Genomic DNA, 55,474 nt, shown 5'->3' on the forward strand with positions numbered 1-55,474 from the left:
AAGCAGAGGACGTTGTTGACCTGGTTTGGGAAATCGGAACGACCGGTGGCAATGATCGCATCAGGAGCCACTTTGCGCGCCAGCTCAGGCATGATTTCCGGGGTCGGGTTTGCCAAAGCAAAAATGATCGGCTGCGCGGTCATCTTTTCGACCAGTTCAGGCTTGAGGACGCCGGGGCCGGAGAGACCGAGGAACATGTCGGCGCTGTCGATCACCTCGTCGAGGGTACGCAGATCGGTTTTTTGGGCAAACTCCGCCTTCTGCGGGTTCATGTCCTCTTCGCGGCCTTCATAGACCAGACCATGGATGTCGCAGAGCCAGACGTTTTCGCGCTTCACACCCAGCTTCAACAGCATGTTGAGGCAGGCGATGCCCGCCGCGCCGCCGCCGGTGGAGACAATTTTGATGTCTTCGAATTTCTTGCCTGCGACCTGAAGCGCGTTGGTTGCCGCCGCGCCCACAACAATGGCGGTGCCGTGTTGATCGTCGTGGAACACCGGGATGTTCATGCGTTCGCGGCAGAGTTTTTCGACCACAAAGCAGTCCGGTGCTTTGATGTCTTCAAGGTTGATCGCGCCAAAGGTTGGTCCCATGGCACAGACGATGTCCGCAAGTTTTTCTGGGTCTGCTTCGTCCAGCTCGATGTCAAAACAGTCAATGTTGGCAAATTTCTTGAACAGAACCGCTTTGCCTTCCATCACCGGCTTGGACGCCAATGCACCGATGTTGCCAAGGCCGAGAACGGCAGAGCCGTTGGACACCACCGCTACGAGGTTTTGGCGTGCCGTGTAAAGCGCGGCGTTGGCGGGGTCGTCTTTGATCTCAAGGCAAGCTTCGGCAACGCCGGGGGAATATGCACGGGAAAGGTCGCGGCCGTTGGCCAGCGGCTTGGTGGCGCGGATCTCCAGTTTCCCAGGCTTAGGGTTGGCGTGGTAAAACAGAGCGGCGTCGCGCAGAGATTGGTTGCGATTGTCGGACATGGCGGACCTCATAGTGCGCGGGGCGCAGCGGCGGTTTGTGGGGTGGTTGAAATTTGGTTCAGCATTAAACTAGTTTTTCTTCTGTGGAAATGGGCAAATGTACCTTGATGAAAAGCCCCTAATTTTCACCGTTGAATTTTTGACCATTTGGTTACATTCTCGGTAAATTCTGCCGTGAGGGCGCGTTGGGGAGTGGGAATGGAAGAGATCAGAGCGGAAGTAAGGTTGCCGACGCAGGAACTGCGCGATGACATCCCCTTTTACACCAAAATTCTCAAAATGCGGATGGATATGATTTATCCGGCGGATGACCCGACGGTTGCGGTGTTTTCCGGACATGGCCTGCGGCTGCGCATCGAGAAGGGTGCAGAGGAAGCGCCAGGGTGTCTTAGGATTTTGACCAACAATCCCGATGGGTTTGCAGATGGCGCGCGCGAATTGATCGCGCCAAATGGCACAAAGATTGAAATTGACGAACTAAACCCGCCGCTGGTGCTGCCGGAAGTGCAGCATTCCTTTGTGGTGCGGCGATTGGCGGATCAGGCGCCATGGGTGATTGGCCGGGCGGGGATGCATTATCGGGATTTGGTGCCGGACCGGTTGGGCGGCGCGATGATTGCCAGCCATATCCGTATTCCTGACGGTGGGCCTGTGCCGGATATGGTGCATTATCATAAAGTGGGCTTTCAGCTGATCTTCTGCGTCAACGGTTGGGTTGATGTGTTGTATGAAGATCAAGGTGGCATGCGCCGTCTCAACGCGGGCGATTGCTTTATTCAACCGCCGGAAATTCGCCATCGGGTCTGCGAGGCCAGTGATGATTTGCAAGTGATCGAGATTGGTGTGCCAGCGGATCATGTGACCGAAATTGACCATGAGATGGACCTGCCAACGCAACATGAACGGCCAGACCGCGAGTGGGATGGGCAGCGATTTGTGCATAACCTGGCGGAGGGTGCCAAGTGGGGCGACTTCCGCTTGCAGGGATTTGTCAGCCGCGACACGACCATCGCCGCGAACACCAAGGAAGTGGCTGGCGTACAGGTGATCCGTCGTGGCGATGGCATGCCGCAATGGGCGCGCCATGATGCGGATATACACTTTACCTTTGTGATGAAGGGCACGATGGTTCTGGAAGGCGAAGGGCGGGAGCCGCATGCCTTGGAAGCCGGGGATGCCTTTGTGATCCCACCCGGAATGAAAACCCGATACGCCGATCCAAGCAGGGACATCGAATTGCTCGAGGTCGCGCTGCCGGGGGCGTTTAAGACGAAAGTGACAGAGACATGAGCTTGGAAAAATCGGCTTTTGCCGTGCGCGAAAACGCCTACGCGCCCTATTCGAACTTCAAAGTGGGGGCGGCGGTGCTGTCCGAGGGCGGCGAAATCTACGCTGGCTGTAATGTGGAAAACATTGCCTACCCGGAGGGCACCTGTGCCGAAGCTGGCGCTATAGCGGCGATGGTGGCCGCGGGGGATAGTAAGTTAACTGAAGTCTTTGTTGTCGCCGACAGCAAGCAGCCGGTCAGCCCATGCGGCGGGTGCCGTCAAAAACTGGCGGAATTTGGCGCATCGGACACGAAAGTGACACTGGCCAATCTGGACGGTGTGCGCGTGACAATGACGATGGCGGAGCTTCTGCCGGGGGCGTTTGGCGCTGACCACATGGACACAGACCACCAAGACCGCGACTGATACATAAGGAGACACCCATGGACGCACGGGCCATCATCGCGCAGTTGCGCAAAGGCGAAGATCCTAGCCGTGAAGAGCTGGCCTGGTTTGCCAGAGGCTTGGCGGACGGCACCGTGAGCGATGCGCAGGCCGGGGCATTTGCTATGGGCGTGTGTGTGCGTGGCTTGTCCGAGGAAGGGCGCGTGGCGTTGACGCTGGCGATGCGGGACAGTGGCGACACGATGTCGTGGGACTTGCCCGGACCTGCACTCGACAAGCACTCTACAGGGGGCGTTGGCGATTGTGTGAGCTTAGTGCTGGCACCGGCTTTGGCGGCCTGTGGGGCTTACGTTCCAATGGTGTCGGGGCGCGGGCTTGGGCACACTGGTGGAACGCTGGATAAGCTGGAGGCCATTCCAGGCTACCAGACAGGCCTGGACGAAGCGCAGTTTGACAAAGTGGTGCGCGAAGCAGGAGCCTCGATTGTCAGTGCAACGGCGGAGATCGCGCCTGCGGACAAGCGGCTATATGCGGTGCGGGATGTGACCGGGACGGTGGAAAGTCTGGACCTAATCACCGCGTCGATCCTGTCCAAGAAGCTGGCTGCTGGACTGCATGGGCTGGTGTTGGATGTAAAGGTGGGAAGCGGCGCGTTTATGAAGACGCTGGAGGATGCCGAAGCTTTGGCGGACTCTTTGGTGAGCACAGCGAATTTGGCGGGCTGCCCAACAAGCGCGCTGATCTCTGACATGAGCCAACCCTTGGCGCCCTCGCTTGGCAATGCGTTGGAGGTGGCGGAGTGCATGGAGGTGCTCTGTGGCGCGAAAGGTGGGCCACTTGCAGAGCTGAGTGTCTCACTTGGCGGTGTGGTGTTGGCCAATGCCGGATTGGCGGCGGACGTTGAGGCGGGCGTGGCCAAGATGGTTGCGGTTTTGGCCAACGGGCAAGCGGCAGAGCGGTTTGGCAAGATGGTTTCTGCACATGGCGGGCCGATGCGATTTGTTGAGGAGTGGCGGCGGTTTTTGCCGGAGGCTTCGGTGATCCGTGAAGTCAAAGCACCTCGTGATGGCTTTGTAACCGCCATCGAGGGCGAAGCGCTGGGCCTTGCTGTTGTGGGCCTTGGCGGCGGGCGCATGGTGGAGAGTGACGTGATTGATATGGCGGTTGGCTTTTCTGACGTGGTGCGCTTGGGCACAGCGGTCAAAGCTGGTGATCCGCTTTTGCGTGTGCACGCCAGTCGCGAAGACAAAGCGGACGCTGCCGCCGTGGCAGTTATATCAGCCGTAGACATTGGCGACCAAATGCCGGATATGCCGCCGCTAATCCACGAAAGGAGCCGCTGATGGCACGTGCATTTCTGGTTGTGATGGACTCGGTTGGCATTGGCGGTGCGCCGGATGCGGCGCAGTTTTTCAATGAAGATCGCCCAGACACTGGCGCAAATACCTTGGCGCATATTGCGCAGGCTTGCGCCGCCGGGCGCGCTGAAGATGGGCGCAGTGGACCGTTGAGACTGCCCAATCTGGATGCTTTGGGACTTGGCGCGGCCTGTCGATTGGCCTCTGGTGACGTGACCCCGGGACTGGATGCGGAGCCACAGGGGACTTGGGGCGCAGCCACCGAAGTGAGCCCGGGTAAGGACACGCCCTCGGGCCATTGGGAGTTGGCTGGCCTGCCGGTGCCTTGGGATTGGGGCTATTTCCCCAAAGAAGAGCCGTGTTTTCCAGCGGATTTGACCAAACTGGTGTGCGAGCTGGCCGGCGTGGATGGCATTCTGGGAGATTGTCATGCCTCGGGAACCGTGGTCATCAACGATCTTGGCACGGAGCATGTCAAAAGCGGTAAGCCAATTTGCTACACCTCTGCCGACAGCGTTTATCAGATTGCGGCGCATGAAGAGAGCTTTGGGCTCGAGCGCTTGTTGAGGCTGTGTCAGGATCTTGCGCCGACGTTGCACGAGATGAAGATTGGCCGGGTGATCGCGCGGCCGTTTGTGGGGGATGCTGAGAGTGGGTTCACCCGCACCACCAACCGTCGCGACTATGCGATTGCGCCGCCAGAGCCGCTGTTGACCAATTGGGTGCAAGATGCCGGTGGCAAGGTTCATGGTGTTGGCAAGATTGGCGATATCTTCACCATGGCGGGCATTGATGATTGCACCAAAGGCGCGGATGCCAAGCTGATGCAGGATTTGCAGGGATTGGTGGAAACCGCCGAAGATGGTAGCCTGACCTTTGCAAACTTTGTGGAGTTTGACAGTCTTTATGGCCATCGCCGTGACATTTCCGGCTATGCGCGTTCGCTGGAGTGGTTTGACTTGGAAATCGGAAAGGTCCTTCAAAGTTTGAAAGCGGATGATCTCTTGATCCTGACAGCCGATCACGGCAATGACCCAAGCTGGACCGGAACCGACCACACCCGTGAACGCGTGCCAGTATTGGCCGCAGGTGTGGGCGCAAAAGAAGCCGGGATTATGGATTTTGTTGATGTGGCCGCAACGGTGGCCACACATCTGGGGATCACACCTCCCCGTGGAAGGAGTTTCTTATGAGCGTTGCTGACCTGCCTAAAGTCGAGCTGCACCTGCACCATGAAGGTGCAGCACCACCTGCGTTTATCAAACAGCTGGCGCATGAAAAGAACGTTGATCTGAGCAAGATTTTTGACGACAACGGTGGCTATGCTTTTCGGGATTTTGTGCACTTCCTGAGCACCTATGAGGATGCGACGTCTGTTTTGACCGGTCCGGAAGAGTTTGCCCGGCTGACCACTGCGATCCTGGAAGAAAGCGCCAAGAACGGCGTGGTTTACACCGAGAGCTTCATCAGCCCGGACTTCTGTGGCGGCGGTGATGTTGGCGCGTGGCGGGAATACCTGGCGGCGATTCAGGAGGCGGCGGGTGCGGCCGAGGCCAAACACGGCATCACTTTGCGCGGTGTTGTGACGGCGGTGCGTCACTTTGGGGCCGATAAGTCCAAAACCACGGCCACTTGTGCGGCCGAGACAGCAGGTGCCTTTGTGACCGGTTTTGGCATGGGTGGAGATGAAGGGCAATTCACGCAGGGCACGTTTGCTTATGCGTTTGATCAGGCCAAGGAGGCCGGATTGCAGCTGACCACCCACGCCGGGGAATTTGGCGGGCCGGAAAGCGTCTGGGATGCGATCCGCGATCTGAACGTGGAGCGCATTGGTCACGGCGTGCGCAGCATTGAGGACCCTGAGCTGGTGAAAGAACTGGTGGCGCGTCAAATCACGCTGGAAGTCTGTCCCGGCTCCAATGTGGTGCTGGGCCTGTTCCCGGATTTTGCCAGCCACCCCATTCAGAAGCTTCGGGACGCTGGGGTGAAAGTCACGGTGAGCACGGATGATCCGCCGTTCTTCCACACCACCATGCGCCGTGAATATGAAGAGCTGTCCAAGGCTTTTGGCTGGAACGAGAGTGATTTTCGTGCGCTCAACCAGACGGCGCTTGACGCAGCCTTCTGTGATGCGGATACCAAAGCCAAAGTAGCCAAGAGACTGGAGCAAGCCTGATGGATCATTTGACAGTAGTGGATCACCCGCTGGTACAGCACAAGCTGACCATCATGCGCGATCAGGCCACGTCAACGGGCGAGTTTCGCCGTCTGTTGCGTGAGATCAGTCAGCTTCTGGCCTATGAGGTGACCCGCGAGTTGCCGATGACCACCAAGAAGATCCAAACCCCTATGGTGGAGATGGATGCGCCGACCTTGGCAGGGCGCAAGCTGGCGTTGGTGTCCATTCTGCGGGCTGGCAATGGCTTGCTCGACGGCATGCTGGAGCTGGTGCCCTCTGCGCGCGTCGGCTTTGTTGGGCTGTATCGGGATGAGGAAACGCTTGAGCCGGTGCAGTACTACTACAAGGCGCCAAGCGAGTTGGACGAGCGTCTGGTGATTGCGGTTGATCCCATGCTGGCAACCGGCAACAGCTCTGCGGCAGCGATTGATTTGCTGAAGAAGCAAGGCGCGACCAACATTCGGTTCCTGTGTCTTTTGGCGGCGCCTGAAGGTGTGGCGCGCATGAAAGAGGCGCATCCAGATGTGCCAATTGTGACCGCGTCTCTGGACGAACGGCTTAATGAAAAAGGCTACATCCTGCCGGGATTGGGCGATGCGGGCGACCGCATGTTTGGCACGCAATAGGTCAAATTTCGTGTTTTCAACGGTTTACTCGTTGGAAACAAAGCGGCTAAGGTGCCCCTACATCTTGTGGGGGCAAAATGAAACTGACCAGAGTTATTGCGATCGGCGTGATCGTGAGTTCCTTGGGCGTAGGCGCGGTGACCGCGCAGTCCATTAGTTCAAACGAAATTCCGGCGGAATTCCCGCCGCGTGATTTCAAAGGTAAGCAGTTTGTTGACAGCCGCGGGTGTGTTTACATCCGTGCCGGTGTTGATGGCGCCACAACTTGGGTGCCGCGGGTGACGCGGGAGCGCAAGGTGATTTGTGGCTTCAAGCCCACCTTCTCCAAAGCGCAAACGACAACAAATGCCGCGCCAAAACTCGACAAAAATGTCGTGCAAATTCAGCCGGCGGCGCCGGAAGCGGGTGCCCCTGCGGTGGCCGTGGCGCCAAAAGCTGTGGCCCCTGCGGCCGCTGCGACAACAACGGCGCGGACCACCAGTAGCACCGCAACCAACGCGACGAAGGCAGCACCCCGCACAGTTAAGGTGCCAAAGCAGGCCAAAGGTGCGCCGCTTTACACCACACCAACGGCTGCGCGTCCGACCACGACAACGGCTAAAAAAACCACGACCCGTCCCGTTGCTCCGGCTGCCACTGCGGCAGCGCCAACGGTGATCCAGCCTGCGCCAGTGGCCCCAAAAACAACCACCACAACGGTGCGCCGGACTTCCAAACAGGCGCCGCGGGCTGCGGGTGTTGTTTCTCCATGCCGTGAAGGCGTGACGTCCTGGAGGGGATCAGCTGTCCGTTGCGGTCCGCAAGCGCTCTCGCCAGTGACGCCCGGGACTGGCCGTCCGACAGCTCAGCCGCCGCAGATGCGCTTTGACCAGAACAGCTCATTGCGTCGGCCTCCGGTTGGCACGGTGGTGAAGGTGGGTGAAGTTGCTCCCGATGTGCGGGTGGTGCCACGTCACGTGTATGAGGCCAACCATGACTCTCATGTTTTGGCGGTTGTGCCGGAAGGCTATCGTCGGGCGTTTGATGACGGTCGCTTGAACGAGCGCCGCGCCGAGATGACATTGGGGGGGCAGGCCCAGATGGAACAAATCTGGACCAACACTTTGCCCCGTCAGCTTGTTGGCGTGCCAGAGGAAAGCGAAACAGTTGCACGGGCAAGCGCCACACAGGTGGCAGCGACCACCGTGTCCACCAAGTCTGAGTCCGCAACCAAATCGCTGCGTTTGGCAGGCACACCTTATGTGCAGGTTGGCACTTTTGGTGATCAGGCCAGCGCACAGGCCGCAGCCAAGCAGGTGAAACGTCTTGGACTTCCGGTGCGGATTGGCAAATACCAGCGTGGTGGTGTGACCCAGCGTATGGTTCTGGCAGGTCCGTTTTCCAGCGCAAACAGCGCCAATGCTGCGCTAAACAAGGCGCAGATCGCCGGATTTGGTAGCGCTTTTGTGCGCCAGTGATGAGAAAGAAATCTGCGGCGGTGTCAGCTGCCGCAGATGCCTTGTAAAGCCACCCAATAGCGATCAATCAGGATCGGTTCCGGCAGGTCCTCGGTAAAAGGGGCCGCTTCTATCAGTGGCAATGTGCTTTCCCCCGACGGGTCCCGCGCCAGGGCATAGGGCTGCAGGCGCACCCGCTTTTCTTCAAACGCCGCAATGAGCTCGCTGTCAGCTGCCGCTGTGGGCGGCGTGCCAATCAACCGTTCGATATGCTTCAAGAGAAGGTCTTCGGGCAGGGTGCCTGAGGTCAGGAGGCGCAGGCTGGCACGAATGCCGCCGGTTTCCAGCACCCCACGCAGGGGGTCAGGAGACGCGGTCTGTGCGGCAACGATATAGCCGGCAGCCACGTCGGGTTCCTCATAGTCTTCAATGGTGTCACGCCCGAGTAAAACAACATTTCCCGGTAGGGCCACGGCTTCGCGTAGAGCGTTTGGCAAAACGGAAATCGAGCGCACTTGCAGGCGCTTTTGTAAGGCATCCACGGCGGGAACGGCGAGTGGAGCGCTACAGGGTTGACCGGTCAAGCGCGTGGCCAGCTGTTGCATATCCTGTCCGATGGTTTGCCGGGCCACGGTGGGAACAACGCGCAATGTGTGGTTGGCCAGTGCATCCGGCAGCCAAAAGACCGCCAGGCTCGCCACGGTTGCAACGCTTAGTGCCAGTACCGACATCCTCAAGCGGCCTGACGCGTTGGCGGGCCGCGCGACGGCTTTGCGCAGCTTTTCGATGGCCTCAGCCAGATCGTCGTGGGCGGCGTCGATCTCGAGGGTTTCGTCGGAATCTCCGTCGGGAAAGAACACAGCCGGTTGTTGGCCCGGATTGAGACGGCGCACAGCAGGCAAAGACCAATGTGTCAGCGCCCGGTCTTGCGCGTCTTTGATGACAAGAGTGGCTTCGCCCAGAGACACAATCACTTCGCGACGCTGGACGTCGGGTGTTGCGCGCCACAGCGCCATGCCTTCCAAGCGCTGGAATTTGTCTAGTGCGGTGCTCATTACTGGGTGCTCAGCCTCATTTTGCGAGAAACCCTAGCATAGGGGCAAACGGAGGGGCAATCACATGGCGCCCATGAAAAAGGCCCGGAGCAAGGTCCGGGCCTTAAATGCTGCGGTGTTTGCAACCGTTACAGGATTTTGATGCCTGCCGACTTGATGTCCGCCAGGAAGGCGTCCAGACCTTTGTCGGTCAGCGGGTGATTGATCATGGATTTGATCACACCGGGAGGGGCGGTCATCACGTCGGCACCAACCAGCGCACATTGGGTGGCGTGGTTCACTGTGCGGATAGAGGCCGCGAGGATTTCGGTTTCAAAACCATAGTTGTCATAGATCTGACGGATGTCTGCGATCAGGTCCATGCCATCAATGTTGATGTCGTCCAAACGGCCAATGAACGGCGAGATGAAAGTGGCGCCGGCTTTGGCAGCCAGCAGCGCCTGGTTGGCGGAGAAACACAGGGTCACGTTGACCTTATGGCCATCGTCGGTCAGCGCCTTACACGCTTTCAGGCCGTCCCAGGTCAGAGGTACTTTCACGGCGATGTTGTCGGCGATTTCGACCAGCTTGCGGCCTTCAGCGATCATCTCGTCAGCGTCGGTGGCGGTCACCTCGGCGGAAACAGGGCCGTCGACTAGGTCACAGATTTCTTTGGTGACTTCGAGAATGTCGCGGCCAGATTTTTTGATCAAAGATGGGTTTGTGGTCACGCCGTCTACCATGCCCGTGGCATTCAGCTCGGCAATGGCGTCGATGTCGGCGGTGTCTACGAAGAATTTCATGTCATCTCCTCTCCTGCGGCGGCAGGTCTGAAAGGGCGGCGGTTGCAACTGCGGGATTGCGCTGCGGCTGTCTTGCCTTTACCCGATAGAGAGCCCTGCTGGAAGTGGGAATGCGTTGCCATGGCGCATTTTCCGTTAGCGATAACAATTTGTGCGGGTGAGCGCGGCGTGAGGGACAATTGAGCGAAACACAGTTCTTTCCTGAAGGCACATTGATTGCGGTGCTGACCACGCAGCCGCTGGATCGGGTGTTGGACTATAAAGCGCCGGAGGGCGGGGTCTTGCTTGGGGCGTTTGTTGAGGTGCCGTTGGGGCCGCGCCGGGTGCTTGGCGTTGTTTGGGGACCAGGCAAGGGCGACTACGATATCAACAAGATCAGGCCTGCAAATCGGGCGCTTGACGTGGCCCCGATGGGCGCCGACATGCGGGACTTTTTGCAGCGCGCGGCGGATTACACGCTGACCCCCATGAATGCGATGCTGCGACTGGCCACGCGGGCACCGGGGCTGTCTGATCCCCCATCGATGCGGAAAATTTACCGGCGCGGCGAAGGCGAACCGGCTCGCCAGACTGACGCAAGGCGGCGAGTATTAGAAACATTGTCGGAATACGGCAATCTGGCCTTTACGATGGGGGAACTGTCGGAAATGGCCGGAGTGACCAATTCCGTCATCAAAGGCTTGGTGAAACAGGGGGTGGTGCGCGAAGAAGCCGCGCCACGCGACACGCCGTTTCCGCGTCTGGACCCGGACTATGGCGGCAAAGAATTGTCGGAAGATCAGGAAGCGGGCGCTGAATTTCTAAGGGCAGGGGTGCAAAGTGGCACCTATGGCACCACACTTCTGCGCGGCGTGACCGGCTCTGGCAAAACCGAAGTCTATTTGGAGGCGGTGGCCGCGTGTTTGCGTAAGGGACGACAGGCGCTGGTGCTGTTGCCTGAGATCGCGCTGACGGCGGAGTTTTTGACCCGTGTGGAGGCGCGGTTTGGCGCCAAGCCCGCCGAATGGCATTCTGGCGTGACCATGACCGAGCGGCGGCGCACCTGGAAAATGGTGGGCGAAGGTGGGGCGCAGATGGTGATTGGCGCACGGTCTGCGCTGTTTTTGCCGTATCGCGATCTGGGCCTGATCATTGTCGATGAAGAGCACGACACGTCTTACAAGCAGGAAGACGGGGTCCTGTATAACGCGCGAGACATGGCAGTGCTGCGGGCGGCCCTCTGTGAGGCGCAGGTGGTTCTGGCCTCAGCTACTCCAAGCTTGGAAAGTTGGGCCAATGCTGAGGCGGGCAAATACAAGAAGCTTGAATTGACCAGCCGCTATGGCGCGTCGGTGCTGCCTGATATGCGCGCCATCGACATGAGGGCCGAAAAACTGCCTGCCAGTCGCTGGATTTCGCCCAGTTTGAAGGCGGCGGTGGATGCGCGGATTGCCAAAGGCGAACAGGCATTGTTGTTTATCAACCGCCGGGGCTATGCGCCGGTGACGATCTGTCGGGCTTGTGGACATCAGATTGGCTGTGACAACTGTGATGCGCGGATGGTGGAACATCGGTTCCTCAAGCGCTTGCTGTGTCACCAGTGCGGTGAAACCAAACCGATGCCGGAGGCCTGCCCGTCTTGTGAGGTCGAGGGCAAGCTTGCGCCCGTGGGCCCCGGCGTGGAGCGTTTGGCAGAAGAGGCGCAGGAGCTGTGGCCGGATGCGCGGCAGGCGGTGCTGAGTTCGGACCTGTTTGGGTCCGCGCGTGCGCTAAAGGAAAGCATCCAAACCATCGCTGACGGCGGTGCGGACATCATCATTGGCACACAATTGGTGGCCAAGGGTCACAATTTCCCTTTGTTGACACTGGTGGGCGTGATCGATGCGGATCTTGGTTTGCAGGGCTCAGACCTTCGGGCGGCGGAGCGCACCTTTCAATTGATGCGCCAGGTGGCTGGGCGGGCAGGGCGGTCAGAGCGGGCGGGCTTGGCGCTGTTGCAGACCTTCCAACCCGAACACCCGGTGATCCGTGCCATTTTGACAGGGGACGAGACTGGCTTTTGGCGCACTCAGGCAGAGGAGCGCCGTCATGCGGTGGTGCCGCCATTTGGGCGCATGGCCGGAATCATTCTGTCCGGTAGTGACGTGGCGCAAGTGTTTGATCTGGGCAATGCGTTGGCGCGCAATGCAGGAGCGCTACAGGCCATAGGGGCACAGGTTTTTGGACCTGCGCCAGCACCAATTGCCCGCGTGCGCGGCCGTCATCGGGTTCGGTTGTTGGTCAAAGCGGACAAATCGGCGCCATTGCAGGCTGCCTTGGCGCAATGGGTGGGGCAGTTCCGCCTGAAGGGGGATCTGCGCCTCGCAGTCGATATTGATCCGCAGAGTTTTTACTGACCCCAAAGCTTCAATTGACCCAAAATATTCCGGAGCACGAGGCAGCGCTTCGTTTCGACGTCCTCGGTTCTCACAGCCGTGCGAGAATGCACGTCAGTCTGTGCGCGCTTTTGATCTCGCCTTTCTCAGACAATAGGCGTATTTGCTGCACATGTTCAGAAAAATCCCCATTGATGACGCGCATCTGCTGCCGTGGTGGCGTCGCCCGATCACCCTGCTGTTTCTCATGGCGCTGGCCATGCCGATCGCCTTCAACACGTGGAGCGCGCTGCTCAACAACTTTGTGATTGAGGTGGCGGATTTCGACGGCTCCGACATCGGATTGCTGCACACCGTGCGCGAGATTCCTGGATTTCTGGCAATTGGCGTGATCTTCCTGCTGCTGTTCATACGCGAACAAGTGTTGGGACTTGTGTCTCTGGCACTGCTGGGCGTTGCCACAGCACTTACCGCCTATTTCCCGTCGATGGGCGGAATCTTGATGATCACTCTGCTGAGTTCGATTGGCTTTCACTACTACGAAACCGTGAACCAGTCGCTCCAGTTGCAATGGCTCGACAAAAAACGCGCGCCGAAGGTGCTGGGCTGGCTCGTAGCCGCAGGTTCGGCGGCAACATTGCTGGCCTATGGTATCATTGTGCTGGGTTGGAAGCGATACAATTGGGACTATGACGTGGTGTACCTCGCCGGTGGCGGCATCACAGCACTGATTGCACTCTATTGCTTCGTGGCCTTCCCACAGTTTGAAGGGCGCACGCCCCAAGCCCGGAAAATGGTGCTGAAAAAGCGCTATTGGCTCTATTATGCCATGCAGTTTATGGCGGGGGCGCGGCGTCAGATTTTTGTCGTCTTTGCTGGCTTCATGATGGTGGAGCGCTTCGGTTTTGATGTGCATGAAATCACCGCGCTGTACCTGATCAACTTGATTGCAAATATGATCTTTGCCCCAATGATCGGCGAGGCTGTGTCACGGTTTGGCGAGCGGCGCACCTTGATCTTTGAATACGCTGGTCTGGTGATTGTCTTTCTAGCGTATGGTGGCATCTATTTCTTCGGTTGGGGTATCGCACTGGCGGCAACGCTTTATGTCGTGGACCACCTGCTGTTCTCTTTGGCCTTGGCGTTGAAGACCTATTTCCAGAAAATCGCAGATCCGGAAGACATGGCACCGACGGCGGCTGTGGCCTTTACGATCAACCACATTGCGGCGGTGTTCCTACCGGTGTTGCTCGGCCTGTTGTGGCTGGCCTCTCCCGGTGCGGTGTTTGTGCTGGCTGCAGCGATGGCCGCGGTCTCGTTGGGATTGGCGTTCTTGATCCCGCGTCATCCGGAAAAAGGCAATGAAACCCGCCTGACGCGTCCGCTGGCGGCCGCAGCGGAGTAGTTTCGCGCTCCGCAGGCTTGACGGGGTCAAGGGGAGACCCTAGGCCCTGCGCAACCCTATAGGAGACAGACATGCCGACATTCACCGCACTGACCACATTGATGGGCAAAGAGCAGGCCGAAGCGCTGGGCGAGGCGATGGAGCGGCTGGTGCCGGAGCCCACAGGCGTGGGTGTTTTTGAGGTCGAGGACGGTTCCGGCCTCTGGGAGATTGGCGGCTACTTTGTTGAGGCACCGGATGAGGCTGGCTTGGCTGTGCTGGCGGTGGCCTTTGGCGCAAAGCCGTTTGTTGTGTCTGAGCTGCCGGAAACCGATTGGGTAGCCCATGTGAAACGTGAGCTGGCGCCGGTCGCCGCGGGGCGGTTCTTTGTCTATGGCAGTCATGATGCAGCCAAGATTCCTGAAGGGGCAGAACCGCTGTTGATTGAGGCGGCGATGGCCTTTGGTACCGGGCATCACGGCACGACGTTGGGCTGTCTCAAAGCGCTCGACCGTGTGGCCAATGAGGGCTTTGTTGGGAAAAACGTGGCCGACATCGGCTGTGGTACGGCCGTGTTGGGCATGGGGGCCGCGCGGATTTGGCCAAACCCAGTGCTCGCCAGCGACATCGATGAAGTGGCTGTGGATGTGGCGCAGGCCAACGTCACCGCCAATGGGTTGGACGGTAAGGTTGTTTGTTTGGAGGCCGCGGGCTTTGGCCATCCTGATCTGGCCGCCAAGGCGCCGTATGACTTGGTGTTTGCCAACATCCTGAAAGCGCCGCTGATTGATTTGGCGCCGGACATGGGAGCGAATATTAGCACGGGTGGCCACGCGATCCTTTCTGGCATTCTGAACGAGCAGGCAGACGATGTGGTTGCTGCATACGATGCCGCTGGTTTTGACGTGCATACGCGTGAAGAGATTGGCGAGTGGACCACTCTGACGATGACGCGGCGCGGTTAACCCGCCCAAAAAACCTCCTCTAGAATCAAAATGGGCGACTGGCATCAGTCGCCCATTTTTTGTCTTCGAGGATGGCTTTGTTTCTCATTTTTGGACAGTATGTGTGACAGGGCGTTGCTGTTTCCGTTTGTCCTGCGGATGCGCATAATTGTGGTCGGATTTGTCGATAATTTGCCTCATTTTCGGCTTTGCGCCTTACTTTCGCCACATTTCGAGACCAAATTTAGCCATGTTTGGTGGGGGCCAAACCTGAGTAGTTGCTATGAGTGAATCTTACGCAGAATTTCATGATCGCCTTGCGCGGATCTATCGCAAGCAGGCGAAGACCGGTCGTGTTGGACGTGAGTCTGTCGTGATCAACCGCAACGGCTATATGATCGTGAAGGGCGCTGGTCGTAGCCGGGGTATCCCTTGGGCAGGACTGTTCACTCTGATCGTTTCCTTCTTCATGATCAAAGGCATTATGATGTCTCAGTTTGGCCCTGACTTCTATTCTCAGGACATTGTGCGGTTGAGCGGTGGCACAGCAGTGGAAAAGGCAGCGGCCTGGACCATGGCCCCCGATCCGGTGTCTCGCTGGGTTGCGACGCAAATCAACACTAAACTCTAACACTCCAAAGTTTCCGTGGATCCCTCCAAGATCCCACACGGCCCCGGGTCTCTCTCCCCGGGGCCGTTTTTTGTTTCAACTGTCCTCATCGGCAAAAGAAAACCGCCGCCTCATTTAAGAAGCGGCGGATGACGGTCCGAAGACCATAGACCCGTGAGTGGTGGGTTTTGCGATTAGCGGATCGCGTAGACGTCAGAGCGGGACAGCCCGATGTCGTCCAGCTCGCGGTCGCTGAGCATGGCCAGAGCGTTGCGGGTGCAGCGCTTTTCGTTCCAGTCGATAAACCGGGCAACAAGCGCGAAGATCGGCTGACCAACACGGCCAGCAAAACCAGAGGTCGACGTATGTTCGAAGGCGGCCATATCAGAAATCCTTTCTTACAGTAGCTATGGTCTGTGTGTTCGATTGGCCGCAAATAGGAGGCAATTCCGCCACCAGCAAGGGGCAAAATAGCATAGGTGCCATGTGGGTTTTGCATAGGTCAGGATTTGCCGAAACACCTTATTAATAAGGTCGCATCTGTTATGATAAAGCGTCGCATTTGGCACATGAAAATGGGAATTGACGACGGTCGACAAAACGCCGCACCCAAAGAAAACCCGCAAACGAATTGCTTCAGGCGTGGCGTTTGTTCCCGTTTCGTGCTAATTCACGGAACATAATAAGAAAATAGAACACAAATGGGGCATGACATGCGTGTATTGGGAATCGATCCGGGCTTGCGAAACATGGGCTGGGGCGTGATTGACGCCGACGGCAGCAAGATGAGCCATGTGGCCAATGGCGTGTGTCATTCGGTTGGGCAAGATTTGGCTGCGCGCTTGCTCTCTCTGCATGAACAGCTCACCGATGTGGTGGCGCGGTTTCTTCCGGATCATGCGGCGATTGAGCAGACCTTTGTGAACAAAGACGGCGCCGGGACACTGAAGCTGGGTCAGGCGCGTGGCATTGCGCTTTTGGTTCCAGCGCAGGCGGGATTGCACATTGGTGAGTATGCGCCAAACAAGGTGAAGAAAACTGTTGTCGGCGTGGGTCATGCGGAGAAGCATCAGGTGGAGCATATGGTGAAGTTGCAATTGCCGGGCGTGAAAATTGCCGGGGCGGATGCGGCCGATGCTTTGGCCATTGCCATGTGCCACGCCCACTACGCGCGGGCCGGAGCGGGCTACGCTGAAGCATTGAAGAGGGCGCAGGCATGATTGGCAAGATTTCCGGGCGGCTCGAGTATCGCAGTACGGATCATGTGCTGATTGATGTGCGCGGTGTGGGCTATATGGTTTATTGTTCGGATCGAACACTTGCGGCGTTGCCAAGCGTGGGCGAGCCGGTTGCGCTATACACGGACCTATTGGTGCGTGAAGATCTGCTGCAGCTTTTTGGCTTTCCAAGCTTGTTTGAAAAGGAATGGCACCGTTTGCTGATGAGCGTTCAGGGCATTGGCGCAAAGGCGAGCTTGGCAATCCTTGGGGCTTTGGGCGCAGATGGTGTGAGCCGGGCTGTGTCGTTGGGCGATGTCGCGGCGATTAAAGCTGCCAAAGGTGTTGGGCCCAAAACAGCGCAACGTGTTGTGATTGAACTAAAAGACAAGGCGCCGGAGCTTATGGCACTGGGAGGCAGCCTTGGGGAAACTCTGACCTCTGTGTCCGGAGAGGACGACGCGGGGGCGGACGATGTGATTGAGGATGTGGCTCGTGCACCGATTGCTTCTGGTGGCGCGTCTGCGGCAAGCGGCGCAGCGGCAGCGGCCTCGATGAGTGTGCAGGCGGACGCTTTGTCGGCTTTGGGGAACCTTGGTTATGGGCCTGCTGACGCGGCTGGCGCGGTGGCGCAGGCGGCAGGAGAAGATCCTGAAGCGGATACGTCAGGGTTGATCCGAGCTGCGCTTAAGCTGTTGGCGCCAAAGGGGTAAATCATGGAACAACCTGATCCGACACTGCGCCCGGAAGCCCGCCCGGAGGATGCGGACCGTGCGCTGCGCCCGCAGGAGCTGGATGCGTTCATTGGTCAAGCAGAAGCCCGCGCCAACCTGCGGATCTTTATTGAGAGTGCACGCCGCCGTGGTGAAGCGATGGACCACACATTGTTCCATGGACCGCCCGGTTTGGGGAAAACCACTTTGGCGCAAATCATGGCGCGGGAGCTGGGGGTGAACTTCCGAATGACCTCGGGTCCCGTGTTGGCCAAGGCCGGTGATCTAGCGGCGATCCTCACCAACCTGGAAGCCAGGGATGTTCTTTTTATTGATGAAATTCATCGTCTCAACCCTGCAGTGGAAGAAGTCCTCTATCCGGCGATGGAGGACTTTGAGCTTGATCTTGTGATCGGGGAGGGGCCAGCGGCGCGGACGGTTCGGATTGAATTGCAGCCGTTTACACTGGTGGGAGCGACGACGCGGTTGGGATTGCTGACCACGCCATTGCGGGATCGTTTTGGGATTCCGACGCGGTTGCAGTTCTACACAGAGGATGAGCTCAACGAGATTGTCACCCGCAATGCCAACAAGCTGGGGGTGCCTGCGCATGATGGTGGTGCGCGGGAGATTGCGCGGCGCTCGCGCGGGACGCCCCGGATTGCCGGGCGCTTGCTGCGGCGGGTGGTGGATTTTGCCTTGGTCGAGGGTGACGGTGTTATCACAAAGTCCCTTGCAGATGGGGCACTTACGCGGCTTGGGGTGGACAATCTTGGCCTTGATGGGGCGGACCGACGGTACCTGCTTTTCATTGCTGAAAACTACGCTGGCGGGCCGGTGGGGATCGACACAATTAGTGCGGCATTGAGCGAAAGTCGGGATGCCATTGAAGAAGTGATTGAGCCGTTTCTCCTGCAGCAAGGCTTGATCCAGCGGACCCCGCGCGGGCGGATGTTGGCGCAGAAAGCCTGGACACATCTGGGCCTGAGCACGCCGCGGCCAAGGGACCAGAACGATCTGTTTACCCCGTCAAGCAACGGCAAATAGGGCATCGGTATCACGTCGGTATTGTGACTGTTTCGCGGAGGTGCGGTTTTGAAAGTGGAAGATGTTAACGCGATGACACAGGCACCCACGGCAGCATTGGACCAAGCTGATGTGCGCGCGCTGACCAGGCAGGCGGCTGCGGTCTCCGACATTTATGCCGCGCGGTTTGGCATCGATCGGGATGCGACCTGGTATTTGGCCAAGATGACCGAAGAGTTGGGAGAGTTGCAATCGGCCTATCTGGCGACGCAGGGGGCGCAGCGCGGGGATATGTCCGCAGAAGAGGCGCGTCAAAACCTGACCGATGAAACCGCGGACCTGTTTGGCTTCCTGATGGTCTTTGCCAACTGGCAAGGCATCGATTTGGCGGAAGCCTTCGCGGCCAAATGGGGGCGTTATCTTCCCGATCAAGTTGACTGAGGAACGCCTGAGCTCTCGTATTTTGATGGCCAACCGTGTTCCTGCGAAGTGATTCCGTCGGTGACACATCCAAAATCTCAGTTTGGCGCGGGGAAAATTCATGGCCAGAATGTGCCGTTTCTGTTCAATTTGAAGCAGTCGAGTTTTTCTAAAATGCAAAGTGCCAGCCGATGTGTTGGCAAAAGCTAAACGTGCGTCGCCTACGCGGGTTTTTAGTCAATTTTACTCGCTTGATCCCTTGCCCGAAGAACCGCTTGATTTCTCGGCGCTTGTGGCGATCAGGCATGGTTTTGGGGTCATTGAGATCACAGAAACATGTGTGATCTCTGTTTTGCATTTTGACCGCATTTATGTGGGATAACGCTCAATTTTTATGGGGTTTCGGAGGGTTAATCCCCTGTAAGGAATGCCGAAACCGCCCGTTAAGGAAAACAGTTTTGGTTGAAGCTCAAGAGTGAGCCGGTGGGAACCAAATCAAAATCAGCGCTCTCCTCTGACCAACGAAATAAACTTCTTACGGGTACAAGAAAATGCTGAACACATCTATCAAAGCCATGATGGCAGTTGGCGCTTTGGTGTCGATTGCAGGCTGCAAAAGCACAATCGAATCTTATGTCGAAAACGAAGTGGGTGACCGCCTGAATGATATGGCGGGTGACCGTCTTTATCTTGCACATGGTGATACTACTCTGAATGGTCGCGTCCAGACTGCGTCGATGTCGACAGATGGCGACGGCAATGTAACCGGGGGGGCGCCTGGCAGCGCCCGGAATGGCTCTTTGGAAATTGGGACCAATGTTGGCGAGCTTGAAAACTTGGAAATGAACAACGGCAGCGCAACCACCCGCTTTGGTGCTGACGGTGACAGAATTGATGACGGCATGGATTCCTTGCTGATCACCGCGCGGTCTTCCAACGGTCAAAAGCGCGGTTGGATGGGCAACGCAGATGCGCTGGATTTTGATCACCAGACCTTTGGCATGTGGGCCAACGGGGTGGGCACGTCGAGTGGCAGTGTGAGTGTGGGCAGCTTTGGCGATCGCACAGCGACAGCCGATATGCCAAGCAGTGGTTCTGCTACTTACTCCGGCCGTTCTGTTGGCATGGTTGTCACCACCGATGGACGCGCGCTTGTTGCGGAATCTCAGGTGGGTGTAACCACTTCTGATTTCTCCAGTGTCAGCGTGGCCAGCACCAACACATATGTGCGCAATCTGTCCGGTGGCAACGCCTGGCGTGGTCAACACCTGGACTTTGCCGGTACCGGCACGGTTGACGGCAACGGGTTCACCGCGAACATCAACGGGGTTGTTGCGTTCAGCGCCGGCGACAGCGGCACGATGAACGGCGCCTTCTATGGTGACAACGCCGAAGAGGTCGGAGGTACGTTCGAGATGAACGGGGCAATTGGCAATTACACGGGCGCCTTTGGAGGCAATTAAGAAATTCGCTTTACAAGGCGAATACGAACAGCCCCTCGCGACAGCGGGGGGCAGCTCTGAAAAGGGCACAGCATTGGGGTAACCAGAATGGCCAAGGTACTGTCAACAAAACTGCGCTTCTGTCTATTGGCGCTTGCGCTTTTGTTCGGGACAGGCGCGATTATGTCGGGACAGGCTCAAGCCAACACCCCCTCCGCAACAGCCCTGGAAATTGAGCGGTCGTTTGACACGGCCATGGCGGCGCTGGACGCGGGACAGCCTAAAGCGGCGATACCGCTGCTACAGGATATTCTGGCCTTTGATCCAAAACTGATCCGCGTGCGCCTTGAGCTTGCGCGGGCGTATTTTATGGCACAGCAGTGGGCGCGCTCGCGGGAAGAGTTTTTCCGGGTGTTGTCCGGTGATCTGCCTGACCCTGTGCGCAAGACGGTTTTGGCTTTCATTCGTCAGATCGATGCGCGCCGCGGCTTTGACTGGGATCTGTCGATTGGATTCACCACCGCCGGTGGCACGCGGACTTATGACAGCGATATTGTGAATGCCAACACCGCCTTTGGGGTGCTGCCGTTTTCGATCACCCGCGCGGACGAAGAGCGTTTGCCAGCAGTAACCGCCACGGGGGCGATGAATTTCCGGCGAGCGCTGGGCAGCAATGCGGCTGGAACAACCACCTCACTGGGGTTTGCCAGCCTTGGGTTTGACCTGCTGGAGGCGGAAGGGCGGCGGTATGACAGCCTGCAACTTCGCGCCAAGTTTGGCTTGCGGCTGTTGTCTGAGAAGACCACTGCGTCGATTGCGCCTTTTGCCTCGACGCAATGGGCGGCAGGGGACCCCTATGAGGATCGGTTTGGCATTGAGGCAGCGTTTGAGCGCCGCAGCCTTATGGGCGGATCGGCCTACGGCGGTCTGTCCTATGCTGTTGTCGACAACCGGGCCAACTCGGCGTTTGACGGGCGGTTTATGTCCGCATTGGCCGGGTTCCGTCGGTCTGTTGGTGGCCGGTCCATTGTCGGGACGGAACTGTATTTTGAACGCCGGACCGCAGATCAGATGTGGGTCGGGCGTCAGGGCTATCAGAGCCTGAAGTGGAGCATTTATTCCTCCGTGGATGTGGGTCGGGGCTGGACCTTGTCGCCGCGGCTCTATGTGCGGCACCGAGATGTGCTGGAGCAGCACGCCTCCTGGGTGAACAGTGCAGATGAGACCGGGATTGGCGGCAGCTTGCGGGTTGAGAAAACCAACACGTTTTTGCCTGGCGGCTACACGCCCTATTTTCAGATTGATGCCGAGCGCATGCGCAGTGACGTAGAGGCGTTTAACTCGCGGGTGTTGGGGATTCAGATTGGCGTGGAGCGCCGGTTCTGATCCGGGACAAAAGGGCGGAAGCGATGCCGGCGCTGATGATGAGGCTGAGGCCAAGCCACGTATAGGCGTCGGGCAGGTCTTCAAAAACCAGCCAGCCAAGCGCCACCGCGCTGACCAGTTGCAGGTAGACAAATGGTGCAAGCACGGCGGCTTCGGCGCGGGCATAGGCAAACAACAGCAGGAAGTTTCCGCCCATCGACAGGATCGCGCTGGTAGCGGTGAGGCCGGCCAGGGTGAGCGTCATCGGCGGGATCTGGGTCAGGCAGAAGGGCGTCATCATAACCGCTGCCAGGAACAGCTGGGTGAACAGCAGACTGGTGGGGCGCGCAATTGGGGCGAGCCAGCGCGACGCTGTGAGGAAGGCGCCGTAGAACAGTCCTGCGGCCAGGGCCCAGAGCAGGCCGGGTGACATATCAAAGCTGGGGCGGACCACAAGCATCACGCCAAGGAAACCGAGGCCCATAAGCGCGCTGCGGGCGCGGGTGACGGTTTCGCCAAGCAGCAAGACGGACAGCAGGTAGGAAAACAGCGGGCCAATGAAAAAGGCGGCAAACACATCCGCCAGCGGGGCGGATTGCAAAGCGGTCTGGATGCAGGTGATGCCGCCGGTGAGCAGGGCCGCGCGCAGCCAGATGCGCCAGTTGGTCAGCAGGCGCAGGGTCTCTGGCCGCAGCAATGGCAGCGCGATCAGGCTGCCGAGCACAAAGCGTGACCAGGCGACAAACAGCGGGCTGGTGCCGTGGACCTGAGTCATGAGTTTGCCAGCGGTGTCCCCGGCTGGGATCATCGACATGGCGACAAACATCAAGGCAAAGGTTTTCCACATGTATGCGGGGTAACATGTTTGTTCTGAGACAAAAAGTCGGTGTATTGATGCGGGATTGCAAACAGAGAATTGCGGAACGGCGGGTTGAACCGGCGGGGCGCAAAAGGCTAAAGTTTTACACATGACGAAGGTATTTTCCCGCCGTGCATTTTTGAGTTTGAGCGTTGCGTCGCTTGGTACGTCTGTTTTGGCGGACGCCCCGGCGCGCTCCTTACGGCCTGTTTTGCGGCCGTCATCAGCCCGAGCTTTGCCCAAGGCCGCACCAGCAGCGGACGCGTTGATCCGCGACAGCGGGCTGACCGGCAAGGTCAGTTTTGCGGTGGCGCGGATGGGGGATGGCGCGGTGCTGGAAGGGCATCAGGCCAGCAGCGGTTTGCCGCCTGCCAGTGTCACCAAAGTTCTCACCGCGCTTTATGCTTTGGCTTACCTCGGGCCCAACCATCGGTTCCAGACCAGTTTGGTGGCCGTGGGCAATATTTCTAACGGGGTGCTGCGCGGCGATCTGGTGCTGCGCGGGGGCGGCGATCCAACGCTGGACACCAATGGTCTGGCGGATCTGGCGCGCACGTTAAAAGCGGCGGGCGTGCGGGAAGTCAGGGGGCAGTTTCTGGTCTGGGGCGGGGCTTTGCCGTCGGTTAAACGGATTGACAAGAAACAGCCGGATCACGCGGGGTATAACCCGGCCGTGTCGGGCATTTCGTTGAACTACAATCGTGTGCATTTTGAATGGAAACGTGGGTCCAACGGCTATTCCGTGGCCATGGACGGGCGCAGCGACAAATACCGGCCCGAAGTCGATGTCGCGCGCATGAAGATCGTGAAGCGCAGTGTGCCGGTTTACACCTACAAGTCGCAAGGCGGGCAGGATCATTGGACCGTGGCCAGCGGCGCGCTGGGCAAAGGCGGTGCGCGGTGGTTGCCGGTGCGCGAGCCGGAGATCTATGCGGGTGAGGTTTTCCGGACCTTGGCGCGGGCGCATGGGATTACCCTAAAGGCGCCAAAGAAAACGCAAACCCCGCCGCGTGGCGCGGTGTTGGCGCGCAAGAGCAGCCCGGCTCTCAAAGACATCCTCAAAGCCATGTTGAAATATTCCACCAATCTCACTGCGGAGATGGTGGGCATGGCCGCCAGCCAAGCCCGTGGAGCGCAGCCAGGCTCGGTCAAAGCCTCTGCGGCTGCGATGAATGCCTGGGCGTCCGAAAGCTTGGGTATGCGCGGCGCAGCGCTGGTGGATCACTCCGGATTGGGAGAGAAGTCGCGGTTGCGGGCGGATGAAATGGCGCTGATGCTGGCGCAGGCGGGGCAACATGCGGTGCTGCGCCCGATCTTAAAAAACATCGCGTTGCGCGACGCCAATGGCAAGGTCAACAAAGGCCATCCGTTGAAGGTGTTGGCAAAGACCGGCACGTTGCATTTTGTCAGTGCGCTGGCGGGGTATGTGACCACACCGGATGGGCGTGATTTGGCTTTTGCAATTTTTGGCGCCGATATAAATGCGCGCGACCGGTTGATCGGCGCGGATCGGGAGCGGCCTCAGGGGGCGCGGACCTATAATGGGCGTGCCAAGAAGTTACAGCAAAAGCTGATTGAGCGGTGGGGCACGGTATACGGCGCTTGAGATGCCGCTATTCCCGCTATGACTGTAAACGCACATTCTAAGCCCTTCTGCCTTTTCAAATTTCTTGACGTGGCTTTGCGGCGTCGTTGATAGTTTTATCAATGGGTTCGCGATGGCTTACGGCGCAGCAAGAGCAATCAACCAGTTAGCGCGCCAGCCACAAGACGTGAGCGGCAAGGTTTCGGTAACCAGTTCGGAGTAATTTGAACTAGAGTTTAATTGCCCACAGTCATTGGGCCGTCAGGTTGCAGGATGAGACGTGCGGAAACGCGATAGACTGGATGAGTTTGCGTTCTTGGAAGAAGTCCAAATGGGCATTTTCGTGCTGGAAGTGGCTCAGGATGGGCTGCCGCGCTATTTGATGATGAACCGTCTGGCGCGCACAACCGCGCAGTTGGAACCGGACTTTGTGGTTGGAAAAACGGCGGCTGAGATTTTTGGTGGTATCACCGGCGAGAAGGCGATGGCCAAGCACCTCACTGTGATTGAGAGTGGGGAAGAGGCAACCTACGAAATTACCTTCCCCTTTGCCAAAAACGTGGTGGAAATCCGTACCACGCTTACGCCGATCTATTACGAGGATGGTACGCTGTCCCATATCTTGGGGTGTTCGGCGGACATCACGCTGGAGAAACAGCGGGACGCCGCATTGGCTTTGACAAGAATTGCCAAAGAGAAAGCGGAGCAGGCGAATAAGGCGAAAGAGCAATTTCTGGCCAATATGAGCCATGAAATCCGCACTCCGATGAATGGCATTATTGGCATGTGTGAGCTTTTGCGCGAGACCATGTTGAACAACCGGCAAAAGCTGTATTCGGATACGATCTCCAGCTCCGCCAACGCGCTTTTGGACATCATCAACGATGTGTTGGATTTTTCCAAAATTCAGGCCGGTAAATTGTCGATCCATGACGCGCCGTTCTCGTTGCGGGATTTGGTTGCGGAAATCGCCACGTTGCTGAGCATTCGAGCGGAGGCAAAAGGGCTTCGCATTCATGTAGGGTATGGCGACGCCTTGCCGTCCAATTTTTTGGGTGATGCAAGCCGGGTTCGGCAGATCCTTTTGAACCTGATCGGCAATGCGATCAAATTCACCGAAACCGGCCAGGTGGATGTGCGGGTTGCTTACGATCCCGATGCGAAGCGCTGGCCGTTAAAACTGATCGTTCAGGACACAGGCCCAGGCATTTCGGACACTGAAAAGAAAATGATCTTTTCAGCCTTTGAGCAGATCGACAATTTGGCGACCCGTCGGGAGGACGGGACCGGGTTGGGCCTGACCATTTCGCAGGCACTGGTTGAGCGGATGCATGGCAAAATCGAAGTGGACAGCACCGTGGGCGAAGGCACAACCTTTACCGTGTCTCTGGCGCTACCGGTGACTCAAGAAGTGGTCGAGGTGCAGGAGGTTGAGGAGCTGTTGATTGCCTCTTATCCGCCGATGGAGGTGCAGGCCGGGCGGTTGGAGGCAGAAGCGCAACCGCAGCCGGGTGAGCCGCTCAACGGGATGCGGATCCTTGTGGCGGAAGACAACCGTGTGAACCAGTTGGTGATCAGCAAAATGTTGGGGCCAACTGGTGCAAATTTGCAGTTTGTGCCGGACGGGCAGCAGGCGGTGGACGCGTATAAGGCAGGTGAATGTGATTTGATCCTGATGGATCTCTCGATGCCGGTTTTGGGTGGTCTGGAGGCCACACGTCAAATTCGGGCCTATGAAAAGGATGTGGCGCGGCCGGCGTGCAAAATCATTGCGGTAACTGCCAATGCGCAGCCCAGCGATGCGGAGGCCTGTATGAAGGCGGGTATGGATGACTTCCTGAGCAAACCGTTTCGCAAGGGCGAGCTTATTTCCATTATCAACTGGTGATAATGGTCGCCAAGATGGCTGAAAGTGGGCGCCTGTCTTTTCCGTTCACAACAAATACAGACCAATTGTCTCTTGTGGCAGCAATAAAGGTGCTGCAAAAATAAATGTTTAAGGGCAGCAGACATTGCGGCTGTGGTTTTCAGCAGTGCAATTGGGGATAAGGTGCCTGATTTTGTTTGATTGCAACAGTTTGGTAACAGTTAATCAGCTATGAATTAGAATGAAATTTCTCAGCGTCTCTATGGTGTTGATGACGTGACAGGTGCCTGCGTGACAGAATTGGACTTCCCCGGCTATTTTGAGCTCTTGAACGCGCTTCCGACCACCGTTTTTGTGTTGAAAATTGGTGAGGATGGCTTGCCGCGGTATGTGATGATGAACCAGGCGGGGTGTGACCTGGTGAAGCGCAGCCCGGAGGAGATAGTTGGCAAGACGGCGTATGAAATTTATGGCGGGGCCATGGGCGACCGGGCGCTGGGAAAACATCTCGGCGTGATCGAGGCTGCAAAAACGACGACCTATATGGCGGTTATTCCGTTTCCCAAAAAGGTGCTTGATTTGCGGACGACGTTGACGCCGGTTTTTGATGAGACCGGTGTGATGACGCATTTGATTGGGCTCAGCATTGACGTCACCCCAGAGCGAGAGCGGGATGAGGCGCTTGAACTGACCCGAATTGCCAAAGAGAAGGCTGAAGAAGCCAGTATGGCAAAAGAGCGGTTTCTGGCCAATATGAGCCATGAAATTCGCACGCCGATGAACGGCATTTTGGGCATGTCCGAGTTGATGCAGGAAACGGGCCTGTCACCGCAGCAACAGCTGTATTCAGATACAATCCACAACTCTGCCAGTGCGTTGCTGGGTATTGTGAATGACGTGCTGGATTTCTCCAAGATACAGGCGGAAAAAGTGTCGTTGGTCGAAGAGCCGTTCTCTTTGTTGCAGGTAATCATGGAAGTGACCACACTGCTGAGCACACGCGCGGAAGGCAAGGGCTTGGTGTTGCACACAGATTATGCGCCGATGGTGCCGCATGGGTTTGTGGGAGATGGCAAACGGGTGCGTCAGGTGTTGTTGAACCTGATTGGCAACGCGATCAAGTTTACGGAGAAGGGCCATATCACCGTGTCTGTGACACAAGACATGGGGGATGCGTTGCATCCGTTGGTTTTGTCGGTGGCAGATACCGGGGTGGGCATCGCGCCGGAGGCGCAGAAAGAGATTTTCGCAGCTTTTGAACAGGTTGATAATCCGGCGGCACATCGCGAGGACGGTACCGGCCTCGGTCTTGCCATCTCCAAGGCGTTGGTGGAGCGCATGGGCGGTGTGATTTCCGTGACCAGTGCGGAGGGAGCAGGGGCGACGTTTGACGTGCGGCTAAACTTTCCTGAAGCCAAGGGTGCGCTGTCAAATGCGCAACCGACTGCATCAAAACAACCGGCGCCACCGGCTTCGCGGAGGGGCATTGATGTGGATGTGGCCCCCGTTCCCTTGCCTGTTGCGGACATGCCATCGCTGACCGGTTTGAAAATCCTGATTGCTGAGGACAACCGCACCAACCAATTGGTGGTGAGCAAGATGCTTGGGCCAACGGGCGCGGATTTGCGATTTGTTCCGGACGGGCAGCAGGCGGTGGATGCTTACAAGGCGGGTGGGTGTGATTTGATCCTGATGGATTTGTCGATGCCGGTTTTGGGCGGGCTGGAAGCCACGCGCCAAATCCGCGCGTTCGAGAAGGATGCAGCGCGCCCAGCCTGTAAAATCATTGCGGTGACAGCCAATGCGCAGCCCAGTGACGCCAAAGCTTGTCTGGAGGCCGGCATGGACGAGTTTTTGAGTAAACCCTTTCGGAAGTGCGAGTTAATTTCTGCGGTCGCAAGTTAGGCATGTTGCGCGCCCTGTGGGACCAAATGCCGCTTTTAGAAATCCGCTAAACTGTTACAACAAAAGTAGTATATAACTGGGGCAGGCACGCGCTTGAACCAATTCGGATTTTAGAATTTATTAACCAAACGCTGTAAATTTAGGGCGGATTTTAGACACGTCTTTCTTACCATCAGTTGCACCGGTCGCTGGCCGTGTGTGGGTAGGTAATACGACGGCAATAAGGGGTGACCTGTGACAGGCAAAGAGCAGATCGATCCGTTCGCGTTTTTGGACAAGGTCGCGTTTTCTGTGTTTGTCTTGGAAGTGTGCGACGACGGCATGCCGCGTTACGTTGCCGCCAATGCCCCTGCGCTTCAGTATACAGATTACACGTTGGGGCAGGTGGTCGGAAAGACTGCGCTTGAGGTGTTTGGTGGAAGTGTCGGGCAGCGCGGGTTGGCGCACCATCTAAGTGTTATCGCGCAGGCGGAAGAGGTGACTTACGAAGTGCCTATCCCGCGCGGCAATCGGGTTGCTTTGATGCGTACCACCTTGAGCCCGTTGTTTAATCAAGACGGTATATTGACCCATCTTGTCGGCTCGTCCATGGATGTGTCGGCCAACAAGGAGCGCGATGATGCGCTGGAGTTGACCAAAGTTGCCAAGGAGAAGGCAGAGCTAGCGGTGCGGGCCAAAGAGCGGTTTCTGGCCAATGTCAGCCATGAGATCCGCACGCCGATGAATGGTATTTTGGGGATGTGCGAGCTGTTACGGGACACTGCGCTGGACGATCAGCAGCGGCTGTTCTCGGAAACGATTTTCAATTCGGCCAATGCGTTGTTGGAGATTGTGAACGATGTGTTGGACTTCTCCAAGATTCAATCTGAGACTATTTCGCTGCATATTGAGCCGTTCTCTCTGCGCAGCCTGATATCGGAAACGATCACGCTTTTGAGCGCGCGGGCTGAGGTCAAAGGGTTGGCTCTTTTGGAAGACTACCCGCAGTCCGTGCCGGACGCCTTTGTTGGGGATGGAACTCGGGTGCGGCAGGTGCTGCTCAATCTGATTGGCAACGCGATAAAATTTACCAACGAAGGGCATGTCTGTGTTGGTGTGACCTATGTACACGGTGAGATGCGGCCCTTACGGATATCGGTGACTGATACCGGTGCAGGTATTGCGCCTGAAGATCACGAAATGGTTTTCTCCGCATTTGAACAGGTGGACCGGCCTGCAATGCAGCGGGAGGAAGGCACCGGACTGGGATTGGCAATCACGCGCGCCGTGGTTGAGCGCATGGGGGGCAAGGTCTCGGTCTACAGCGCACGAGGGGAAGGGTCCACTTTCAAGGTATGTCTGGGGCTCTCGGTTGCGGCGCCTCAAGATGTGCAGGACCCACCGTGTTGTACGCCGTCGCCTAACGCAGAGGGCCGTCCCCCACAATTGGACTTTGAATTGGTTGTTTCGCCCGAGCATGTCGCAGGGGATGCAGAGAGCCTGCCTTCGTTGCAGGGGAAAAAAGTGCTGGTGGCCGAGGACAATAAGACCAATCAGTTGGTGGTGAAAAAGATGCTGGCCTCAACCGGCGCAGCGCTGACGTTTGTCGAGGATGGCAAGGCGGCGCTGGATGCGTATCAAAATGAGGATTGGGATGTGATCCTGATGGATCTGTTGATGCCTGTGATGGGAGGGCAAGAGGCAACCCGACACATTCGCGCGTATGAGGCAGAGGTCGGTCAAAACCCCTGTAGAATCATTGCACTGACTGCCAACACTCAGCCAAGTGATATTGATGCCAGTTTGGAGGCGGGAATGGATGACTTTTTGAGCAAGCCATTTCGAAAGCGCCAGCTTTTGTCGCTGATCGCATCGGACGCGCGGTTACCAAGCCAGGCCGGATAACCGCGCGTTCTATTTAGACCATGTGACGGGCGCGGGCGCCGCGTTCGATGCCGGCGGCGTGCAGGCGGTCAATCTCCAACTCGTAGCGGATTTCTTCCAAGATACGCAGCTCGGTTTCTGCCAGGGTGCCATCCGCCGCGGCCACATCGCAAGCCAGCGCGTAAGCGGTTTCAAACAGATGCTCGGGCAGATCGTGGCGTACGAGACCAAACAGAGCAGCCAAGCCATCTTCCTGTTCAAACAATTCAAACACCAATTGGCTGACGTGTTGCATGCGGTCGATGTCATATTCGGCAAAGACCGGAAGATTGTTCACGGCGACCTGGATCTTGACCAGCTCGGCAGTGCGGATGTTTTCGTCAGAAGCCGATACGGCGATCATCACGGCAACAAGGCAATCTTGCGGCGTGAGGGTGGTTGGGGTTTTATCCGGCACTGGGAATTCCTTTGAAATAACCTTGTTGCGGTGCAGAATATTGACTGACCCCGCAAGGAGCAATAGGAAGCGGCGGATTGTCTCGTGTAATGAAGCGCTGGGCATGATTTTGCTGAAACCAATCCCGACATCGGAGATGGACAATGTCTGACCTGCGCGACGCAGCCCTCGTATCCAAAGCCTGGCCCTTTGAAGAAGCGCGTAAGCTTCTCAAACGCTACGCAAAGGGTGCGCCGGAGAAGGGATATGTGCTGTTTGAGACAGGCTACGGTCCTTCCGGCCTGCCACATATCGGCACTTTTGGCGAAGTGGCCCGCACCACAATGATCAAGACCGCCTTTGAGGCGATCAGTGACATTCCAACCAAATTGATCTGTTTCTCAGATGATTTGGACGGGATGCGCAAAGTGCCGTCCAACGTACCAAACCCAGAGATTTTGGAGCAGCACCTGCAGCGGCCATTGACCTCTGTGCCGGATCCTTTTGGCACACATGAGAGCTTTGGGGACCACAACAACGCCATGCTGCGCCGCTTCCTCGATACGTTTAATTTCGAGTATGAGTTCTACTCTGCCAAGGAGTTTTACGGGTCGGGTCAGTTTGACGAGATCTTGAAGCGGGCCGTGGAGCGCTATGACGAGGTCATGGCAATCATGCTGAAGTCGCTGCGTGAAGAGCGGGCGGCGACCTATTCGATCTTCCTGCCTCTGCACCCGGAAAGCGGGCGCGTCATGTATGTGCCGATGAAGAAGGTCTGCGCCGAGACATACACGGTGACCTTTGACGATGAGACCGGCAAGGAATGGACCGTGCCGGTGACCGGTGGCAATGTGAAGTTGCAGTGGAAGCCGGACTTTGGCGCGCGCTGGGCGGCGTTGGGTGTCGACTTTGAGATGTATGGCAAGGAACACGCCACCAACGAGAAGATCTATGATGCGATCTGTCGTGCGCTGGGTGGTCGGGCGCCAAACCACTTCTCCTATGAGCTGTTCCTCGATGAAAACGGGCAGAAGATTTCCAAGTCGTCTGGCAATGGTGTGTCGATTGACCAGTGGTTGACCTATGCCTCCACGGAGAGCCTCGCGTACTTCATGTACCAGAAGCCAAAAACCGCAAAGCGGATGCATTTTGATGTGATCCCGAAAGCGGTGGATGAGTATCACCAGCAGCTGCGCGCGTATCATACGCAGGACATCAAGGCGCAGCTCAACAATCCGGTGTGGCACATCCATGGTGGCGACGTGCCGCAGAGCGATATGGTGGTGCCGTTCTCTATGCTGCTGAACCTAGCATCGGCGTCTTCTGCGGAAGACAAGGCCACCATGTGGGGCTTCATCAATAAGTATGCGCCGGATGCAACGGCGGAAACCCATCCGGGGATGGACGCGGCGGCGGGCCATGCGGTCAGCTACTTCAACGACTTTGTGAAGCCGGCAAAAGAGTACCGTGCGCCGACCGATCAGGAGCGCGCGGCGCTGGAAGATCTGGCAGGGGCGTTGAGTTCTGCGGAGACGGCACTGGCGGTGATTGCGGCGAAAAATGCTCAGGTCGGCAACGATGATCCGTTGCCGGAGCCGGATTTTGACGATGAGGAGTTCCTGCAATCCATCGTCTTTGCGATTGGCAAAACGCATGGGTTTGAGCCGCTGCGCGATTGGTTCAAGGCGATCTATGAGGTGCTGCTGGGCGCCAGCCAAGGGCCGCGCTTTGGGGGCTTCATTGCGCTCTATGGCGTGGAGGAAACCGTGGCGTTGATCCACAAGGCGCTGGCGGGTGAATTGATTGCGGCTGAGTAAGATCGGCTGACAGCTCAGGTTTTGAAAGGCTCCGCTTTGGCGGGGCCTTTTGGTTTTTGGGGAAAGCGCGCAGGGCGTGAAATGATCTGAGGGCCGCGGCAGGGCGTAGTCCCTCATAAGGGAGGTGCGCCATGAAACATGTTTTGCTCGCAATTGTGGTTGTGATGGAGTTTGCCCGAACGCAGGTCGCCAAAGCGCAAGAGGGCGGTGCCGCCACGGAAATCCAGACGGTGATCAACAGTCAGGTGGCGGCCTTTGCGAAAGACGATTTTACCGATGCCTTCACTTTTGCTGCCGATAACATTCAGCGGATGTTTGGCACGCCGGAGAATTTTGGCGTGATGGTCAAGCGGGGCTATCCGATGGTGCATCGGGCCGAGGACGTGCGCTTTGGTGAGCTGCGCGCCGAGGGCAATATGCTTTGGCAGCGGGTCCTGGTGAAAGACGGTGCAGGCGTGGTGCATGCGCTGGAGTATCTGATGAACAGCGATGGTGACAGCTGGCGCATTGCGGCGGTGCAACTGGTGCAGCCGAAAGACGTGGGCGCATAGCGCAGACCTAGCGGGTTCGGGCTTCGCGCCAGACCAGCACAGCGGCGGCGCTAAGAATGATGCCCGCGCCAAGCCAGCTGATCGCATCCGGCAGGACCGAGAACACCAGCGCGTCATAGAGCGCGGCGAAGGCTAAAGACGTGTAGAAAAACGGGCTGACAAAACTCGCGTCGGCCATGCGCATGGCGTTGATGAAACAGGTTTGGGCGGAGGCCATCAGCAGGCCGATACCCGCCAGAGCCGCCCATTGCTGCAAAGTCGGCATTTGCCAGACAAAGGCTGCTGCGACAGTAGCGATGATGAGGCCAATGGCATTGTTGATCAGCAGGATTTGGAAAGGGCGTTCGCGGCCGGTGAGTTTTTTGATGAAGATCAGCTCGCCGCCCATGGCGAAGGCCGCGCCTAAGGCCAGCAAAGCGCCAAATTCCAGAGCACCTGTGCCCGGACGGGTCAGGACCATGGCCCCAGTGAAGGCCAGGGCAGCGGAGCCCCAGCGCCAGGGGCCGATCTTCTCGCCCAGAAACGGGATCGCCAGCAGCATACCGACCACGGGATTGAGAAAACTGATCGCCGTGGCGTCCGAGAGCGGGATGAAGGCCGCCGCGGCAAACATCAGTGTAACGCCGCCCCAGCCCAAAGTTGAGCGGCCAATGTGCAGGCCCCAATTGGGGCGCGTGATTTTGGGGCGGACAATCATTGCTGCGGTAGCAAACCCTAAAAACGCAAAGAGGAAGCGCCCGTGGCTGATTTGAAGCGGATGCAACTCTGGCCCCAAGGCACCGGTGCTCAATGCTTTGGCCAATAAGGTGGTGCCCGCCGCAAAGGCGGAGGCGGCAAGGGTCAGCGCAGCGGCAAGGGCTGGGTTGGTGCGGGGCAGGGACTGTTCGCTCATGAGGTGGTTATGCGCTTGTGGTTTGGGCCTGACAAGTGGGGGCTTTGAGCCACTTGCGTGGTGCGGTCGATTCTGCCGATTTGCGCAGATGTCACAAAATTTGCGCAAATCGAAAGTTGGGGGTTCCCATTTGGCGTCGATGCCTCTAGTCAGTGCGAATGATCAAACGCACAGAAATCCCTTTTGTACGACGCCGACGCGCTGCTGCGTGACCGGTACCTGATCCATTGCGCTGCAAAGTGGCGCACAAGCTCTCAAAAACATTGACGTAAATGCCCCAAGTGATGCAGTCACAAAGGCTCATGATCTGAAAAGGAAGATCGACATGATCCCGTCCGTTTTGCCGACGTACAATCGCGCCGCCCTCACGTTTGAGAAAGGCGAAGGAAGCTGGATGATCGAGGCAGATGGCCGACGTTTTCTGGATCTGGGCGCGGGCATTGCTGTGAATGTTCTGGGCCATGCCAATCCGGTGTTGGTGGAGGCTCTAACCGAACAGGCGGGCAAGCTTTGGCATGTGTCCAACCTCTACAACATTACCCAGCAGCAGGCGCTGGCGGATAAGCTGGTGGCCAACACCTTTGCCGATACCGTGTTCTTCACAAACTCCGGCACCGAGTGCTGTGAGCTGGCGGTGAAAATGGCGCGCAAGTATTGGCACGACAAAGGCCAGCCGGAGCGGGTGGAAGTCATCGCCTTCGAAGGTGCCTTCCATGGTCGGAGTTCTGCCGGTATTGCAGCGGCGGGTGCGGAGAAGCTTGTGGCGGGCTTTGGGCCGTTGTTGCCGGGCTTCCATCAGGTGGCCTGGGGCGATCTGGACACCGCTAAGGCGCTGATTTCTGATCAGACTGCGGCCATTATTGTGGAGCCGGTGCAGGGCGAAGGCGGTATCCGTCCAATGGCGGATGAGGACCTTAAAACATTGCGGGCGATCTGTGATGAGGCAGGTATTCTGCTGATCATGGATGAGGTGCAATGTGGTGTGGGTCGGACTGGCAAGCTGTTTGCCCATGAATGGGCCGGTGTGACGCCGGACATCATGATGGTCGCCAAAGGCATCGGTGGCGGCTTCCCTCTCGGCGCGGTGCTGGCCACGGAAGACGCGGCGAGCGGCATGGTTGCGGGCACACATGGCTCGACCTATGGCGGCAACCCGTTGGCTTGCGCGGTTGGTGGCGCAGTGATGGATGTGGTCGCGGATGAAGCGTTTTTGGCGGAGGTGAACCGCAAGGCAGGCTTGCTGCGTCAAAAGCTGGAAGGGCTGGTTGCGGGGCATCCAGACGTGTTTGAGGAGGTGCGTGGCACCGGTCTGATGTTGGGGCTGAAATGCGCCAAAGCGGCCTGTGGGGACGTTGTGGCAGCGGGCTATGACAACGAGGTGGTGACCGTGCCAGCGGCGGACAATGTGGTGCGGCTGTTGCCACCCTTGAACATCACAGATGAAGACATTGCCGAGGCCGTTGTGCGGCTTGAAAAGGCAGCAGCGCAAGTTGGCGCAGAAGGTTAAGGACTATAGAGATGAAGCATTTTCTGGATATCAATAAGACATCGGTAGATGATCTGCGCAGCATGATCGACAGCGCCAAATCCATCAAAGACGCGCGCAATGGTCGCCCAAAAGGCGCGCTGGATGACGATCTGCCGCTGAAAGATCACATGGTCGCGCTGATCTTTGAAAAGCCGTCTACCCGGACGCGGGTGAGCTTTGACGTGGGTGTGCGCCAGATGGGGGGGCAGACCATGGTGCTGTCCGGCTCTGAGATGCAGCTGGGCCATGGTGAGACCGTGGCGGATACCGCCAAGGTTCTGAGCCGCTATGTCGACCTGATCATGATCCGGACCTTTGAAGAGGCCACGCTGCTGGAGATGGCGGAGAATGCCACCGTGCCGGTGATCAACGGGCTGACCAACCGCACACACCCGTGCCAGATCATGGCGGATATTCTGACCTTTGAAGAAAAAATGGGCCCGATTGCGGGTAAGAAAGTTGTGTGGTCTGGCGACGGCAACAACGTGTTTGCCAGCTTTGCCCATGCGGCTGGGCAGTTTGGCTTTGATCTGACCTTTACCGGGCCACAAACGCTGGATCCGGAACAGGTGTTCATTGATGAAGCGCGGGCCAAAGGTGTGAAAGTCGAGATCGAACGTGATCCGGTGAAAGCTGTACAAGGCGCGGATTTGGTTGTGACGGACACCTGGGTGAGCATGCATGATGCGCCGTCTGCGCGGGAGCGTCGCCACAATCAGCTGCGTGGGTTCCAGGTCAACGAAGAGTTGATGAGCCACGCCAAAGATGACGCGCTGTTCATGCACTGTCTACCGGCACACCGGAACGAAGAGGCCACCAACGCCGTGATGGATGGGCCAAATTCGGCGGTGTTTGATGAGGCGGAGAACCGGCTGCACGCGCAAAAGGCGATCATGAAGTGGTGCCTTCAGAGCTAAGGCTTGCAGCAATGCGTAACGTAAGGGCGTCAGCGGTGCTGGCGCCCTTTTTGTTGTCTGGGTGTCAGATGTGCGCCTAAACTGGTTGTGCGAGAGGACAAAGGGGAGCGTGTGATGGGTGAGGCGCAAGGGCGTAGTAACACGTCCCGGATTGTGGTGGCCGGGGCGGGCAGTATTGGGTGTTTTGTGGGCGGGTTGTTGGCGCGTGGCGGTCACGATGTGACGCTGTTGTTGCGGGCTGGCACGGCTGAGGAGATCACGCAGAATGGTCTGACGCTGACGGATTTTGGTGATTTGGACGTGGCTTTAGCGCCAGATCGGTTTGCGATGAGCGTTGACCCGGCGTGTTTGGCAGATGCGGATATTGTGTTGGTCACGGTGAAGAGCGGGGCCACGGAAGAAATGGCGGCGCAAATTGTAGAGCATGCACCGGAAGATGCCGTGGTGGTGAGCCTTCAAAACGGGGTGGCGAACGCAGCGCTGCTGCGCGAGTTGCTGCTGGGCTGGGACGTGCGGGCCGGTATGGTGCCGTTTAACGTGGTCTGGGTCGGCGGTGGCCGCTTTCATCGCGGCACCAGTGGCGACATTCTCATTGAGCGCGGATTGGAGCATGTCGGGCGGCAGTTGAATGTTCCGGATCTCACCGTTCATGAGCATGCAGAACTTGCGGCCGTGCAATGGGGCAAGCTGCTGATCAATCTCAACAATGCATTGAACGCTCTGTCAGGCCTGCCGCTGCAGGCGCAGCTTGGAGACAGGCGGTGGCGGCGGTTGATGGCGGCTCAGATGGAGGAGGCTTTGATGGTGCTGCGGGTGGCGGATGTGGCTTTTCAGAACCCCGTGGCAAAGGTGCCTATGGGGATGGTGCCGCGGATATTACGGCTGCGAACCTGGGCTTTTCGGCTAGTGGCGAAAACCATGCTGTCAATTGATCCCAATGCGCGCAGCTCTATGTGGGAAGACCTTGAGAAAGGCCGTGGGACCGAGATTGACGAGCTGCAGGGCAAGATCGTGCGGTTGGCGCGGCAGGCCAATGTGGCAGCGCCTATCAATGCGGGGATTTCCGAGTTGATAAGGGACGTGGAGACGTTGGGCGGCGGGTCACCCAAGCTCACAGCACAGGAAGTGCAGGCGCGTCTGCGGGCCTTTGAAGCACCCGCAGACGGCTAAGGTTTAGCTGCTCAACGTGTTGAGCGCGAAGAAGATTGCAGCGGACATCAAGGCTGCGGCAGGGACTGTGATGACCCAGGCGGCGATGATGGTCATGAAGTGGCTGCGGCGCACCAGCTTGCGGCGGCGGCGTTCTTCAGGGGCGATGCGTTTTTCCGGTGTGCGCTGAACCGCGGTTTTACGTAGGCGGCGCTCGGCGTGCCATTCGCGATAGAAACCCACCCCAAAAATGCCGCCCACTGCAATGTGAGTGGAGCTTACCGGCAGGCCCAGCCAAGAGGCGACAATCACGGTGATGGCCGCAGACAGGGCCACGCAGTAGGCGCGCATCGGGTTCAGCTTGGTGATCTTTTCACCCACCATGCGGATCAGCTTGGGGCCAAATAAGAACAGGCCAAAGGAGATCCCGAAGGCACCAATGATCATCACCCAGCTTGGGATCGAAACCTTGGCGGCAAATTCGCCGAACTCAGCAGCATGTACGATCGCGGCCAGCGGACCCACCGCGTTGGCGACGTCGTTGGCGCCGTGTGCGAAAGACAGCAGCGCGGCAGAGAACACCAGCGGGATGCCAAACAGCACTTTGAGCGATTTATTGCGGTTTTCCAGCCCTTCAGACTGCCGGCGGATCAGCGGGGCGGAGACCACATAAGCCAGACCACCCACGGCAACGCCAATCAGCAGCGCGGTTTGTAGATCGATCTTGATGATCCGCTTCAGACCTTTGAGCGCCAGATAAGACGCAAAAGCAGCGGCCATGATGCCAATCAGAACCGGCACCCAGCGGCGGGCGGCGGCGATCTTGTCATCCTGATAGATGATTTTGACTTTGATGAAGGCCAGGAAGGCGGCGGCGATCACGCCACCCAGTACCGGAGAAATTACCCAAGACGCGGCGATTTTCGCCATGGTGGGCCAGTTCACGGCGGCGAAACCTGCAGCGGCGATGCCTGCGCCCATTACGCCCCCCACAACCGAGTGGGTGGTGGAGACCGGTGCCCCCACCCAGGTTGCAAGGTTCACCCAGAGTGCGGATGAGATCAGCGCGGCCATCATGGCCCAGATGAAGATGGTGGTGTTGGCCATGCCAGAGGGGTCAATGATGCCTTTGGAGATGGTGGAAACCACGTCGCCACCGGCAAGCAAAGCGCCTGCACTTTCAAAGAAGGCGGCAATGACAATTGCGCCCCCCATGGTGAGCGCATTGGCGCCCACAGCGGGCCCCATGTTGTTGGCCACATCGTTGGCACCGATGTTGATCGCCATATAGGCGCCAATCCCGGCGGCGGCGATGATGATCATCGTATTGGAGTCGCTGCCTGACAGCAGACCAGCCGCCATACCTGCGAGCACAATGAAGGCAATCGCAATGCCAAACCCGACCATAGGGCGGGAGACATAGAGGGTGGCAGATTCCAAATGGGAGATGCGGTTGAGGTCTCGGTCCAGAGTGGACCATTTCTTGCCTGAGTTTGGCGAGGTCATGACATAGAATCCCGGCTTTACGTCGTACGGGGGAGCTACCCCCGTCGCCGGGTCAATGCAACGATTTCGTTACAAATGCGTTACGAAAGGATTACAATTCTCTCAGAATGGCCTGAAGCTGTGGTTCGTTCACCATACCGGCGGCTTCTTGCGCGGGCACCCATTTGCGGGTGCGTTCCTCGGCTTCCGGGAAGTCATCGACCAATTCCGTGACCTCAGTTTCAAACACGGTGACGTCAACCGGCACCTCAAGCCCTCCATCCAGCCGCTTATCATAGCCATAAATCCCAACCGGTTGGCTGTTGATGTTGGCTTCTTTCACGCCAGCCTCTTCCCAAGCTTCACGCAGGGCTGCACCCGGCGCGTCCAACCCGTTGATTGGCCAGCCTTTGGGCAGAACCCAACGGCCTGTGTCTCGCGACGTGATCAGCAAAACCTCAGTTGCGCCTTTTGCCTCACGCGTGCAAAGCGCAGCGACCTGAATCCGGCGCGGGCGGCGCAACATCGGTGCGATCACGCTGTCAAAGGCGGATTTAAGGGCGTTGGTCATGGAGGTCTGCTCGGCTTTTTTCGGTTTTGTTATCGGGTCGGTTTTTTGTTCTTCTTTTGTATATACGTTTTGGTTAGCAAAACGTCAAGGTATGCCCCAAATACACCTATTGTTTCCGGCGTTTGGACCGCAAAGTGGGATCCGCTTGCCTGGGATCTTCGGGCCAAGGATGCTTGGGGTAACGGCCGCGCATATCCTTGCGCACGTCCGCATAAGAGCTAGCCCAGAAGCCGGGGATGTCCATTGTAGTTTGCACCGGTTTTTGTCCCGGAGAGAGCAGGGTGACGCGCAAGGGGGTGTTGCCGACCATAGGATGGGTGGTTTGGCCAAAGAGCTCTTGCAGGCGCAGGGTGATTTCGGGGTTTTCGCCAGAGTAGTCGATCGGAATTTTGCGATCCAGCGGCGTGGTGAAATGCGCAGGGGCCAGCTTGTCCACCAGTTGCATCTGGTTCCAATCGAGGCGGGCGCGCAGGGCGTCCAGCACGTCAAACCTCTTCCAGTGGTCGACGGTTTTCACGCCGGATAGATGGGGCAGTAGCCAGTCGTCGATTGAGGACAGGAGCGCGTAGGGCGTCATATCGGGTAGGTCATGACCGGCGGCGCGGATCAACTCTACCCTTGCGACAAAGCGTTGCGCAGCGGCGGACAGCGTGATGCCGAGGTCGCGCACCCCGTCGAGCATGGCGGCGGCGATGGCATCATCGGGTGCGTCTTTCCAGATGCGGTCGTCAAGCGTGACGGCGCCAAACATTTCCTGACGGCGGGCAATGACGCGGCGCTCGCGTTTGGACCAGTGGCAGTTGTCTTGCCAAGAGATCTGATCTGCAAACAGTTCGCGGATTTGGCCTTCGGAGATTTGGATCGCCTGGCGGATGCGCGCCTCGCGTGGGTTGCCGTCTGTGTCCGTCACCACAATCAGGCGGGTGGCGGCGAGCGGGTCTTCGTCACTGAGCACCGTGCCTTTGCCGCCGGATAAGACAAAGCGCGGGTCGTCACCTTTGCGGTGCAAGCCGATGCGGTCTGGATAAGCCAGTGCGGCGAGCTCTGCGGCGCTGCGCGGGGTGGGGTCGCTGCCTTTGGCGGATTTGGCGAGGCGTTTGGCCTCGTCACGGATCGTGTGCAGTGCAGCGCGGTTGACGCCGAAAGGGCGGCGGTCAGAGAAGGATTTGAGATCGGTCAGGGCTTCGATGCGCAATGACAGATCCACGGGGGCGCCTCGGGTGAGTGGGTCACGCGCGGCGAGCAGTGCGGCCATCGCTGCAGCTTGGGGGCCTGCCGTGACGAGCATGTGGGCGAGGCGGGGGTGCAGCGGCAGTTTGGAAAGGGCTTTGCCATGTGTGGTTATGCGATTGTCACCGTCAAGCGCGCCAAGCATGTTCAGGACCGCTTGCGCCTCGGCAAAGCTGCCGGGGTTGGGCTGTGTCAGAAGGGCGAGATCGGTGGGGGCGGCGCCCCAGAGGGCAAGCTCCAGCGCAAGGCCGGTGAGGTCGGCGGCTTCGATTTCGGCGGGTGGGAAGGGCAGCAATGCACCTTCTTCGCCTTTGGTCCAAAGCCGGTAGCAGATGCCCTCAGCGACACGTCCGGCGCGACCTTGGCGTTGGGTGGCTTCGGCGCGGGTGACACGCTCGGTGACAAGGCGAGACATGCCGGAGCCGGGATCAAAGCGGGCGCGGCGGGCGCGGCCTGCGTCAACCACCACGCGCACGTCTTGGATGGTGAGCGAGGTTTCTGCAATGGAGGTGGCGAGCACCACTTTGCGGCCCGATTGAGCGGGGCGGATGGCGGCTTGTTGGTCTTTGAAGGGCATGGCGCCAAACAAGGGATGCACGGTGCAGTTTGCGGTTAGGTTGAGCTGCGATTGCGTGCGGCGGATTTCGCCTTCGCCAGGCAGGAAAACCAGCACGCCGCCCTCCGTCTCGCTGATCGCTTGCGTGATCAGGCGGGCGGTGGCCTCTTCCAGGCGGGTGTTTTTGGGCAAAGGCCTTTCGAGCCAGCGGGTTTCCACCGGATAAGCGCGGCCCTCGGACGTGATCATCGGCGCGTTGCCCATGAGAGCGGCAACCGGTTCGGCGTCTAGCGTGGCGGACATGGCTACGAGGATCAGATCGTCGCGCAGGGCGTCGCAGATTTCGAGACACAGCGCGAGGCCGAGGTCTGCGTTGAGGCTGCGCTCGTGGAATTCGTCAAAGATCACAGCGCCGATGCCAGAGAGTTCCGGATCAGACTGGATCATGCGGGTCAGGATGCCTTCGGTGACCACTTCGATGCGGGTGGATTTGGAGGTCTTGCTTTCGCCACGCACGCGGTAACCCACGGTTTGACCGGCGGTTTCCCCCAGAGTCTGCGCCATGCGCTCGGCAGCGGCGCGGGCGGCGAGACGGCGCGGTTCCAGCATCAGGATGCGGCCTTTGGTGAGGTTCGCTTCCAGCATGGCAAGGGGCACAACGGTGGTTTTACCCGCGCCGGGAGGGGCTTGCAGCACCGCGCGACCTGTGTCGCGTAAAGCAGAGATCAGGGGATCGAGTGCGTCGTGGATGGGCAGTTGCGTCATAGGGCACCTTATCGGCCCGTGGGCACGGGGCGTCTAGGGGGGATCACGCGCTATTCACGGCGGAAGAGTTTGGCCTTGCCGTGGCGCGAGGTGAGATGCACCTCGCTGGCGCGCCAGCGGTCGCCTTCGGGGGTGTAGACAATAGCGAGTGGCGAGGTTTTGAGTTCGGCCAGTTCTTCGGCGGAATAGCCGCCAATGCGGTCATAGGTGCCCGAACAGATGACTTTGCCGTCACCGTTTTGGCGCGATTTCAGCGTGATGCGCACGAGGCGGGTGCCGTCAAATTGCTTTTGGTCCAGCGTGCAGAGGGTATCTTCATCCTGATCGCGCAGGGTGAGCCACATCATGGTCATCGGGTCGACTGAGCCACGTTTGGCTTTGTCTGAGATCGGCGCGGCGGGCGTTTGGGCGCCAGCGGTTTTGCGTGGCAGGGTGCCTGCGAAGGTCAGAGTGGTTTCGCTGACCCGTTTGCCGGTGTCGATGAAGCCGTCATAGCGAGATGGGGCGATTTTGTTGCCACGCACCGCGCCTTGGCTTTGCACGGTGAAGCGGATGCGACGTAGGGCGCCTGCAAGTCCGGTGGTATAAAAACTGCCTTTGCCGGCAAAGACGCTTTGGGTTTGCTGCGCGGCCACGTCCAATTCGCCGACCTTGAAGCCAAAGGCGTGTACCGACCACTTTTGGGCTTTGGAATTCGCCTGACCGGCGTGTGGCACAGCAACTGCGGCACAGAGCAGCAGTGAGGCGAGAAGACGGTGGGGGCGGGGTAGACAAAACGGGGTCATGCGCGGCATGAAGACTCACAATCAAAAAGATACAGGCTTGTCCATGGATATCGCAGATCTGCGTGACAGAATACTGAAACAAGACCGTCGGGCGCTGGCCCGTGCCATCACTTTGGTGGAGAGCGCGCGGCCCGATCATCGGGCGCAGGCCACGGCCCTGTTGGATGAACTGTCGAAAGCGGGCAGGCAGTCGTTGCGGATTGGCCTTTCGGGCACGCCGGGGGTGGGGAAATCCACCTTTATCGAGAGCTTTGGCAAGATGTTGACCGCGCAGGGGCTGCGCGTGGCGGTGCTGGCGGTGGATCCGTCTTCGGCGCGCTCTGGCGGGTCTATTCTAGGCGATAAGACCCGGATGGAACGTCTGAGCCGGGATCGCAATGCGTTTATTCGGCCGTCGCCCAGCCAGACACATTTGGGTGGCGTGGCGCGGCGGACGCGGGAAGCGGTGGCGCTGTGTGAGGCGGCGGGCTTTGACGTGGTGCTGATTGAGACCGTTGGGGTTGGGCAGTCCGAAACCGTTGTGGCGGAGATGTCGGATCTGTTCTTATTGTTGCTGGCGCCTGCCGGTGGTGACGAGCTGCAAGGTGTGAAGCGTGGGATCATGGAGATGGCGGACGTTATCCTTGTGAACAAGGCGGATGGCGATCTCAAGGCTACGGCCATGCGGACCTGTGCGGATTACTCCGGTGCGTTGCGATTGTTGCGCAAGCGGCCTCAGGACCCGGATGGGTTTCCAAAGGCAATGACAGTGTCGGCGCTGCAAGAGGATGGTCTGTCAAAAGCATGGGAAGAAATGATCACATTGACCAATTGGCGCAAAGAGGAAGGCCATTGGGCTTACCGGCGCGCTACGCAGGCGCAGTTCTGGTTTCACGAAGAAGTGCGGCAAGGGCTGTTGGCCAGATTGCAGCAAGGGCAGGTCCCGCACCATATGGCAAAGCTGGACGGCAAAGTGGCGTCTGGCGATATGACGCCTGGCCAAGCTGCCAAAGAGATGCTTGATCACCTCTCCTAAACTGCGCCATCATGTCCGAATGGATATTTCGTACTCCCGTACCTTGCCTGGGATGCAAGATGGTGCCGTTTGACTAAGCCGTTGGAAAAATTACCCCCTGCGCGCGATTTTGGCTGGGCTTTGCGTGGACTTGAAGAAGCCGAAACGGTGTTCACTCAAACCCGTGATGGACGTCTGGTCATGGAGTTGCGACACCCGGTCGTGTCCGGTGTGACCGCCGAGATGGTCGCGTGGTGGTTTGGGGTTTATGCGCATCTAAAGCTGAAAATTGATGGGGAGACCCATCTGGCATTCTTGGTGTGGCATCCCCGCGATCATGCGCACATCGAACGGGTCGGAGGCGAAACGCAAGCTCCGCTGAAAGCGGGGGATCGGATTGCCTTTCAGGAGGCCTATGGTCGGGATACGCGATACTCGACGAATGAAACCCTTCAGGTATTGCGACGGACGTTACAGAGTTACGCCATTCGTTCATTAAGGTTGGGCTTTACCGTGGCCGAGCTGGAACACGCTTTCCATGACACTGACAAAGGTGTGCAAGTTTTGACCAGACTGTGCATTGGCGTTCCGAACGGATGGGCGAAGACCCTGATCAATCAGGTGTTCATTCCTGTGCTTTTTGATGAGAAGAAAACCGAAGCTTGGATGCAGCACAATGTGGAAGAGATCAGCGCCTGGGCGCATTTTTTGCCGGAGATTTATGCCCGCCGGGATCAGGGTGAGGTGATCGTGTGGGATCGTGCTGGTGAGGAAGGTTAAGATAAAAGATTTATTTGAAATTTAGAAAATGTTTCTTGCCCGCCAATGGTAAGTGCACGCACTCTACATACACGGCACCATCACGGTGCACCTAACGACGCGATGGGGCAAAACACAGAGTGTCGAGATGTGGGGGAGCGACGTGCAGATACCTGAACCACGTGAGTTCGGCTGGGAACTCAAGAGTTTTGACAATGCCCATTCCAAAGTGACCCATCTCCCAGATGGGCGCACACTATTTGAGGTGGACCACCCGCCAGTGCGGGATGTGACCGCAGAGATGCTGAACTGGTGGTATGGTGTCTACGCGGATTTGACGTTGGTGATTGACGGGGAGACTTATCCGGCCTTCATGGTCAGCCACCCGCAAGACCATATTTCCTTGGGCAGTGAAAAAACGTCTCCCGAAAGGCCCCTAAGGGCCGGGGATTTCGTGAACGTCAAAGAGGCCTACCAACGCAATCCAAAATACATGTTGGATGAACGGCTGGAAGTGGTGGCGCTGGAGGCTGAGAAATTTGCTCTGAAGGCCACACGTCGAGGGGTGACGGTGGCGGATTTGGAATTCCGATTTGAAGATGGGCCGGAGGGGGCCAAGTTCACAAATCATCTCACGGTGGGCGTGGAAAGTGGGTGGTTGAAACCGCTGGTCAACAGGGTGATGATTCCCTGGCTGTACTACGAAGACAAGAATTACGCGTGGATTTTGCACTCGGTCGAAGAAGTTGGAAATTTTGAGAATTTTCTGCCCGAAATCTTTGCTCGGCGGCATCAAGGTATGACAATACAGTGGAACCGAAACTGCCTGGCGGATAACGAAGATCGTGCTCCGGAGGTTTAAGCTGCAAAATGCAGGCAAAGCGCAGCTGAATCACTTGACGCCCCCGCGAAATGGGCCTAATGACGCCAAACGAATTTCTGGGCGCAGCCTATGCGGTGCCCTATTGCTTTGACGGGGTCCATGTCCCCGTGGACTGTAAAACGAGGATATACCCATGTCGCGCCGTTGCGAATTGACCGGAAAAGGCCCGATGACGGGCAACAACGTAAGCCACGCCAAAAACCGCACCCGTCGCCGGTTTCTGCCAAACCTGAACGACGTGACCCTGCAGTCTGAGACTCTGGGCCGTGGTTTCAAGTTCCGCATCTCTGCGGCTGCGCTGCGCACTGTGGATCACCGCGGTGGTCTGGACGGCTTCATGGCGAAAGCCAAGGACGTTGAGCTGTCTGACAACGCGCTGAAAATCAAAAAAGAGATCGCCAAAGCACAGGCCGCAAACGCCTGATCGCACTGACCTTTTTGAAGAGTTAGACAGCCTCGCAGTTTTGCGGGGCTGTTTCTTTTTGTCACGCTTCACAATCTCGACAGGGCGTGCCTATATGCGGCAATGATGCTTCGATTGCGCAGATATGTGGCCGCCACGATGGTGCTGGTGCTGGTCTTGACCGGGCACAGCATGGCCATTGCGCGGGGTATGACCGGCCCTGAGGGCTTTGCGGAATACTGCATTGGCGAAAGCGCTGTCATGGTGCCGGTGGATGCCGAGGGCAATCCGACCGGGCCGGCGCATTTGTGTCCGGAAGTGAGCTTTTCTCTGCTGAACTGGATCGCAGCTGATCCGCAGGAGGTAGGCTTGGCGCTTGGGCGCGGCGAAGGGCTGCGCAGCCCACAGGTCACGGTTGAAGATGTGATTCGACCCATTGCCGAAAGTGCCCGCGCGCCCCCGTCTGATTTTCTTTGATCCCCTTACAACATCAAGAAAATCTAACGGTCAGGAGACCAACATGTCCTTCAAAACTCTTTCCCTCGCGGCCGCGGCTGCCGTTGCCCTTGCTTTGCCTGCCTTTGCAGAGGGCACCATTGCCGTAAACGACGCCTACGCGCGTGTGTCCTCTAAGATGGCCAAGGCCGGTGCTGCCTTTATGGTGATCGAAAACACTGGCACAGAAGATGACCAATTGGTTGGCGTGTCGTCAGATGTGGCCAAGCGCACCGAGTTGCACACGCACAAAGAAGACGCTGACGGCAACATGAAGATGTTGCACGTGAAAGAAGGTTTTGCTGTGCCGGCAAACGGTACGCATGCGCTGGCGCGCGGCGGCGATCACGTGATGTTCATGGGCCTTAACCGTGGTCTGGAGCATGGCGACGTTGTGACCATCACCCTGACCTTTGAAAAAGCTGGCGACGTGACCCTTGAAGTACCTGTGGACCTGGAGCGCAAGCCGGATCACGGTGCGATGAAACATGGCGACCATTCTGGCCACGACATGAAGAAATCTGACGGCTAAGCGCCAGTTAGACCTACAGAAAGAAGGAAAGGCCGGTCCGTGGGGATCGGCCTTTTTTATTTGGTGCGGGAGATCTCTGTGGCGACCCACTGCGGCACAACTTGGGTGGCCGGGCCAAAATGGGTTTCTGCAAAGCGGGACACGCTGGATGAGGGTTCGAGGTTGAGCTCAACCGTATGAGCGCCAAACATGTCGGCCTCATTGACAAAATTGGCCGCAGGGTAGACCTCGCCGGAGGTGCCGATTGAGACAAACACATCGGCACGTGCCAGCGCGTTTGAGATGCGTTCCATGTCGTATGGCATTTCGCCAAACCAGACGATGTCGGGGCGGGTGGTTGGCGCGCCACAAGCCGGGCAGGGGTCGTTTGGGGCCATCTCAGGGGGTGCTGGCCAACGGTGGTTGCAGCTGTGGCACAAGGCGCCGTGCAGCGTGCCGTGCATGTGCAACACGTTTTGGCTGCCCGCTTTTTCATGCAGCCCGTCGACGTTTTGGGTGACGATCAACACCTCCCCAGGATAGTTGGCTTCCAGCTCGGCAAGTGCATGATGGCCGGCGTTGGGTTCTGCCTCTGAGGATTGTATGCGGCGCGCGTTGTAGAAATCATGCACCAGCTTGGGGTTGCGGGCAAAGCCCTCAGGCGTGGCGACATCTTCGATACGGTGCTGTGCCCAGAGGCCATTTTCGTCGCGAAAAGTGCCGAGGCCGCTCTCGGCACTGATGCCGGCACCGGTGAGAATGACAATTGACTGTGGCATGGAGGCTCCCTGTGCTGGCTGGCCGCAGTTTCGCAAGTGGGGGACAAGGTGGCAAGTGCTTGACCTATAAGCCTGTTGCGGTGATGGCTTGGGCATTCAAGAGGAGAAAGATCATGCGGGTTCTGTTTGTGTGTTTGGGAAACATTTGCCGGTCGCCCTCGGCGGAAGGTGTGTTTCGCGCCATAGCGCCAGAGGTGGACACGGACAGCGCAGGGACAGCAGGGTGGCATGTGGGCAAGCCGCCATATGGGCCGATGCAGGATGCGGCATTGGCGCGGGATGTGGTCTTGTCTGACTTGCGGGCGCGGCAGTTTGTGGCGGCGGATTATGCGCGGTTTGACCTGATCATCGGGATGGATGCGGAGAATATTGCCAATATCGAGGCGTTGCGCCCGGATGGAAGCGATACCGAAGTGCGCCTGTTTACCGACTATGCGCCGGATCGCGGCATGTCAGAGGTGCCGGATCCCTATTACACCCGCGATTTTGACGGGGCGCTGGACCTGATTGAAGACTGTGCGCGGGGGCTCAAAGCGGCGCTCGAGGGTGTCTAGAGTTTTGGAAAACTGAAAACTGGCTTAGGTGTCGGACCCAAGAATTTTGAACTCATCTTCCAACCATGGGAAGCGTTCAATTGCGGGGGTGACCATATGCGCCTGGATCAGGCCGCGCATGGTCTGCGCCACATCGCGTGGCACAGTGTCCGCCCAATCGCCACTTGCCAACAGCGAGATCTGGCGGCTGAACGGGGAAAAGGGGAGCGGGTGGGCGTCGACTTGATCGTGAAAACGAGCGGCGCGCAAATACCCCAAAGGCGTGGTGATGGCCCAACCGATGCCGCGCGACACCATGGCCATTAGAGAGGGGTTGGAGCCAATTTCGAAGCGCTGTGGCACGTCTAGGTTGGCGCGGATCAATTCCGTCTCAATTTGGCGTCCGATGAGCTGCTCCTGTCCGTAACGCAGCATTGGAAGATCGTGCAAAATCTGGGTGATATCGCCGGACGCGGGCAGGTGACCGGAGGGCGTGACCAGGATGAAGGGATCCTGTGCCAGAGGATATTCTGTCATGCCTTCAGCCGCTTGCGGAGCGACGGCGGTGATTGCAAGGTGCAGGTCTCCGTCACGAATGGCATCGGTGATTTCATGGCTGGGCGCGGTCACGAGGCGAAAGCGACATTGGGTCATCGACTCCGCCAGTTTGGTCACAAGCCGGGGCGTCAGGTCGTTGTCAAAGTCGTCAATGATGCCCATCGACAATTGCGTCAAATGAGTGAGATCCATGACGGTGAGCTCAGATTCCGCCAGCCGCAATTGGGAGAGAACGTCACGCGCCCGAACCAAATATGTGCGCCCAGCTGCGGTGAGCTGCATCGGGCGTTTGCTATGGTCGATCAGGTCGGCGCCTAAGGCGGTTTGGAGGTTTCGGATTTGCTGAGACACGGCCGGCTGCGACAGGCCGGTGATCTCGGAGGCGCGCGCCACAGAGCCGTGCTCGGCGAGCGCTTCAAAGACCTCGAGGCCACGTAAGGTGACACCTTTGTTCGGCATAGGTCCCTCCACCAGCTTTTGATTTTGTGAATAGGGAACGACCTTGGGTCAAGTGGCTTTCATTAGAAAGTCAAATCAGCGCAGGTGTTTGCAGCTGGACACAACACTGGTTTCAAACTTCTTGTAGCGCTTCCAGAAAATCTCGTGGCTGCGTTGGTCTGACTGGCGAATTTCTTGCGCCCGGTGCGGGTCTTTGATGAAGCTGGCCGCCAAGCGCTGATCTGCGCGGGACAGGCTTTTGTTGGCCGTTTTTTGAATGCAGCGGCACATCTGTCGGGTGGCACCATCGCGGTCTGAACGCATACAGGCGCGGTTCAGCGTGTTTGCATCACCAATATGGGGGAGTGCGGGGACGAGCATCAGCGCCAGAATTGGCGCAGCTAGGAATCTGGTCATGGTTGCCTCATCTGCCTGTGCCGGGCTGTGTGGCATGTGTCGCCATCTGTTTCACCCAGCAGAAAACCAAGCCTAATATGGGGCAAAAACCGGATTTGTGCAATCACATGCGTGTGTCTGACCTTGGGGGCAGCGCTCTTGAGGCTGCATTGCCGGTTAAAACGTATGGCCAAGTTGGGCGGGGCTGGACTAAGCTGAGGAAAAGGAAGGAGGAACTTATGCCGAAGATTTCCAAGGAGGCGGAACTTCAGACCGTCATCACCACCTTTGAGATGACCCCGGGCACCTGTCAGGATTTGCTCGATGCGCTGACTGACGCGTACGAGCAGTTCATTTCCAAACAGCCCGGATTTATTGCTGCAGGGTTGCATGTGAATGATGCGCAGACGCGGATTGCCAACTACTCCCAATGGCAAAGACGTGAGGATTTTCAGGCGATGTTGCGGTCTGAGGAGATGCGTGAGCGCAATCGCAAAATCAATCAGCTGTGTCGCAGCTTTGAGCCTGTCATGTATGATGTCATGGAAGCCTTTAACTAACGACGGCGGCAACTTATGTGTGGCTGATTGTTGTTAGGAGATTGAAATGTATAAGCATATTTTGGTGCCGGTGGCCTTTGACGAAGCGCATGACCCAAGTGAGGCCGTGGCCGTGGCGCGGCGATTGATTGATGAGGATGGTCAAGTCAGTTTGCTACATGTCATGGCGCATGTGCCGAGTTATGTGATCAACTACGTGCCGGAGGGATTTCAGGCGGAAGCGCAGACGGCGATTGTGGCCAGTCTGGAGGCCATGGGCGCTGACCTTCCCAATGTAAAAGGCGTTGTAGAAGAAGGACATGCGGGAAAAACCATTGTGAAATGGGGAGCTGCAAACGCGGTGGATTGCATTGTGATAGCGTCCCATCGGCCAGGCGTTCAGGATATTGTGTTGGGCAGCACCGCGGCACAGGTTGTGCGTCATGCCAAATGCGCGGTACATGTGACGCGGTAGAGCAAAAGGAAGACAGTTCATGCGCTTAGTCAAAATGTTGCAGGCAGCGGCGTTGGCCGTGGTTGGGATCATGGCGCAGCCTGCAATGGCGGAAGATGACATTGGGTTTTCTGACCAGCAGACCAAGCGCACGGTGGATATTTTCACCTACGGTGTGGGCGAGTGTGCCAAGGTGGCAAAAGTCTACCGCATTGATTGTTTGCGTCAGACATACAGCCAAACTGTGCGTGTGATTTCAAAGTCTTCGGTCTATTGGGAAGCGGAAGTGGCGCTGACCCGTGTGAACCGTGGTCTGTACTCTTTCGTGCGCGCCAACACGGATTCCAATCTTGGGCGCGAGCGTGTGAACGGCGGGCGGATCAAGGCCATTACAGAGGCATCTTTGCCGCAGGCCACACAGCTTTATGTGGCGGGTGCAGATAAGGCGGCGGAAGTGATGCGCAGTGGATCGTCGATTGAGGTGCGATATTTTGCGCCGATAGCGGATGCCATTGAAGCGTCCAAAGCGCTGCTGCAATAAAGGTTAACGGTAGAGATCTCGTTGGAGATTTCGACGTCGGTATCACGTCGGTTTTGCGACTGTTTCACGGAGGTGCGGTTTTGACCGCGCCTCCGTTAACTTTTTGGACGCCTTAGGTCGCGGGGCGCAGTTCTTCGGGCAGCTCGTCGATGTGGAAATCCACATGCAGATGATTGCCGTCGGGGTCGTGGATATTGACCTGCACAATCGGGAAACCGGGTGGGAAGCCGAGGTAATAATCTAGGCCGTGTTTTTTGAGCACATCCATGAAAGCTGGCATATCTGTGGCGGCAAAGGCGGCATGCTCCAGCGCGATGTCGCCTCCACCGGCGATGAGCGGCTTTGTTGCGCCCACCAGATGCACCACCGCTTTGTCGCCGAGATACATCCAAGCGCCGGGAAAATTGAAATCCGGGCGTGGCCCGCTGGTCATGCCCAGCACCTCTTCGTAGAAGCGGATCATGACGTCGAGGTTTTGCGTGCCAATGTTGGCGTGGTCTAAGCTGTGTAAAGGCATGGCGCGACGGTAGGGCGCGTCGCGGGCTTGCGTCAAGTGAAAGATGTTGGCGCTAACAGATCGTCAGGTGTCAAGTGGAAGGCTTTGCCAAAACCGCCATTGAGCAGCCCGCCGGTGACGTCAAAGCGGACAAAGGAGAAATCGGGGAAATCGACGTAGAGTTTGGCCTTGGGGCGCAGCGACAGGTAGTGGGCGCGGGTTTGCGCGTGTTCGTCGCTGCCTCTTTCATGGAAAGAGGCCTTGGCGTGCAGGGTCATGCGTGGGTGGGTGAGCGGGTCGCCTTTGTTACCGGGCTCTCCGACCAGCAAGGCGCAGTTGGCATTGGCCCGCAGTGCTCCGGTGTGGCTGGAAAGATCGGAGATCAATGTGAGTGGGGTGCCATCTGGCGCGGTGGCCAGAGCCACACGTGTCACGGACGGAGTGCCGGTGTCAGGGTCGGTGACGGCAAGCGCGGCGTAGGTGGCAGAGGACAGCAGGACACGGGCCAAGGCGCGGGCGTCAGCATCGGCTGGGCGGATCGGGTCGGATTTGGTCATAGCGGAAGCGTGCCAGTTATTCAGGGAAGGCAAAAGGGAAGGGACAAACAAAAACGGCGCCTGGGATAAAACCTTGGCGCCGTTCTTGTGTAGCTGGCTGGACCGTATCTGCCTGCGTGCGTGGCTTGCTGTCTGGCTGGACCTGGCGATAGCTGGGCCTTGCTGGAGTGCTCGCGTCGTACGTGAGTGGCCGGTCTGGCTTGCTCCGTTGATTGATATGTAGAATGAGTCGCTAAGGGTTTCAAGAAAAAAGCGTTTAAAAACAAATAGTTGATAAGTTTTGTCGGGTATTTGGTGTGGTAGGTCAGGTAACGTGCGCAATTTTACGCGCCTTACAGCGCAAACATGTGCGTGGCAGATGAAAACGCGCCTCCGCCTCCCTATCTAAAGCAGGTAGCAAAAGAGGAGAGTGCTTGATGAAATGTCCAGTGGATGGCGAAACCCTGGTGATTGCAGACCGCAACGGGGTGGAGATTGATTATTGCCCGACGTGTCGTGGCGTTTGGTTGGATCGTGGCGAGCTGGATAAGATCATTGAGCGGGCAAGTGCCTATGCCGCGCCACCGCCCCCGCCGCCATCCGAGAATGTGCAGCCTGCGCCGCAGCGGGGCTATGACGGGCGTGGTTATGACGAAGGTCATGTGCGCCGCTACGAGGACAAGCCGCGTAAGAAGAAAAAGATGAGCAGCTTCCTCGACGATATTTTTGATTTCTAAGATCTCTTAGAGCGCAGCTCTGTCATCCGGTTGGTGGATGCAGGGCTGTGCAGTGTCGCGCCTGCACACGGACGCGGTCTTCGGCGGCGGGCAGGTCGCGTCGCAGGGCTTTCAGACGTTGGCGCTGTTGCGCCACGTCCACCTCGACCGGGGTTTCTACGGTGCGGTATCGGGTTTCCGGACAGCTGTAGGGGCGGTCTTTCTTGTCATAACAGGTGTCATAGTAGGTGTAGCTGTCTGAGCTGCGGTGAATGGCGTAGCCTCGGGTGATATTGCCTTCGGCGGTGGTGATGGCGCGGCGCAGGGTGGCGACTTCGGATTGCGCGGTGGAAATGCAGCGTTCCAGTGGGGTGGCGCAGGCGGCAAGAAGGGTGAGGCCAAACAGGGCAGCGGGATAGGCAAAATGCATGAGGGGCTCCTTTGGTGGGAGCAACCTGCGGCCGGTGGCTCGCGTCAGGCAAAATCAGCAATCTGTTATCAGATATCCGCCACGCATTGAGAGGTTCGTGTTCAGTTTTGCTAAAATGATTTTTAGTATACATATCTTTTTTCACTGATATGGTGTGGCCGCAGTTTTCCCAGAATATTCAATGGAGATCGTGATGGCGGCGTCCCCGACAACAAAAAAGAAAAAACAAAAGGGGCAACCAGAGAAGCTGGGCCAGGCAATCCGGTTGCGGCGCAAGGCGTTGGGCAAGACTCTGAATGCAGTTGCGGAGGAGGCGGATTTGACCACTGGGTTCATTTCGCAAGTGGAGCGCGGGATCAGCTCTCCGTCTCTGTCTTCGCTGATGTCAATTGCAGCGGCGTTGCAGACCAGCGTGGAGCAATTGTTGAGCGTGCCGGAGACCTATTCCGAGTTTATCCAGAAAGACCGCCGGCAATCCTACGCGCTTGGCACAGCGGGGCGTTTTTATGAGAAGTTGGGGCCTGGCTTCCCTGGCGCGCTGATGCATTCGCAGATCATTCACCGTCCACCGGGGCATGAATCCGAGAAAATGTGCCACGATGGAGAGGTGTTTTGTTACCTGCTGTCAGGTGAGGTTGAGTATCATCTGGAGGGCGCAGTGTTTGTCATGGGGCCGGGGGATGTGATTCACCACAACACCGCAAAGCCGCATTTTTCGCGTGTCGTGAGTGATGTGGAATCCGTGGAGTTGTGGGTCAGCACCACGCCAATGAGCACAGCGGCAGAAAATTAAGTTTGCGGATGTTCGAAAGAAGGGTAGTGTTTTCAGTATATTGTATCCAATTTTGGGATATGCGCTAAAATCTGTCCTTCAAAAATTTAGCTTTGCTAAAAAAAGTTTTAGCAAAATGTCAAAAACTGCCTATTCTCCCGGTCACCGAAGAGATTCGACCAGGGAGGAAAATAGACATGACACGCACCCTTATGGCGGCGGCTTTGGCGGCAACGACCGCACTTGTAACGCCGGTGGCGGCGCAGGAACGCGGCGGCACAATGAACTTTGCCCGCTACGACGGCTCGCGCCTGATTGATCCGATTTACGCGGACCGCAACCCGGACATCTGGATGGTGGGCAGCTTGTTTGACACGCTGCTGCGTTCGTCTGATGACGGAAAGTCGATTGTGGGCGGATTGGCCGAGAGCTTTGAAGTCTCAGAGGACGGCAAGACCGTCACGCTGATGCTGCGGTCGGGCCTGAAGTTTGCCGATGGGTCGGCGCTGGAGGCGGACGACGTTCTGTTCTCACTGGACCGTGCACGCAATGGTGACTTGGGGCCGTGGTCCGGCATGTTGGGCAGCGTGTCTGACGTGACTGCGGAGGGCAACACCATCACCGTGAGCCTGAGCCAGCCGGATCCAACCATCCTGTCGATGCTGGCAACGTTCAACACCGCGATTGTGAACAAAGACGTGTTTGAGGCGGCAGAGGGCGCAACGGATCAAGAGAAATCCGCCGCCATCTTTGCCACCGCTAGCGCCGGTGTGGGTTCCGGCGCCTTCTACATGTGTGGATTTGAGCAGGGGGCCGCGATGGACTTCTGCGCCAACGAGCACCACTGGGAAATGGGCGCTGATGGCAAGCCGTTGCCGTATCTGGACAAGGTGCATTTCGAGATCATCCCGGATGATGCGACCCGTATTCTGAAGCTGCAGGCTGGTGAGGTCGATGCGGTGGAGTTTGTGCCGTTCAGCCGTGTGGCCGAACTGGACGCTGATCCGGCGATCAACATGAACCTCTACCCGTCGACGCGGATCATCTATTCGCCGATCAACACCCGCGAAACCCGCGCGGATGGATCTGCCAATCCGCTCAACGATGTGCGGGTGCGTCAGGCGGTCAACTACGCCACCAACAAAGACGCGTTGATTGGTCTGGTGCTGCAAGGCGCTGGCCAGCCGATGACCGCGCCGCTGATGTCTTCGTCTACCCGTCTGGCATCCAAGCTGGATCTCTATTCCTACGACATGGACAAAGCCATGGCACTGGTGAAAGAGGCCGGGATCGAAGCGGGCACCAAGGTGACTCTGACCACGCTGGCCGGCTCATCAGATGACGCGACCATTTTTGCGGCGCTTCAGCAGATGTGGGCGCCGTTGGGCATTGATCTGGTGGTGGAGCAAGTGGACGGGGCGACCCGTGGCGCGAAAAACCGCTCTGGTGAGTTTGACATCCACACCTATGGCTGGGTGGATGATGTGAATGATCCAAGCCAGGTGACTGGTTGGTTGGGCTATTCCCCGATCCGCAGTGCGGTGGGCACCGGCTGGGAAAGCGACAAATTCAACGCGTTGTTTGAAGCCTCCGGCAAAGAGATGGATCAGGCCGCGCGTGCCCAGCAATATGCGGACATGCAGACGATCTACGCCGACGCTGCGCCATTGCTGTTCATGTACGAGACGCCCTTTGCAGTGGCGGTGTCCACAGCGGTTGACGGCTACGTGCAAACCCCGCTGGGCGCCAACATTTTCTCGCGCGCAACAGTGAGCAAGTAAGACCTCAGCGCGTCGCGGGCGAGGGCCTGCGGCGCGTTTCTCAATTGGAAAATACCCATGGCCGGACTGCAATACGTTCTGAAGCGCCTCGCGCTGATGGTCCCCACATTTGTGCTTGTGATGATCATCATCTTT

57 protein-coding genes (2 of these 57 running past the window's edge) are annotated in these 55,474 nt (G+C 57.9%); 40 read left to right on the forward strand and 17 right to left on the reverse strand.

The annotated features are described in order from the left end of the window. A protein-coding gene (locus JXR15_RS18235; RefSeq protein WP_422054612.1) for an NADP-dependent malic enzyme crosses the window boundary here: on the reverse strand, positions 1–980 show its start. It extends 1,300 nt beyond the left edge of the window; the window shows 980 of its 2,280 coding nt (coding positions 1–980); it begins with the start codon at positions 978–980; its stop codon lies off the left edge, out of view. 198 nt (positions 981–1,178) lie between these two features. Here JXR15_RS18235 and JXR15_RS18240 point away from each other — a divergent pair, with 198 nt between their 5' ends. The 7 genes from JXR15_RS18240 (at position 1,179) to JXR15_RS18270 (ending at position 8,273) form a co-directional block, all read left to right on the forward strand. Beyond that, on the forward strand, positions 1,179–2,270 hold the full coding sequence (locus tag JXR15_RS18240) for a cupin domain-containing protein (protein ID WP_422054613.1): 1,092 nt from the start codon (positions 1,179–1,181) through the stop codon (positions 2,268–2,270). Further along, entirely contained in the window at positions 2,267–2,674 is a 408-nt protein-coding gene (locus JXR15_RS18245; protein ID WP_422054614.1) for a cytidine deaminase, read from the forward strand. The genes JXR15_RS18240 and JXR15_RS18245 overlap by 4 nt, the downstream gene beginning before the upstream one ends. 17 nt (positions 2,675–2,691) lie before the next feature. After that, positions 2,692–3,996, forward strand: coding sequence for a thymidine phosphorylase (locus tag JXR15_RS18250; protein ID WP_422054615.1), 1,305 nt, complete (start codon positions 2,692–2,694; stop codon positions 3,994–3,996). Beyond that, positions 3,996–5,204 (forward strand): phosphopentomutase, encoded by a 1,209-nt coding sequence (locus JXR15_RS18255; protein WP_422054616.1) that lies wholly within the window; start codon positions 3,996–3,998, stop codon positions 5,202–5,204. Before JXR15_RS18250 ends, JXR15_RS18255 begins: the two co-directional genes overlap by 1 nt. Further along, positions 5,201–6,187 carry an adenosine deaminase gene (locus tag JXR15_RS18260; RefSeq protein ID WP_422054617.1) on the forward strand — a complete coding sequence of 329 codons (987 nt, stop codon included), beginning with the start codon at positions 5,201–5,203 and terminating at the stop codon, positions 6,185–6,187. The genes JXR15_RS18255 and JXR15_RS18260 overlap by 4 nt, the downstream gene beginning before the upstream one ends. Further along, complete coding sequence (gene upp / locus JXR15_RS18265; RefSeq protein WP_299427035.1) at positions 6,184–6,816, forward strand: uracil phosphoribosyltransferase; 633 nt, start codon at positions 6,184–6,186, stop codon at positions 6,814–6,816. The genes JXR15_RS18260 and upp overlap by 4 nt, the downstream gene beginning before the upstream one ends. 77 nt (positions 6,817–6,893) lie before the next feature. After that, positions 6,894–8,273 carry an SPOR domain-containing protein gene (locus JXR15_RS18270; protein WP_422054618.1) on the forward strand — a complete coding sequence of 460 codons (1,380 nt, stop codon included), beginning with the start codon at positions 6,894–6,896 and terminating at the stop codon, positions 8,271–8,273. A 23-nt stretch (positions 8,274–8,296) separates the two neighbouring features. On the opposite strand, the gene JXR15_RS18275 is transcribed toward JXR15_RS18270, so the two are convergent. Both JXR15_RS18275 and fsa read right to left on the reverse strand, forming a co-directional pair. After that, positions 8,297–9,307, reverse strand: coding sequence for a hypothetical protein (locus tag JXR15_RS18275; RefSeq protein ID WP_422054619.1), 1,011 nt, complete (start codon positions 9,305–9,307; stop codon positions 8,297–8,299). 128 nt (positions 9,308–9,435) lie between these two features. Continuing rightward, positions 9,436–10,089 (reverse strand): fructose-6-phosphate aldolase, encoded by a 654-nt coding sequence (gene fsa / locus JXR15_RS18280; protein ID WP_422054620.1) that lies wholly within the window; start codon positions 10,087–10,089, stop codon positions 9,436–9,438. 179 nt (positions 10,090–10,268) lie between these two features. Between fsa and JXR15_RS18285 the strand changes: the two genes are divergently transcribed. The 4 genes from JXR15_RS18285 to JXR15_RS18300 all read left to right on the forward strand — a co-directional run bounded on the left by JXR15_RS18285 (position 10,269) and on the right by JXR15_RS18300 (position 15,402). After that, positions 10,269–12,464 (forward strand): primosomal protein N', encoded by a 2,196-nt coding sequence (locus tag JXR15_RS18285; protein ID WP_422054621.1) that lies wholly within the window; start codon positions 10,269–10,271, stop codon positions 12,462–12,464. A 151-nt stretch (positions 12,465–12,615) separates the two neighbouring features. Beyond that, complete coding sequence (locus tag JXR15_RS18290) at positions 12,616–13,848, forward strand: MFS transporter (protein ID WP_422054622.1); 1,233 nt, start codon at positions 12,616–12,618, stop codon at positions 13,846–13,848. A gap of 71 nt (positions 13,849–13,919) precedes the next feature. Then, complete coding sequence (locus tag JXR15_RS18295) at positions 13,920–14,792, forward strand: 50S ribosomal protein L11 methyltransferase (RefSeq protein ID WP_422054623.1); 873 nt, start codon at positions 13,920–13,922, stop codon at positions 14,790–14,792. Positions 14,793–15,054: 262 nt separating this feature from the next. Further along, on the forward strand, positions 15,055–15,402 hold the full coding sequence (locus tag JXR15_RS18300) for a hypothetical protein (protein WP_422054624.1): 348 nt from the start codon (positions 15,055–15,057) through the stop codon (positions 15,400–15,402). Between the two features lie 173 nt (positions 15,403–15,575). Here JXR15_RS18300 and JXR15_RS18305 read toward each other — a convergent pair whose 3' ends face one another. Further along, a complete protein-coding gene (locus tag JXR15_RS18305) occupies positions 15,576–15,764 on the reverse strand; it encodes a DUF1127 domain-containing protein (protein WP_422054625.1) in 189 nt (62 codons plus the stop codon). A gap of 330 nt (positions 15,765–16,094) precedes the next feature. Here JXR15_RS18305 and ruvC point away from each other — a divergent pair, with 330 nt between their 5' ends. From ruvC to JXR15_RS18335, 6 genes are all read left to right on the forward strand, one after another. Then, positions 16,095–16,601, forward strand: coding sequence for a crossover junction endodeoxyribonuclease RuvC (gene ruvC, locus JXR15_RS18310; protein ID WP_422054626.1), 507 nt, complete (start codon positions 16,095–16,097; stop codon positions 16,599–16,601). Continuing rightward, positions 16,598–17,311, forward strand: coding sequence for a Holliday junction branch migration protein RuvA (gene ruvA, locus JXR15_RS18315; protein ID WP_422054627.1), 714 nt, complete (start codon positions 16,598–16,600; stop codon positions 17,309–17,311). The genes ruvC and ruvA overlap by 4 nt, the downstream gene beginning before the upstream one ends. 3 nt (positions 17,312–17,314) lie before the next feature. After that, positions 17,315–18,358 carry a Holliday junction branch migration DNA helicase RuvB gene (gene ruvB / locus JXR15_RS18320; protein WP_422054628.1) on the forward strand — a complete coding sequence of 348 codons (1,044 nt, stop codon included), beginning with the start codon at positions 17,315–17,317 and terminating at the stop codon, positions 18,356–18,358. A gap of 72 nt (positions 18,359–18,430) precedes the next feature. Continuing rightward, on the forward strand, positions 18,431–18,778 hold the full coding sequence (locus JXR15_RS18325) for a hypothetical protein (protein WP_422054629.1): 348 nt from the start codon (positions 18,431–18,433) through the stop codon (positions 18,776–18,778). 530 nt (positions 18,779–19,308) lie between these two features. Next, complete coding sequence (locus JXR15_RS18330; protein ID WP_422054630.1) at positions 19,309–20,220, forward strand: transferrin-binding protein-like solute binding protein; 912 nt, start codon at positions 19,309–19,311, stop codon at positions 20,218–20,220. Between the two features lie 87 nt (positions 20,221–20,307). After that, positions 20,308–21,585, forward strand: coding sequence for a tetratricopeptide repeat protein (locus JXR15_RS18335; RefSeq protein WP_422054631.1), 1,278 nt, complete (start codon positions 20,308–20,310; stop codon positions 21,583–21,585). Here JXR15_RS18335 and JXR15_RS18340 read toward each other — a convergent pair. Then, a complete protein-coding gene (locus JXR15_RS18340) occupies positions 21,536–22,411 on the reverse strand; it encodes a DMT family transporter (protein ID WP_422054632.1) in 876 nt (291 codons plus the stop codon). The two genes, JXR15_RS18335 and JXR15_RS18340, sit on opposite strands and share 50 nt — an antisense overlap. Positions 22,412–22,532: 121 nt before the next feature. On the opposite strand from JXR15_RS18340, the gene dacB reads away from it, so the two are divergent. The 4 genes from dacB (at position 22,533) to JXR15_RS18360 (ending at position 29,664) form a co-directional block, all read left to right on the forward strand. Next, positions 22,533–24,029, forward strand: coding sequence for a D-alanyl-D-alanine carboxypeptidase/D-alanyl-D-alanine endopeptidase (dacB, locus tag JXR15_RS18345; protein WP_422054633.1), 1,497 nt, complete (start codon positions 22,533–22,535; stop codon positions 24,027–24,029). A gap of 259 nt (positions 24,030–24,288) precedes the next feature. Next, positions 24,289–25,896, forward strand: coding sequence for an ATP-binding protein (locus JXR15_RS18350; RefSeq protein WP_422054634.1), 1,608 nt, complete (start codon positions 24,289–24,291; stop codon positions 25,894–25,896). Positions 25,897–26,166: 270 nt separating this feature from the next. Next, positions 26,167–27,780, forward strand: a complete 1,614-nt coding sequence (locus tag JXR15_RS18355; protein ID WP_422054635.1) for an ATP-binding protein — start codon at positions 26,167–26,169, stop codon at positions 27,778–27,780. Positions 27,781–28,014: 234 nt separating this feature from the next. Continuing rightward, complete coding sequence (locus JXR15_RS18360) at positions 28,015–29,664, forward strand: ATP-binding protein (RefSeq protein WP_422054636.1); 1,650 nt, start codon at positions 28,015–28,017, stop codon at positions 29,662–29,664. Between the two features lie 13 nt (positions 29,665–29,677). On the opposite strand, the gene JXR15_RS18365 is transcribed toward JXR15_RS18360, so the two are convergent. Further along, positions 29,678–30,046 carry a tellurite resistance TerB family protein gene (locus tag JXR15_RS18365; RefSeq protein WP_422054727.1) on the reverse strand — a complete coding sequence of 123 codons (369 nt, stop codon included), beginning with the start codon at positions 30,044–30,046 and terminating at the stop codon, positions 29,678–29,680. A 197-nt stretch (positions 30,047–30,243) separates the two neighbouring features. Here JXR15_RS18365 and JXR15_RS18370 point away from each other — a divergent pair, with 197 nt between their 5' ends. Next, positions 30,244–31,896, forward strand: a complete 1,653-nt coding sequence (locus JXR15_RS18370) for a lysine--tRNA ligase (RefSeq protein ID WP_422054637.1) — start codon at positions 30,244–30,246, stop codon at positions 31,894–31,896. 131 nt (positions 31,897–32,027) lie between these two features. Further along, a complete protein-coding gene (locus tag JXR15_RS18375) occupies positions 32,028–32,447 on the forward strand; it encodes a DUF4864 domain-containing protein (protein WP_422054638.1) in 420 nt (139 codons plus the stop codon). A 7-nt stretch (positions 32,448–32,454) separates the two neighbouring features. Here JXR15_RS18375 and JXR15_RS18380 read toward each other — a convergent pair whose 3' ends face one another. Then, positions 32,455–33,339, reverse strand: coding sequence for a DMT family transporter (locus tag JXR15_RS18380; protein WP_422054639.1), 885 nt, complete (start codon positions 33,337–33,339; stop codon positions 32,455–32,457). Positions 33,340–33,664: 325 nt separating this feature from the next. Between JXR15_RS18380 and JXR15_RS18385 the strand changes: the two genes are divergently transcribed. The 3 genes from JXR15_RS18385 to JXR15_RS18395 all read left to right on the forward strand — a co-directional run bounded on the left by JXR15_RS18385 (position 33,665) and on the right by JXR15_RS18395 (position 36,954). Further along, a complete protein-coding gene (locus JXR15_RS18385) occupies positions 33,665–34,846 on the forward strand; it encodes an aspartate aminotransferase family protein (RefSeq protein ID WP_422054640.1) in 1,182 nt (393 codons plus the stop codon). 11 nt (positions 34,847–34,857) lie between these two features. After that, positions 34,858–35,784: an ornithine carbamoyltransferase gene (gene argF, locus JXR15_RS18390; RefSeq protein ID WP_422054641.1), complete on the forward strand. Its 927-nt coding sequence runs from the start codon at positions 34,858–34,860 to the stop codon at positions 35,782–35,784. A gap of 114 nt (positions 35,785–35,898) precedes the next feature. Further along, positions 35,899–36,954, forward strand: a complete 1,056-nt coding sequence (locus JXR15_RS18395) for a 2-dehydropantoate 2-reductase (RefSeq protein ID WP_422054642.1) — start codon at positions 35,899–35,901, stop codon at positions 36,952–36,954. A gap of 3 nt (positions 36,955–36,957) precedes the next feature. Here JXR15_RS18395 and JXR15_RS18400 read toward each other — a convergent pair whose 3' ends face one another. From JXR15_RS18400 to JXR15_RS18415, 4 genes are all read right to left on the reverse strand, one after another. Beyond that, positions 36,958–38,439 carry an inorganic phosphate transporter gene (locus JXR15_RS18400; protein WP_422054643.1) on the reverse strand — a complete coding sequence of 494 codons (1,482 nt, stop codon included), beginning with the start codon at positions 38,437–38,439 and terminating at the stop codon, positions 36,958–36,960. 91 nt (positions 38,440–38,530) lie between these two features. Then, a complete protein-coding gene (locus JXR15_RS18405; RefSeq protein ID WP_422054644.1) occupies positions 38,531–38,989 on the reverse strand; it encodes an NUDIX hydrolase in 459 nt (152 codons plus the stop codon). 106 nt (positions 38,990–39,095) lie between these two features. Next, a complete protein-coding gene (gene hrpB / locus JXR15_RS18410; RefSeq protein ID WP_422054645.1) occupies positions 39,096–41,540 on the reverse strand; it encodes an ATP-dependent helicase HrpB in 2,445 nt (814 codons plus the stop codon). Positions 41,541–41,590: 50 nt separating this feature from the next. Beyond that, positions 41,591–42,334, reverse strand: coding sequence for a DUF3108 domain-containing protein (locus JXR15_RS18415; protein ID WP_422054646.1), 744 nt, complete (start codon positions 42,332–42,334; stop codon positions 41,591–41,593). A gap of 34 nt (positions 42,335–42,368) precedes the next feature. Here JXR15_RS18415 and meaB point away from each other — a divergent pair, with 34 nt between their 5' ends. The 6 genes from meaB (at position 42,369) to JXR15_RS18445 (ending at position 46,391) form a co-directional block, all read left to right on the forward strand. After that, positions 42,369–43,340: a methylmalonyl Co-A mutase-associated GTPase MeaB gene (meaB, locus tag JXR15_RS18420; protein WP_422054728.1), complete on the forward strand. Its 972-nt coding sequence runs from the start codon at positions 42,369–42,371 to the stop codon at positions 43,338–43,340. Between the two features lie 81 nt (positions 43,341–43,421). Further along, entirely contained in the window at positions 43,422–44,099 is a 678-nt protein-coding gene (locus JXR15_RS18425; protein ID WP_422054647.1) for a DAPG hydrolase family protein, read from the forward strand. Positions 44,100–44,241: 142 nt separating this feature from the next. Continuing rightward, positions 44,242–44,940 carry a hypothetical protein gene (locus JXR15_RS18430; protein ID WP_422054648.1) on the forward strand — a complete coding sequence of 233 codons (699 nt, stop codon included), beginning with the start codon at positions 44,242–44,244 and terminating at the stop codon, positions 44,938–44,940. Positions 44,941–45,094: 154 nt separating this feature from the next. Next, positions 45,095–45,385: a 50S ribosomal protein L28 gene (gene rpmB / locus JXR15_RS18435; protein ID WP_422054649.1), complete on the forward strand. Its 291-nt coding sequence runs from the start codon at positions 45,095–45,097 to the stop codon at positions 45,383–45,385. A 105-nt stretch (positions 45,386–45,490) separates the two neighbouring features. Continuing rightward, positions 45,491–45,841, forward strand: a complete 351-nt coding sequence (locus JXR15_RS18440) for a hypothetical protein (RefSeq protein ID WP_422054650.1) — start codon at positions 45,491–45,493, stop codon at positions 45,839–45,841. Between the two features lie 43 nt (positions 45,842–45,884). Next, positions 45,885–46,391 (forward strand): copper chaperone PCu(A)C, encoded by a 507-nt coding sequence (locus tag JXR15_RS18445; protein ID WP_422054651.1) that lies wholly within the window; start codon positions 45,885–45,887, stop codon positions 46,389–46,391. A 56-nt stretch (positions 46,392–46,447) separates the two neighbouring features. Here JXR15_RS18445 and JXR15_RS18450 read toward each other — a convergent pair whose 3' ends face one another. Next, positions 46,448–47,149 carry an NAD-dependent deacylase gene (locus JXR15_RS18450; RefSeq protein WP_422054652.1) on the reverse strand — a complete coding sequence of 234 codons (702 nt, stop codon included), beginning with the start codon at positions 47,147–47,149 and terminating at the stop codon, positions 46,448–46,450. 113 nt (positions 47,150–47,262) lie between these two features. Here JXR15_RS18450 and JXR15_RS18455 point away from each other — a divergent pair, with 113 nt between their 5' ends. Further along, the gene (locus tag JXR15_RS18455; protein WP_422054653.1) at positions 47,263–47,703 is read left to right on the forward strand and encodes a low molecular weight protein-tyrosine-phosphatase; all 441 of its coding nucleotides are present in this window, start codon (positions 47,263–47,265) and stop codon (positions 47,701–47,703) included. Positions 47,704–47,727: 24 nt separating this feature from the next. Here the strand turns inward: JXR15_RS18455 and JXR15_RS18460 are convergent, their stop codons facing one another. Together JXR15_RS18460 and JXR15_RS18465 are read right to left on the reverse strand one after the other, a co-directional pair. Further along, positions 47,728–48,699: a LysR family transcriptional regulator gene (locus JXR15_RS18460; RefSeq protein WP_422054654.1), complete on the reverse strand. Its 972-nt coding sequence runs from the start codon at positions 48,697–48,699 to the stop codon at positions 47,728–47,730. 75 nt (positions 48,700–48,774) lie between these two features. Next, a complete protein-coding gene (locus tag JXR15_RS18465) occupies positions 48,775–49,095 on the reverse strand; it encodes a hypothetical protein (RefSeq protein WP_299426659.1) in 321 nt (106 codons plus the stop codon). Positions 49,096–49,313: 218 nt separating this feature from the next. Between JXR15_RS18465 and JXR15_RS18470 the strand changes: the two genes are divergently transcribed. From JXR15_RS18470 to JXR15_RS18480, 3 genes are read left to right on the forward strand one after another with little or no spacing between them, the layout of a single operon-like run. Next, the gene (locus JXR15_RS18470) at positions 49,314–49,634 is read left to right on the forward strand and encodes an antibiotic biosynthesis monooxygenase family protein (RefSeq protein ID WP_422054655.1); all 321 of its coding nucleotides are present in this window, start codon (positions 49,314–49,316) and stop codon (positions 49,632–49,634) included. Between the two features lie 46 nt (positions 49,635–49,680). Then, on the forward strand, positions 49,681–50,088 hold the full coding sequence (locus JXR15_RS18475) for a universal stress protein (protein WP_299426653.1): 408 nt from the start codon (positions 49,681–49,683) through the stop codon (positions 50,086–50,088). Positions 50,089–50,107: 19 nt separating this feature from the next. Continuing rightward, positions 50,108–50,608 (forward strand): hypothetical protein, encoded by a 501-nt coding sequence (locus JXR15_RS18480; RefSeq protein WP_422054656.1) that lies wholly within the window; start codon positions 50,108–50,110, stop codon positions 50,606–50,608. Between the two features lie 112 nt (positions 50,609–50,720). Here the strand turns inward: JXR15_RS18480 and JXR15_RS18485 are convergent, their stop codons facing one another. Continuing rightward, positions 50,721–51,161, reverse strand: a complete 441-nt coding sequence (locus JXR15_RS18485) for a VOC family protein (RefSeq protein ID WP_422054657.1) — start codon at positions 51,159–51,161, stop codon at positions 50,721–50,723. Continuing rightward, a complete protein-coding gene (locus JXR15_RS18490; RefSeq protein ID WP_422054658.1) occupies positions 51,158–51,661 on the reverse strand; it encodes a HugZ family protein in 504 nt (167 codons plus the stop codon). The genes JXR15_RS18485 and JXR15_RS18490 overlap by 4 nt, the downstream gene beginning before the upstream one ends. A gap of 416 nt (positions 51,662–52,077) precedes the next feature. On the opposite strand from JXR15_RS18490, the gene JXR15_RS18495 reads away from it, so the two are divergent. Next, positions 52,078–52,377: a zf-TFIIB domain-containing protein gene (locus JXR15_RS18495; RefSeq protein WP_422054659.1), complete on the forward strand. Its 300-nt coding sequence runs from the start codon at positions 52,078–52,080 to the stop codon at positions 52,375–52,377. A 22-nt stretch (positions 52,378–52,399) separates the two neighbouring features. On the opposite strand, the gene JXR15_RS18500 is transcribed toward JXR15_RS18495, so the two are convergent. Further along, positions 52,400–52,786, reverse strand: coding sequence for a hypothetical protein (locus tag JXR15_RS18500; protein WP_422054660.1), 387 nt, complete (start codon positions 52,784–52,786; stop codon positions 52,400–52,402). Positions 52,787–52,979: 193 nt separating this feature from the next. Between JXR15_RS18500 and JXR15_RS18505 the strand changes: the two genes are divergently transcribed. From JXR15_RS18505 to JXR15_RS18515, 3 genes are all read left to right on the forward strand, one after another. After that, positions 52,980–53,579, forward strand: a complete 600-nt coding sequence (locus JXR15_RS18505) for a helix-turn-helix domain-containing protein (protein WP_422054661.1) — start codon at positions 52,980–52,982, stop codon at positions 53,577–53,579. 176 nt (positions 53,580–53,755) lie between these two features. Then, positions 53,756–55,339, forward strand: coding sequence for an ABC transporter substrate-binding protein (locus JXR15_RS18510; protein ID WP_422054662.1), 1,584 nt, complete (start codon positions 53,756–53,758; stop codon positions 55,337–55,339). A 57-nt stretch (positions 55,340–55,396) separates the two neighbouring features. Continuing rightward, positions 55,397–55,474, forward strand: partial view of an ABC transporter permease gene (locus JXR15_RS18515; protein WP_422054663.1) — the 5' end (the start) only. 864 nt of this gene lie beyond the right edge of the window; only the first 78 of its 942 coding nucleotides appear in the window; its start codon is at positions 55,397–55,399; the stop codon falls past the right edge of the window.

This window comes from Shimia sp. (genome assembly GCF_049116215.1).
In the GTDB taxonomy this organism is placed as follows: domain Bacteria; phylum Pseudomonadota; class Alphaproteobacteria; order Rhodobacterales; family Rhodobacteraceae; genus Shimia.

Excerpts from the sequence above, each read along its gene's own strand:
- JXR15_RS18250 (WP_422054615.1), top strand. The coding sequence starts at position 2,692 with ATGGACGCACGGGCCATCATCGCGCAGTTGCGCAAAGGCGAAGATCCT.
- JXR15_RS18480 (WP_422054656.1), top strand. The coding sequence starts at position 50,108 with ATGCGCTTAGTCAAAATGTTGCAGGCAGCGGCGTTGGCCGTGGTTGGG.
- JXR15_RS18260 (WP_422054617.1), top strand. The coding sequence starts at position 5,201 with ATGAGCGTTGCTGACCTGCCTAAAGTCGAGCTGCACCTGCACCATGAA.
- JXR15_RS18380 (WP_422054639.1), bottom strand. The coding sequence starts at position 33,339 with ATGAGCGAACAGTCCCTGCCCCGCACCAACCCAGCCCTTGCCGCTGCG.
- JXR15_RS18445 (WP_422054651.1), top strand. The coding sequence starts at position 45,885 with ATGTCCTTCAAAACTCTTTCCCTCGCGGCCGCGGCTGCCGTTGCCCTT.
- JXR15_RS18295 (WP_422054623.1), top strand. The coding sequence starts at position 13,920 with ATGCCGACATTCACCGCACTGACCACATTGATGGGCAAAGAGCAGGCC.
- JXR15_RS18245 (WP_422054614.1), top strand. The coding sequence starts at position 2,267 with ATGAGCTTGGAAAAATCGGCTTTTGCCGTGCGCGAAAACGCCTACGCG.
- argF (WP_422054641.1), top strand. The coding sequence starts at position 34,858 with ATGAAGCATTTTCTGGATATCAATAAGACATCGGTAGATGATCTGCGC.
- meaB (WP_422054728.1), top strand. The coding sequence starts at position 42,369 with ATGGATATCGCAGATCTGCGTGACAGAATACTGAAACAAGACCGTCGG.
- JXR15_RS18255 (WP_422054616.1), top strand. The coding sequence starts at position 3,996 with ATGGCACGTGCATTTCTGGTTGTGATGGACTCGGTTGGCATTGGCGGT.
- rpmB (WP_422054649.1), top strand. The coding sequence starts at position 45,095 with ATGTCGCGCCGTTGCGAATTGACCGGAAAAGGCCCGATGACGGGCAAC.
- JXR15_RS18450 (WP_422054652.1), bottom strand. The coding sequence starts at position 47,149 with ATGCCACAGTCAATTGTCATTCTCACCGGTGCCGGCATCAGTGCCGAG.
- JXR15_RS18395 (WP_422054642.1), top strand. The coding sequence starts at position 35,899 with ATGGGTGAGGCGCAAGGGCGTAGTAACACGTCCCGGATTGTGGTGGCC.
- fsa (WP_422054620.1), bottom strand. The coding sequence starts at position 10,089 with ATGAAATTCTTCGTAGACACCGCCGACATCGACGCCATTGCCGAGCTG.
- ruvC (WP_422054626.1), top strand. The coding sequence starts at position 16,095 with ATGCGTGTATTGGGAATCGATCCGGGCTTGCGAAACATGGGCTGGGGC.
- JXR15_RS18365 (WP_422054727.1), bottom strand. The coding sequence starts at position 30,046 with ATGATCGCCGTATCGGCTTCTGACGAAAACATCCGCACTGCCGAGCTG.
- JXR15_RS18335 (WP_422054631.1), top strand. The coding sequence starts at position 20,308 with ATGGCCAAGGTACTGTCAACAAAACTGCGCTTCTGTCTATTGGCGCTT.
- JXR15_RS18375 (WP_422054638.1), top strand. The coding sequence starts at position 32,028 with ATGAAACATGTTTTGCTCGCAATTGTGGTTGTGATGGAGTTTGCCCGA.
- JXR15_RS18475 (WP_299426653.1), top strand. The coding sequence starts at position 49,681 with ATGTATAAGCATATTTTGGTGCCGGTGGCCTTTGACGAAGCGCATGAC.
- JXR15_RS18385 (WP_422054640.1), top strand. The coding sequence starts at position 33,665 with ATGATCCCGTCCGTTTTGCCGACGTACAATCGCGCCGCCCTCACGTTT.
- JXR15_RS18325 (WP_422054629.1), top strand. The coding sequence starts at position 18,431 with ATGACACAGGCACCCACGGCAGCATTGGACCAAGCTGATGTGCGCGCG.
- JXR15_RS18495 (WP_422054659.1), top strand. The coding sequence starts at position 52,078 with ATGAAATGTCCAGTGGATGGCGAAACCCTGGTGATTGCAGACCGCAAC.
- dacB (WP_422054633.1), top strand. The coding sequence starts at position 22,533 with ATGACGAAGGTATTTTCCCGCCGTGCATTTTTGAGTTTGAGCGTTGCG.
- JXR15_RS18370 (WP_422054637.1), top strand. The coding sequence starts at position 30,244 with ATGTCTGACCTGCGCGACGCAGCCCTCGTATCCAAAGCCTGGCCCTTT.
- JXR15_RS18415 (WP_422054646.1), bottom strand. The coding sequence starts at position 42,334 with ATGCCGCGCATGACCCCGTTTTGTCTACCCCGCCCCCACCGTCTTCTC.
- hrpB (WP_422054645.1), bottom strand. The coding sequence starts at position 41,540 with ATGACGCAACTGCCCATCCACGACGCACTCGATCCCCTGATCTCTGCT.
- JXR15_RS18300 (WP_422054624.1), top strand. The coding sequence starts at position 15,055 with ATGAGTGAATCTTACGCAGAATTTCATGATCGCCTTGCGCGGATCTAT.
- JXR15_RS18440 (WP_422054650.1), top strand. The coding sequence starts at position 45,491 with ATGCTTCGATTGCGCAGATATGTGGCCGCCACGATGGTGCTGGTGCTG.
- JXR15_RS18500 (WP_422054660.1), bottom strand. The coding sequence starts at position 52,786 with ATGCATTTTGCCTATCCCGCTGCCCTGTTTGGCCTCACCCTTCTTGCC.
- JXR15_RS18470 (WP_422054655.1), top strand. The coding sequence starts at position 49,314 with ATGCCGAAGATTTCCAAGGAGGCGGAACTTCAGACCGTCATCACCACC.
- JXR15_RS18330 (WP_422054630.1), top strand. The coding sequence starts at position 19,309 with ATGCTGAACACATCTATCAAAGCCATGATGGCAGTTGGCGCTTTGGTG.
- JXR15_RS18305 (WP_422054625.1), bottom strand. The coding sequence starts at position 15,764 with ATGGCCGCCTTCGAACATACGTCGACCTCTGGTTTTGCTGGCCGTGTT.
- JXR15_RS18275 (WP_422054619.1), bottom strand. The coding sequence starts at position 9,307 with ATGAGCACCGCACTAGACAAATTCCAGCGCTTGGAAGGCATGGCGCTG.
- JXR15_RS18455 (WP_422054653.1), top strand. The coding sequence starts at position 47,263 with ATGCGGGTTCTGTTTGTGTGTTTGGGAAACATTTGCCGGTCGCCCTCG.
- JXR15_RS18240 (WP_422054613.1), top strand. The coding sequence starts at position 1,179 with ATGGAAGAGATCAGAGCGGAAGTAAGGTTGCCGACGCAGGAACTGCGC.
- JXR15_RS18290 (WP_422054622.1), top strand. The coding sequence starts at position 12,616 with ATGTTCAGAAAAATCCCCATTGATGACGCGCATCTGCTGCCGTGGTGG.
- ruvB (WP_422054628.1), top strand. The coding sequence starts at position 17,315 with ATGGAACAACCTGATCCGACACTGCGCCCGGAAGCCCGCCCGGAGGAT.
- JXR15_RS18400 (WP_422054643.1), bottom strand. The coding sequence starts at position 38,439 with ATGACCTCGCCAAACTCAGGCAAGAAATGGTCCACTCTGGACCGAGAC.
- ruvA (WP_422054627.1), top strand. The coding sequence starts at position 16,598 with ATGATTGGCAAGATTTCCGGGCGGCTCGAGTATCGCAGTACGGATCAT.
- JXR15_RS18505 (WP_422054661.1), top strand. The coding sequence starts at position 52,980 with ATGGCGGCGTCCCCGACAACAAAAAAGAAAAAACAAAAGGGGCAACCA.
- JXR15_RS18465 (WP_299426659.1), bottom strand. The coding sequence starts at position 49,095 with ATGACCAGATTCCTAGCTGCGCCAATTCTGGCGCTGATGCTCGTCCCC.
- JXR15_RS18270 (WP_422054618.1), top strand. The coding sequence starts at position 6,894 with ATGAAACTGACCAGAGTTATTGCGATCGGCGTGATCGTGAGTTCCTTG.
- JXR15_RS18510 (WP_422054662.1), top strand. The coding sequence starts at position 53,756 with ATGACACGCACCCTTATGGCGGCGGCTTTGGCGGCAACGACCGCACTT.
- JXR15_RS18460 (WP_422054654.1), bottom strand. The coding sequence starts at position 48,699 with ATGCCGAACAAAGGTGTCACCTTACGTGGCCTCGAGGTCTTTGAAGCG.
- JXR15_RS18405 (WP_422054644.1), bottom strand. The coding sequence starts at position 38,989 with ATGACCAACGCCCTTAAATCCGCCTTTGACAGCGTGATCGCACCGATG.
- JXR15_RS18490 (WP_422054658.1), bottom strand. The coding sequence starts at position 51,661 with ATGACCAAATCCGACCCGATCCGCCCAGCCGATGCTGACGCCCGCGCC.
- JXR15_RS18340 (WP_422054632.1), bottom strand. The coding sequence starts at position 22,411 with ATGTGGAAAACCTTTGCCTTGATGTTTGTCGCCATGTCGATGATCCCA.